At 47.2% G+C, this 57,671-nt stretch carries 43 protein-coding genes, 1 tRNA gene and 1 pseudogene; 27 read left to right on the forward strand and 18 right to left on the reverse strand.

Going from position 1 to position 57,671, the window contains the following annotated elements; genetic code table 11:
- Nucleotides 1–119: 119 nt before the first annotated feature.
- From QUA77_RS09120 to QUA77_RS09130, 3 genes are all read right to left on the reverse strand, one after another.
- Nucleotides 120–302: a hypothetical protein gene (locus QUA77_RS09120; protein ID WP_333449916.1), complete on the reverse strand. Its 183-nt coding sequence runs from the start codon at nt 300–302 to the stop codon at nt 120–122.
- 424 nt (nt 303–726) lie between these two features.
- On the reverse strand, nt 727–1,767 hold the full coding sequence (locus QUA77_RS09125; protein WP_333035343.1) for a glucokinase: 1,041 nt from the start codon (nt 1,765–1,767) through the stop codon (nt 727–729).
- A 208-nt stretch (nt 1,768–1,975) separates the two neighbouring features.
- Entirely contained in the window at nt 1,976–4,036 is a 2,061-nt protein-coding gene (locus QUA77_RS09130; RefSeq protein WP_333449917.1) for an amylo-alpha-1,6-glucosidase, read from the reverse strand.
- A gap of 317 nt (nt 4,037–4,353) precedes the next feature.
- Between QUA77_RS09130 and treZ the strand changes: the two genes are divergently transcribed.
- From treZ to QUA77_RS09175, 9 genes are all read left to right on the forward strand, one after another.
- Nucleotides 4,354–6,183: a malto-oligosyltrehalose trehalohydrolase gene (treZ, locus tag QUA77_RS09135; protein WP_333449918.1), complete on the forward strand. Its 1,830-nt coding sequence runs from the start codon at nt 4,354–4,356 to the stop codon at nt 6,181–6,183.
- A 223-nt stretch (nt 6,184–6,406) separates the two neighbouring features.
- On the forward strand, nt 6,407–9,202 hold the full coding sequence (gene treY / locus QUA77_RS09140) for a malto-oligosyltrehalose synthase (protein ID WP_333449919.1): 2,796 nt from the start codon (nt 6,407–6,409) through the stop codon (nt 9,200–9,202).
- A gap of 544 nt (nt 9,203–9,746) precedes the next feature.
- Complete coding sequence (dnaK, locus tag QUA77_RS09145; RefSeq protein ID WP_333035353.1) at nt 9,747–11,663, forward strand: molecular chaperone DnaK; 1,917 nt, start codon at nt 9,747–9,749, stop codon at nt 11,661–11,663.
- Between the two features lie 198 nt (nt 11,664–11,861).
- Entirely contained in the window at nt 11,862–12,374 is a 513-nt protein-coding gene (locus tag QUA77_RS09150; RefSeq protein WP_333063550.1) for a DUF4112 domain-containing protein, read from the forward strand.
- A gap of 724 nt (nt 12,375–13,098) precedes the next feature.
- The gene (locus QUA77_RS09155; protein WP_333449920.1) at nt 13,099–13,707 is read left to right on the forward strand and encodes a PadR family transcriptional regulator; all 609 of its coding nucleotides are present in this window, start codon (nt 13,099–13,101) and stop codon (nt 13,705–13,707) included.
- A 270-nt stretch (nt 13,708–13,977) separates the two neighbouring features.
- Nucleotides 13,978–15,843: an efflux RND transporter periplasmic adaptor subunit gene (locus QUA77_RS09160; RefSeq protein WP_333449921.1), complete on the forward strand. Its 1,866-nt coding sequence runs from the start codon at nt 13,978–13,980 to the stop codon at nt 15,841–15,843.
- A 184-nt stretch (nt 15,844–16,027) separates the two neighbouring features.
- Nucleotides 16,028–19,231 (forward strand): efflux RND transporter permease subunit, encoded by a 3,204-nt coding sequence (locus QUA77_RS09165; RefSeq protein WP_333449922.1) that lies wholly within the window; start codon nt 16,028–16,030, stop codon nt 19,229–19,231.
- A 27-nt stretch (nt 19,232–19,258) separates the two neighbouring features.
- Nucleotides 19,259–19,420: a hypothetical protein gene (locus QUA77_RS09170; protein ID WP_333449923.1), complete on the forward strand. Its 162-nt coding sequence runs from the start codon at nt 19,259–19,261 to the stop codon at nt 19,418–19,420.
- A 227-nt stretch (nt 19,421–19,647) separates the two neighbouring features.
- On the forward strand, nt 19,648–19,920 hold the full coding sequence (locus tag QUA77_RS09175; protein ID WP_333449924.1) for a hypothetical protein: 273 nt from the start codon (nt 19,648–19,650) through the stop codon (nt 19,918–19,920).
- Nucleotides 19,921–20,018: 98 nt separating this feature from the next.
- Here the strand turns inward: QUA77_RS09175 and QUA77_RS09180 are convergent, their stop codons facing one another.
- Together QUA77_RS09180 and QUA77_RS09185 are read right to left on the reverse strand one after the other, a co-directional pair.
- Nucleotides 20,019–22,178 (reverse strand): pentapeptide repeat-containing protein, encoded by a 2,160-nt coding sequence (locus QUA77_RS09180; RefSeq protein WP_333449925.1) that lies wholly within the window; start codon nt 22,176–22,178, stop codon nt 20,019–20,021.
- A gap of 140 nt (nt 22,179–22,318) precedes the next feature.
- Nucleotides 22,319–22,534 carry a DUF433 domain-containing protein gene (locus tag QUA77_RS09185; RefSeq protein WP_333449958.1) on the reverse strand — a complete coding sequence of 72 codons (216 nt, stop codon included), beginning with the start codon at nt 22,532–22,534 and terminating at the stop codon, nt 22,319–22,321.
- A gap of 364 nt (nt 22,535–22,898) precedes the next feature.
- Here QUA77_RS09185 and QUA77_RS09190 point away from each other — a divergent pair, with 364 nt between their 5' ends.
- The gene (locus QUA77_RS09190; RefSeq protein WP_333035370.1) at nt 22,899–23,927 is read left to right on the forward strand and encodes a hypothetical protein; all 1,029 of its coding nucleotides are present in this window, start codon (nt 22,899–22,901) and stop codon (nt 23,925–23,927) included.
- 60 nt (nt 23,928–23,987) lie between these two features.
- On the opposite strand, the gene QUA77_RS09195 is transcribed toward QUA77_RS09190, so the two are convergent.
- The 3 genes from QUA77_RS09195 to QUA77_RS09205 form a co-directional block, all read right to left on the reverse strand.
- Complete coding sequence (locus QUA77_RS09195) at nt 23,988–24,323, reverse strand: transporter suffix domain-containing protein (protein ID WP_333035371.1); 336 nt, start codon at nt 24,321–24,323, stop codon at nt 23,988–23,990.
- Between the two features lie 111 nt (nt 24,324–24,434).
- Entirely contained in the window at nt 24,435–25,253 is an 819-nt protein-coding gene (locus QUA77_RS09200; protein ID WP_333449926.1) for a carbohydrate ABC transporter permease, read from the reverse strand.
- Between the two features lie 231 nt (nt 25,254–25,484).
- Nucleotides 25,485–25,676 (reverse strand): hypothetical protein, encoded by a 192-nt coding sequence (locus QUA77_RS09205; protein ID WP_333035373.1) that lies wholly within the window; start codon nt 25,674–25,676, stop codon nt 25,485–25,487.
- A 70-nt stretch (nt 25,677–25,746) separates the two neighbouring features.
- On the opposite strand from QUA77_RS09205, the gene QUA77_RS09210 reads away from it, so the two are divergent.
- The 8 genes from QUA77_RS09210 to rdgB all read left to right on the forward strand — a co-directional run bounded on the left by QUA77_RS09210 (nt 25,747) and on the right by rdgB (nt 34,037).
- Nucleotides 25,747–26,439, forward strand: a complete 693-nt coding sequence (locus tag QUA77_RS09210) for an aldehyde oxygenase (deformylating) (protein WP_333204074.1) — start codon at nt 25,747–25,749, stop codon at nt 26,437–26,439.
- Nucleotides 26,440–26,592: 153 nt separating this feature from the next.
- Nucleotides 26,593–27,615 carry a long-chain acyl-[acyl-carrier-protein] reductase gene (locus QUA77_RS09215; protein WP_333035377.1) on the forward strand — a complete coding sequence of 341 codons (1,023 nt, stop codon included), beginning with the start codon at nt 26,593–26,595 and terminating at the stop codon, nt 27,613–27,615.
- A 548-nt stretch (nt 27,616–28,163) separates the two neighbouring features.
- Nucleotides 28,164–29,144, forward strand: coding sequence for an acetyl-CoA carboxylase carboxyl transferase subunit alpha (accA, locus tag QUA77_RS09220; RefSeq protein WP_333449927.1), 981 nt, complete (start codon nt 28,164–28,166; stop codon nt 29,142–29,144).
- A gap of 242 nt (nt 29,145–29,386) precedes the next feature.
- Nucleotides 29,387–30,112, forward strand: a complete 726-nt coding sequence (locus QUA77_RS09225) for an SDR family oxidoreductase (RefSeq protein WP_333449928.1) — start codon at nt 29,387–29,389, stop codon at nt 30,110–30,112.
- Nucleotides 30,113–30,222: 110 nt separating this feature from the next.
- Nucleotides 30,223–30,957: a GTP cyclohydrolase I FolE gene (folE, locus tag QUA77_RS09230; protein ID WP_333035382.1), complete on the forward strand. Its 735-nt coding sequence runs from the start codon at nt 30,223–30,225 to the stop codon at nt 30,955–30,957.
- A 272-nt stretch (nt 30,958–31,229) separates the two neighbouring features.
- Nucleotides 31,230–32,654, forward strand: a complete 1,425-nt coding sequence (locus QUA77_RS09235; RefSeq protein WP_333449929.1) for a phosphoglucomutase/phosphomannomutase family protein — start codon at nt 31,230–31,232, stop codon at nt 32,652–32,654.
- 156 nt (nt 32,655–32,810) lie between these two features.
- A complete protein-coding gene (locus QUA77_RS09240) occupies nt 32,811–33,431 on the forward strand; it encodes a hypothetical protein (RefSeq protein WP_333449930.1) in 621 nt (206 codons plus the stop codon).
- Nucleotides 33,432–33,446: 15 nt separating this feature from the next.
- A complete protein-coding gene (gene rdgB / locus QUA77_RS09245) occupies nt 33,447–34,037 on the forward strand; it encodes an RdgB/HAM1 family non-canonical purine NTP pyrophosphatase (protein WP_333449931.1) in 591 nt (196 codons plus the stop codon).
- Between the two features lie 123 nt (nt 34,038–34,160).
- On the opposite strand, the gene QUA77_RS09250 is transcribed toward rdgB, so the two are convergent.
- Entirely contained in the window at nt 34,161–34,499 is a 339-nt protein-coding gene (locus QUA77_RS09250; protein ID WP_006633346.1) for a P-II family nitrogen regulator, read from the reverse strand.
- A 353-nt stretch (nt 34,500–34,852) separates the two neighbouring features.
- Here QUA77_RS09250 and QUA77_RS09255 point away from each other — a divergent pair, with 353 nt between their 5' ends.
- Entirely contained in the window at nt 34,853–36,151 is a 1,299-nt protein-coding gene (locus QUA77_RS09255) for an MFS transporter (protein WP_333449932.1), read from the forward strand.
- 571 nt (nt 36,152–36,722) lie between these two features.
- The gene (gene ilvB, locus QUA77_RS09260; RefSeq protein WP_333035390.1) at nt 36,723–38,558 is read left to right on the forward strand and encodes a biosynthetic-type acetolactate synthase large subunit; all 1,836 of its coding nucleotides are present in this window, start codon (nt 36,723–36,725) and stop codon (nt 38,556–38,558) included.
- Nucleotides 38,559–38,807: 249 nt separating this feature from the next.
- On the opposite strand, the pseudogene QUA77_RS09265 reads toward ilvB, so the two are convergent.
- Nucleotides 38,808–39,575, reverse strand: a pseudogene (locus tag QUA77_RS09265) (IS1 family transposase).
- Nucleotides 39,576–39,736: 161 nt separating this feature from the next.
- Between QUA77_RS09265 and QUA77_RS09270 the strand changes: the two are divergent.
- From QUA77_RS09270 to QUA77_RS09280, 3 genes are all read left to right on the forward strand, one after another.
- Nucleotides 39,737–41,149 carry a serine/threonine-protein kinase gene (locus QUA77_RS09270; protein WP_333449933.1) on the forward strand — a complete coding sequence of 471 codons (1,413 nt, stop codon included), beginning with the start codon at nt 39,737–39,739 and terminating at the stop codon, nt 41,147–41,149.
- A 325-nt stretch (nt 41,150–41,474) separates the two neighbouring features.
- Entirely contained in the window at nt 41,475–42,641 is a 1,167-nt protein-coding gene (locus tag QUA77_RS09275; protein ID WP_333449934.1) for an NAD(P)/FAD-dependent oxidoreductase, read from the forward strand.
- A 3-nt stretch (nt 42,642–42,644) separates the two neighbouring features.
- Nucleotides 42,645–43,922 (forward strand): FGGY-family carbohydrate kinase, encoded by a 1,278-nt coding sequence (locus tag QUA77_RS09280; RefSeq protein WP_333449935.1) that lies wholly within the window; start codon nt 42,645–42,647, stop codon nt 43,920–43,922.
- Between the two features lie 2 nt (nt 43,923–43,924).
- Here the strand turns inward: QUA77_RS09280 and QUA77_RS09285 are convergent, their stop codons facing one another.
- The 3 genes from QUA77_RS09285 to QUA77_RS09295 all read right to left on the reverse strand — a co-directional run bounded on the left by QUA77_RS09285 (nt 43,925) and on the right by QUA77_RS09295 (nt 47,683).
- Nucleotides 43,925–44,530, reverse strand: a complete 606-nt coding sequence (locus QUA77_RS09285; RefSeq protein WP_333449936.1) for a hypothetical protein — start codon at nt 44,528–44,530, stop codon at nt 43,925–43,927.
- A 192-nt stretch (nt 44,531–44,722) separates the two neighbouring features.
- On the reverse strand, nt 44,723–47,089 hold the full coding sequence (gene pcrA, locus QUA77_RS09290; RefSeq protein ID WP_333449937.1) for a DNA helicase PcrA: 2,367 nt from the start codon (nt 47,087–47,089) through the stop codon (nt 44,723–44,725).
- 210 nt (nt 47,090–47,299) lie between these two features.
- Entirely contained in the window at nt 47,300–47,683 is a 384-nt protein-coding gene (locus tag QUA77_RS09295) for a YkvA family protein (protein WP_333449938.1), read from the reverse strand.
- 290 nt (nt 47,684–47,973) lie between these two features.
- Here QUA77_RS09295 and QUA77_RS09300 point away from each other — a divergent pair, with 290 nt between their 5' ends.
- Nucleotides 47,974–48,711, forward strand: coding sequence for an SIMPL domain-containing protein (locus QUA77_RS09300; RefSeq protein ID WP_445302068.1), 738 nt, complete (start codon nt 47,974–47,976; stop codon nt 48,709–48,711).
- Nucleotides 48,712–48,856: 145 nt separating this feature from the next.
- Here QUA77_RS09300 and QUA77_RS09305 read toward each other — a convergent pair whose 3' ends face one another.
- A complete protein-coding gene (locus QUA77_RS09305; RefSeq protein WP_333449940.1) occupies nt 48,857–50,575 on the reverse strand; it encodes an ATP-binding protein in 1,719 nt (572 codons plus the stop codon).
- A gap of 17 nt (nt 50,576–50,592) precedes the next feature.
- Nucleotides 50,593–50,844, reverse strand: a complete 252-nt coding sequence (locus tag QUA77_RS09310; protein WP_333449941.1) for a hypothetical protein — start codon at nt 50,842–50,844, stop codon at nt 50,593–50,595.
- Between the two features lie 340 nt (nt 50,845–51,184).
- On the opposite strand from QUA77_RS09310, the gene QUA77_RS09315 reads away from it, so the two are divergent.
- The 3 genes from QUA77_RS09315 to QUA77_RS09325 all read left to right on the forward strand — a co-directional run bounded on the left by QUA77_RS09315 (nt 51,185) and on the right by QUA77_RS09325 (nt 53,699).
- Nucleotides 51,185–52,231 carry a M42 family peptidase gene (locus QUA77_RS09315; protein WP_333449942.1) on the forward strand — a complete coding sequence of 349 codons (1,047 nt, stop codon included), beginning with the start codon at nt 51,185–51,187 and terminating at the stop codon, nt 52,229–52,231.
- 87 nt (nt 52,232–52,318) lie between these two features.
- Nucleotides 52,319–52,391 (forward strand) — tRNA-Glu (locus QUA77_RS09320).
- A gap of 276 nt (nt 52,392–52,667) precedes the next feature.
- Nucleotides 52,668–53,699 (forward strand): hypothetical protein, encoded by a 1,032-nt coding sequence (locus QUA77_RS09325; RefSeq protein ID WP_333035407.1) that lies wholly within the window; start codon nt 52,668–52,670, stop codon nt 53,697–53,699.
- A gap of 153 nt (nt 53,700–53,852) precedes the next feature.
- Here the strand turns inward: QUA77_RS09325 and QUA77_RS09330 are convergent, their stop codons facing one another.
- The 3 genes from QUA77_RS09330 to QUA77_RS09340 all read right to left on the reverse strand — a co-directional run bounded on the left by QUA77_RS09330 (nt 53,853) and on the right by QUA77_RS09340 (nt 57,610).
- Nucleotides 53,853–54,971 (reverse strand): beta-glucosidase, encoded by a 1,119-nt coding sequence (locus QUA77_RS09330; RefSeq protein WP_333035408.1) that lies wholly within the window; start codon nt 54,969–54,971, stop codon nt 53,853–53,855.
- 185 nt (nt 54,972–55,156) lie between these two features.
- A complete protein-coding gene (locus QUA77_RS09335) occupies nt 55,157–57,040 on the reverse strand; it encodes a glycoside hydrolase family 2 TIM barrel-domain containing protein (RefSeq protein ID WP_333449959.1) in 1,884 nt (627 codons plus the stop codon).
- A gap of 213 nt (nt 57,041–57,253) precedes the next feature.
- Complete coding sequence (locus QUA77_RS09340; RefSeq protein WP_333035411.1) at nt 57,254–57,610, reverse strand: STAS domain-containing protein; 357 nt, start codon at nt 57,608–57,610, stop codon at nt 57,254–57,256.
- Nucleotides 57,611–57,671 lie beyond the last annotated feature (61 nt).

The following is a 57,671-nucleotide window of genomic DNA, read 5'->3' on the forward strand; positions in this document are numbered from 1 at the left end:
GCTAAATATAATCTTTTCAATTTTCCTAACTTGAAAAGATTTGATGCCTTTTCACAATTCATTTAGGATTGCTATATGGCAAACACTTCTCTAATCATAACGTACTCTGATCCTTTCCTTCAGGGCACTACCAAGACCTGTTCTTCGAGAGTTAGAATGGTGCGACGTCCTCTTCTGTCTTTAGGATTTTCTAGCCGGAAGTTTTCTAAAGCGTTAACCATTGCTTTTAGGGTTTGAATCTTGATACCAAATCTACGTTGAAATTGCTCGGGTTTCAAATTTAGATAAAATTGATTTTTCATGATTTACTTATTGTGTAACGACAACAGAACTTTCTAGCATTTTATCCTGTTTATAGCAAGACCAGAGTGAAAATAAGTTAGGATTTGGGATTCAATCAACTCTCAGCAAAAGTTTTCATTATATCATAAAATTATTTTGCAAGAGGTCTACTATCTAAGTACAAGACTCCGAGTTCGTCGCGCATTTTCATATACGGGTTTCCTTTCCGAAAGGAGGTTCGTGCTCTATTAAGCGGTGATTTCGGGAATCAATGACGAGTACCGGGGGTGAAGAGTCATAATCAATTATTGAATGTGGTGCACGATCACACAATCATTCTCGCTATTAATTGTGACTCGACCTGATGGTTTCACCCATCAGGTCGAGTCAACAGTCTCTTTCAACCGCCGAGTAATCAATGAGATAACTTCTACTTGAAATCTCCTAAAGACCTGCCGCACAAACAGCCGCTCCAATTAATCCTACATGGGGATTCAAAACAAGACGAACAGGCATCATTTCTAACAGCGAATCCATCCGGCCTTTGTGGGTAAAAGCCCGCATAAAACCTCCGTCTTGAATCAGCGGCAAAATTTTAGCAGCGATGCCGCCGGCTATGTACAAACCGCCGTAAGGTAACAGTGTCAGAGCCAGATTTCCGGCCACTGCACCGTAGGCTTCTACAAACATTTGCATTGTTTGTTCCGAAAGCCGATCGCACTTTTTGAGTGCCGCCTGTGCAATTGTCGCCCCCGGATCGACACTCTTCTCACTTTTACCCATTTCTGACTCCCATTTTTTGATAACTTCCCCTATCTCCGGCGATTCAGGAGCAAACTTTTTGTCCCGCAAAAACTGGTAAATTGAAACAATCCCTTGTCCCGAAACTACACGCTCGATCGATATTCGGGAAATGTCGTGTTTTGCTAACAAATATTTCAGCAATTGAAACTCCAACTCCGAACGAGGAGCAAAGTCACCGTGTCCCCCTTCCGAAGAAAAAACCCTGATACCATTTGCTTCGGGAATTCCATAACAATTTCCTAAACCTGTACCCGCACCAATCACAGCAATTGGATCGTGTTCGCGAGGTTTTCCCACTTGCAAAGTGTGCAAATCTCGATCGTCCAAAGCCCACACGCCGTAGCCAACCGCGACAAAATCATTAATTAAACTAACGTGTGATATTCCTAATTCCTGTTCCAGACGCTTCGCATCCAGCATCCAAGGCAAATTAGTCAGTTTTGCAGTGTTATTAACCACCGGGCCTGCGATCGCAAAACAAGCTTTTTCCGGCAATGGCGTCAAATCCAATTTCGTAGCAGCTTCCCTCAAAAACTGCTGCACCATCGGCACTAAATCGGGAAACTCCGCGCTCGGATAGCGAAACTCGTAAAGAGCGTTCATTTCACCGTTAACAGTCCTTTCCACTAACCGCAAAATTGTCTTAGTTCCGCCAATATCGCCCGCTAATAATAATGCCATAAATCTCCTATTTTATTAGTAGTTGTCTTGATTTCTTTGCCGAATAACCCACCTAGTTTATAACAATTACAGGCAGATTGGTGAACTCTTTTTTTTAACGAACCGCAGAGGTACTCTTGACTCAGAGAAAGAGAACAGACAGAGAAAGAGAGATTCTCTTGAGGGCTTAAATTTGCGATATTACCAAATGATTGATAACACTACTAATTTAAACACCCACAGTATTAATTGCCAACCAAGCCCGCAGCACCTCAGCCACAGTCCAAGCTTGAGCCGTGCAGCCCCGAGGCGAGTGAGGGGCGTCGCCCTCAAAAATTTCGCCCAGACTGCCAACTCCGCCGCCCCTTATATGATGTGCCATCGGTTCCAGGAATTCGCGAGCTTGTGCTGGGTTTTTGTATACGTGTAAGTGCGCCAAGACAAACGGGCCAATCAGCCAGCCCCAAACTGTGCCCTGGTGGTAGGCGCTGTCGCGCTGCAATTGGTCGCCTCCGTATGCGCCGCGATACTGCGGGTGCTGCGGTGAGAGGCTGCGGAGGCCGACAGAAGTCAGAAGCTGTTGAGCGCAGGCGTCCACCACGGCGCGCTGCTGGATGGGCGTCAGTAACGGTGTATAGCGGGTTTCCTGGCGCATCCCCGCTGACAAGGAGTTGGCGGAGTGAGGAGTAATCGAGTCTAGGGGCAAGGATACGGCAAATATTTGGTTGGGCCGCAGCGAACTATCGTGTCCGTCGCGGCCGTCGAGAACGTCGTAACAGTAACCGGTTGAGGCATTCCAGAAGCGAGGGAATCCGGCGGCTGTTCGATCGCCCAATTGTTGGTATTCATTGTGAGGCTTGCCCAGTTTTCGAGCAAAACTTGCCATAGCTTGTATAGCATTGTACCAAAGCGCGCTGAGTTCGATCGGCTTACCAATCCGGGGCGTCACCACCCAATCGCCGATTTTCGCGTCCATCCAAGTCAGTTGCACGCCGGTTTCGCCCGCGTAGATTAAACCGTCATCGGGGTCGATGCGGATATTATACCGAGTTCCCTGTATGTGCCAATCAACAATCTCACATAAAGTAGGCCAGAGTTCGCTCAAAAGTTCGTCGTCCCCCGTGGCATCGATATAAGCGCGAATTGCCTCAAAGTACCACAGAGTGGCGTCTGCAGTGTTGTATTCCGGTTCCCCGCCCGCATCCGGGAAGCGGTTCGGCAGCATCCCCCGATCGACATACCGCGCAAATGTCCGCAAAATCGATCGCGAAATTTCCCATCGCCCGGTACAGATTGTGAGGCCTGGCAGGGCGATCGTCGTGTCGCGCCCCCAGTCGCTGAACCAGGGATATCCGGCGATAATCGTTTTGCCTTCGGGTTCTTCCGGTAGCGGGCGGCTGACGATAAATTGGTCCGCGGCGAGCACTAAGTGATTGATCCAGTCGGGAGATTCGCTCACTTTTGACCAGTTTTGCAGCAGTTGTTGGTCATAAGTCTGGCGCACTTCTAAAGCTTTACCCCCGCCCTGTTCGGGATTTTTCTCGGTGCTGGCTATCAATGTGAGAGAACTTCCCGGTGCGATCGTCATGTGAAAAGTCGCCGCCTGCAAGTGATCCTCGCTGCAGTCCAATCCGCGGCGCTTTTCGGCTGCTAGATCCAATCCGTAATGCCAATTGTATAAGGGCGCAGAGACTCGAAAGTTGGCCTCTGGTGCGGCATCTGTCAGCAAATACAGGGGTGCAGCCTTGGGAAATGCAGTCACGCAAACCCCGCGTTCCAAGGTTTCTAGGCTCATCTGCCAGTCGTCGGCGCTCGTCGTGTGGTGGTAGTCGCGGTAGTTGACTAGGGCTTTGACAGCGAGGGCGATCGGTTGTGAGGCGCGGTGCAATCGGTATTGAATATATGTTGTGTTAGCACCTTGCTGCATCCAAATCCGCTTTTCCAGGATAGCGTCGGCGAGAGCAAACCTCCAAACAGGCGTCGTGCCTTCGAGGTGAAAGCTTTCGATGTAGTTGTAGCCGTGGGGTTCCATCGTCGCGTCGACCCAGCGGTTTGTATAAAGCGGATAGGCGCGATCGTGATACACAGCCGTCTCGTCCAGCTTGGCGAGCATCAAAGTGCGTCCCAGCGGAGGTTTGAGGGCGGCTACCAGCAAGCCGTGATAGCGGCGGGTGAGGAGATTTGCGATCGTCCCGCTAGCGTAACCGCCGATCCCGTTTGTGACCAACCACTCCCGAGACTCCGCCGAGTCGAGATTGCAGCAGATTTCCCGTCCAAAAGCCATAACCATAAAGTCCACACTCGCGCTGATTTTTGACCTACCTTTAGGTAGATTTTCGACATGATATCAACCAGAAATATTAACGCTTCCAGACCGTTAATTTGGCGATCGCCCCCGTGCCGATTCCTGCTCTAATTTAGACACAACCAACCGCTAATTTTGCCAATTACACAATTTTTGCCTTTGATGCCTCTGTCTAAAGTTAGTTGTTTGTTATATTAAGTAATATTACCGTCTAAACAGGCGCTGAACGTTAAGGGCAAAGCATTTGATGGCGCGTCGGGCGATCGAACTACCAACCTATTTTATAAGGAGAACAACTCAAAGTGAAGATAGGAGCAAATTACCTCGGCAACAACCAATGTGAATTTACCGTTTGGGCGCCCACCGTCAAACAAATCGCAGTCCAAATAGTTTCGCCAAAAAAACGCCTGATACCCCTGCAACAATCAGCAGAAGGTTATTGGCAAACCACAGCTACAGACATCGAACCAGGAACCCTTTACACCTACCAAATCGAAGGCAAAACCGACCGACCAGACCCAGCCTCAAAATATCAACCCCAAGGCGTACACGCCCCGTCGCAAGTAATAGATGAAAATATTTTTACTTGGACTGACACAAAATGGCAAGGCGTGCCGCTAGCCGAAATGATTATTTACGAACTGCACGTCGGCACGTTCACCCAAGCCGGAACCTTTGAAGCAGTAATTCCCCACCTAAAACAACTTAAAGAATTGGGAATCAACGCTATCGAAATAATGCCAGTAGCCCAATTCCCTGGCGAGCGAAACTGGGGATATGACGGCGTATATCCCTACGCAGTTCAAAACTCCTACGGCGGCCCCGAAGGCTTCAAAACACTCGTCAACACCTGCCACGAACACGGTATTTCAGTAATTCTCGATGTAGTTTACAACCACCTCGGCCCCGAAGGAAATTATCTCAGGGACTTCGGCCCCTACTTTACCTCAAAATACGGCTCGATTTGGGGAGATCCCCTCAACTTCGACGATGCCTACAGCGACGGCGTGCGTAACTACTTTATTGAAAACGCCCTCTACTGGTTTCGAGACTATCACATCGATGCTCTGAGATTAGATGCAATTCAAGCAATATTTGAAGTTGGTGCAAGACCTTTTTTACAAGAACTATCCGATGCCACAGCCGAGATTTCCCACGAACTAGGACGGCAACTTTACTTAATAGCCGAAAGTGACTTAAATGATGTCCGCACTGTACGTCCCAAAGAACTCGGTGGCTTCGGACTAGACGCCCAATGGTGCGATGATTTCCACCACGCACTGCACGCCTTGCTCACCGGAGAAGACGACCGATACTACCAAGATTTCGGCAAGTGCGAACACCTAGAAAAATCATTCAAAGAAAGCTTTGTTTACTCCGGCCAGTACGCCCCCCACAGAAAGCGGAAACACGGCAATTCTGTTAAGGATGAACCCGGTCATAAATTTGTAGTATTTTCCCAAACCCACGACCAAATTGGCAACCGCATTTTGGGAGACCGATTATCCAAAATAGTTGACTTTGAAGGATTGAAACTTGCAGCCGGCACAGTTTTAATTTCTCCCTACATTCCCTTCTTTTTTATGGGAGAAGAATACGGAGAAGAAGCACCGTTTTTTTACTTCATTTCCCACTCGGACGAAAACTTAATTGAAGCTGTCCGCAAAGACAAACAACAAGAATTTAAAATCTTTGAAGGCCGAGGCGAGTTTAACGACCCCCAGAGTCCTGAGACTTTCGATAAGTGTAAGTTAAACTGGGAAAAACAAACCGAAGGCAAACACAAAATCCTTTGGGAATGGCATCAACATCTGATTCAACTGCGGCGGACAATACCGGCCCTTAAAAAACTCGACAAAAACAGTCTAGAAGTGTCCAGCATTGAAGCGGAAAAAATCTTATTTCTACGTCGCTGGACAGATGACAGCCAGATATTCTGCATTCTAAACTTCAACAGTCAAGAGGTAGCCTTTACAGCTGCACTTCCCCAAGGCAACGGTCACAAAATTTTAGACTCTGCTGATGAAAAATGGATGGGTTCAGGTTCTAGCTTGCCTGAAAAGATAACTTCACAGCAAGAATTGACTGTTAAACCCCAGAGTTTCGCACTTTACGAAATAATACAGAAATAGTAGGTTGAGCGGAGCGAAGGGTTCGCTCCCGCTCAACCCAACAACTGATTTTAGATTGGCGATTTGAGATTTTAGATGGGAGCAAAAATCTCAAATCTCACTTAAATCTCATAGTGAAGGGCTTGGGCGGAGTGAAACGGAGGGTTAGTTCTCCACTCAACCTAACTATTTCTAATTTTAAACAACAAATCCAACCAACTAATTAATTAGGAGTAAAATTAAGATGAGAATTCCCACAACTACTTATCGGCTTCAATTTCATGCAGGTTTTAACTTTGAATCCGCCAAACAAATCCTTAGCTATCTGGAAGATTTAGGAATTACCGACGTTTACGCTTCACCGATATTTAAAGCAAGAAAAGGCAGCTCTCACGGATACGATGTCGTTGACTCAAATCAGATCAATCCCGAATTGGGAACATCAGAAAATTTTGAAGCCCTCACCTACGAAATCAAGAAACGGAACATGGGATGGCTGCAAGATATTGTCCCAAACCACATGGCTTACGACACTCAAAACTTGCTGCTGTTAGACGTATTGGAACACGGGCCGGATTCCGACTATTTCGATTACTTTGATATTGAATGGAATCATGCTTACGAACATCTCAGAGGTCGAGTTTTGGCTCCGCTGCTGGGCAATTTTTATGGAGAGTGTCTGGAAAATGGCGAGATTCAACTCAAATACAGCGAAATTGGGCTGACTATCAATTATTATAGCTTACAATTGCCCGTAAGAATTGAATCTTATGCTAAATTTATCAGTCATAATTTGGGGCATTTAGCCAGGGAATTAGGCAGACGCCATCCAGATTTTATCAAGTTTTTAGGAATTCTTTATTTGATTAAAAATACACCTTCAGAAACTAAAGGTAAAACCCGATACGATCAGATAGCTTTTGTCAAAGGACTGCTGTGGGAACTCTACAATCAAAATCCCCTTGTACAGGAATTCATTGATGAAAATATCAAAGTTTTTAACGGAGAAAAGGGCAATGCCGAAAGCTTTAATCTGCTAGACGATTTGCTTTCCGAGCAGTTTTACCGTCTGTCTTTCTGGAAAGTCGGGGCAGAAGAAATTAACTACCGAAGGTTTTTTACGGTAAACGAACTTATTTCGGTAAAAGTTGAAGAGATTAAAGTTTTTCACAAAAACCATGCTCTGATATTTGACATGGTTGAAGAGGGAAAGTTTACGGGATTGAGAATTGACCACATCGACGGACTTTACGACCCCACAGAATATTTGAAACGGCTCCGGGAGAAAATCGGAGACACTTATATTACTGTTGAAAAAATTCTGGAACACGAAGAAGATTTGCCGTCATATTGGCCGATTGAGGGAACTAGCGGCTACGACTTTTTGAATTACGTAAATGGCGTTTTTTGTCGGTGCGATCGCGAGCAGCAATTTAGCGAAATATATCATAGATTTACTCGCTTGACCGTTCCCTACGAACAGTTGTTTTTAGATAAAAAAGGGCTGATTGTTGAGAAAAACTTGGCGGGAGATGTAGACAATCTAGCTCAACTTTTGAAGAATATCTCCGGTCAATCGAGACAAGGAAATGACTTTACTCGTCCCGGTTTGGAAAAAGCATTGGCGGCTGTTTTGACGATTTTTCCAGTCTACCGGACTTACATAAATCAAGATGGTTTGAGAGAGTCCGATCGCACTTACGTAAAATATGCGATCGCTCACGCGAAAGAACAAGTACCGCGACTTCTCAAGGAACTTAAATTTATCGAAACGGTGCTGTTGCTGGAAGAAGAAGAAACCCTAACAAGCGAACAAAAAGAGCAGCGCCGGCACTTTGTAATGAAACTCCAGCAGTTGACAGGACCTTTGATGGCCAAAGGTGTTGAAGACACGCTTTTATATGTCTACTATCGGCTTTTATCCCTCAACGAAGTGGGAGGAAACCCCAGCCAGTTCGGCGTGTCGTTGGTAGATTTTCACGAGTTCAACAAACAGCAGCAAGTCGCTTGGCCGCACAAAATGAATGCTACAGCTACCCACGATACCAAACGCGGCGAAGATGTGCGAGCTCGAATTAACGTTTTGTCCGAAATTCCCGATGAATGGGAACAGCAAGTCAAGTCTTGGAGAGAGCTAAACTCTTCTAAGAAAGTCAACTTTGTGAATCGAATGGTTCCTGATATTAATGACGAATACTTCTTGTACCAAACTATGCTCGGCACTTTTCCCTTTGAGGGAATTGAAAACACTGATTATGTCGATCGCCTGAAAGATTATGCCATTAAAGCCGTCCGCGAAGCCAAAGTTTATACGGCTTGGCTGAGACCGGATAACGACTACGAAGCTGGTTTTATGACCTTTATCGATAGCGTTCTCGAACCTTCGGAACAAAATCAGTTTCTCAACAAATTTATACCTTTCTGCAAAAAAGTAGCTAATTACGGAATTTTCAATTCTTTATCTCAAACGCTGCTGAAAATCGCGGCTCCCGGCGTTCCCGACATTTATCAAGGGACGGAATTCTGGGATTTAAGCCACGTCGATCCGGATAACCGCCGTCCCGTTGATTTTGACCGCAGAATCGAGGTTTTGGGGGAAATTAAAGAGCGATCTCAGACTGATATTTTGCAACTGGTTGAAGATTTGATGGCGACGCGGGAAGACGCTAGAATTAAGTTGTTTTTGACAGCAAGAGCGCTATCGGCGAGAAAAAAATACTTGCAAGTTTTTCAATCAGGCGACTATCTGCCCCTGCAAGCAGTTGGCACATTTAAAGATAATGTTGTTGCCTTTGCCAGAAGCTTTGAAGATACTACAGTTATTGTCATTGCTCCCCGGTTTTTCACGGGAATTGTCAAACCGGAAGAATTGCCGATCGGCAAACAAGTCTGGAAAGATACTAATTTGAAATTATCCGAGCAAATGCCGTCGGTTTGGAAAGATGCAATTACAAATCAGGCGGTAGAAAGTAACGGTACGTTGCCAATTGGTGAAGCTCTGAGTTACTTTCCGGCAGCTCTGCTGATCGGTGAAAAATAGCAATTAAACGCTGGAAAATTCCAGAATTTTCCGAGATTCCCAGGAGGCCGACTTGAGGCTCTCCCTCAATAATATATTCCTTCCCAGGCACAGCCTGGAAGCAAACTGATAGGGACAGGGCATTGCCGTGTCCCTTTTCAGAATTGATATTAAACCTGATTTCCAGCCAAAAAACCGATCGCGCCTACCAACCAAACAAAATTTATATACATAAGACGGCAAATACAACACAACGTATACGGTTTGCCACAATACCCGAATGGATCGCACACCGTACATTGGGAAGAGTAAAGAAAAGCAAAGCAGTCAACAACTGTAGCGGTGCAAGCCTCACGGATGCAACCGTCCCCCAACAGGTTCGGTAAATACCCCTTCATCGCAAGGTCTACCGCCCGCAGTATAGAGATCAGCACCCTATCGAAGACTGTATTAAAGCAGGACTCACTACCCGTAAACCGCGAGGTAAAATCGCAGTCCTGAATAACCAGACTATCGCACAGATAAAACACCAAAATTTTGTAGAGATTGGAGCCGGAACACCCCTATGGGAAAAGTAGTTGGAATTGACTTAGGTACGACAAACTCCTGCGTCGCAGTTATGGAAGGCGGCAAACCCACCGTCATAGCCAACGCCGAAGGGGGTCGCACCACACCTTCTGTAGTAGCATACGCTAAAAATGGCGATCAACTTGTCGGACAAATCGCCAAGCGTCAAGCCGTGATGAACGCCGAAAACACCTTTTACTCAGTAAAACGGTTTATCGGGCGTCGGGTTGATGAAGTAGCCCATGAAACCACTGAAGTTTCCTACAAAGTCCTCAAAGTTGGCAACAGCCTTAAACTAGACTGTCCCGCCCGCGGCAAGCAATTTGCACCAGAAGAAATTTCTGCACAAGTTCTCCGCAAACTCGTAGAAGACGCCAGCAAATACCTCGGCGAAACTGTCACCCAAGCGGTAATTACTGTTCCCGCTTACTTCAACGACTCCCAGCGCCAAGCTACGAAAGACGCGGGAAAAATTGCCGGTATAGAAGTGCTGCGGATTATTAACGAACCTACAGCTGCAGCTTTAGCTTACGGGTTAGATAAAAAGAGCAACGAAACCATCCTCGTATTTGACTTAGGTGGCGGTACTTTCGACGTATCTATTCTCGAAGTAGGCGACGGCGTATTTGAAGTGCTAGCAACTTCTGGAGACACTCACCTCGGCGGTGACGACTTCGACAAAAAAATCGTCGATTACATTGCTAACGAATTCCAAAGAGCCGAAGGCATTGACCTTCGCAAAGACAAACAAGCACTGCAACGCCTGACGGAAGCAGCAGAAAAAGCCAAGATTGAGCTTTCGAGCGTTACCCAAGCAGAAATCAACCTGCCGTTTATTACCGCGACTCAAGACGGACCAAAACACTTGGACACGACTTTGACGCGGGGCAAGTTTGAAGAACTCTGTTCAGATTTGATCGATCGCTCTCGCATCCCCGTAGAAAATGCGATCCGCGACGCCAAATTAGACAAATCTGCAATTAATGAAGTCGTCTTAGTTGGTGGTTCTACGCGCATTCCTGCGGTGCAAGAACTGGTCAAAAAACTCCTTGGCAAAGACCCCAACCAAACGGTAAACCCGGACGAAGTGGTCGCAGTGGGTGCAGCAATTCAAGCAGGCGTACTCTCCGGCGAAGTCAAAGACATCCTGTTGCTCGACGTTACTCCGCTGTCTCTCGGTGTCGAAACCTTGGGTGGCGTGATGACCAAAATCATTCCCCGCAACACCACTATTCCTACCAAGAAGTCGGAAACTTTCTCGACTGCTGTAGACGGCCAAACAAACGTGGAAATTCACGTTTTGCAAGGCGAACGGGAAATGGCGAATGATAACAAGGATTTGGGAACCTTCCGCTTAGATGGAGTTCCTCCAGCCCCCCGTGGCGTACCTCAAATTGAAGTTACTTTCGATATCGATGCTAACGGTATTTTGAATGTAGCTGCCAAAGATAAAGGTACTGGCAAGGAGCAATCGATTAGCATTACTGGTGCTTCTACTTTGCCCAGCAATGAAGTCGAGCGCATGGTGAAGGAAGCCGAATCGAATGCTTCTGCTGACAAAGAGCGTCGCGAAAGGATCGATCGCAAAAACCAAGGCGATTCTTTAGCCTATCAAATTGAGAAGCAGTTGGCAGAATTGGGTGATAAAGTTCCCGCTGCTGACAAGACTAAGGTTGAAGGCTTGATCAAAGACTTGCGCGATGCGATCGCTACTGAAGATGACGATCGCATTAAAACCCTAACAACCGAGTTGCAGCAAGCATTCTACGCTGTCAGCAGCAACCTGTACCAGCAAGCAGGCGGCCCAACTGATGGCCCTGGCGGCCCTGGTGGCCCTGGTGGCTATGGAGACGGCGGCCCCACTGGCGGTGGCGACGACGTGATTGACGCCGACTTCACAGAAGGCAACAAATAAAAGGCTAAATTAAAAGCCCCCAGCTAGAAGCAAGAAACCCGGTTTTGAACAGAAACCGGGTTTCTGTTCATTCAAAAACAAACCAAAGCCGATCGGCTAAAATTATTAAAAATCTTGCTTGAGGCATATAGACAAAACTAGAATATGCTTCAATAAATATCATAAACTAGCAGTAATAGCGCAACCGAGAGTAATTAAATGTCACGTTCTCCTATACAAAATTCCTCCCCAAATACTCCCAGCCAATCTCATGTTGCATCCTTGCGCCGAATCCGCCGGATCAGCCATTTACTAGACAATGCAATTCCGATTCCCGGCACAAAATACCGCATTGGACTCGATCCAATATTAGGACTGATACCGGGCGGCGGCGATTTAATCAGTTCAATTTTTGCCGGCTATGTTGTCTTCAAGTCCGCTCAAATGGGAGTGCCGCGAGAGACTTTAGTACAAATGGCTGCTAACATCGTGTTTGATACATTTGCCGGCACTGTACCCGTTGCCGGAGACTTGTTGGATGTTACTTGGAAAGCTAATGTCAAAAATATAGAATTGCTGGACGCTCATTTAGGTTCCCCTGAACCTGGGAAAAAAGCCGACTGGCTATTTGTGGCGGGGCTGCTTTTGGGTTTGATGTTAATTGTCGGAGGCGTGATTTTCTTGAGCGTGATGCTTTTTGGCTGGCTATTTCAAGTAATTACAGGACGTTAATCTTTGGTATGATGCTGAAGATAAATCACTCTCTTTGTGTCGTCATCTTAATAGTATCTAATCGGGGAAAGTATTCCTTAAAAAACCATCTTTGAGGATGATTAATAGCAGGGAAAAAATCTGGCTTTAACTACCCGTAGGCTGCATTGCTTTTTTTTATCCCTCAACAAAGAGCGACAATCTCACATATTCGTACATTACAAACAGGGCGAGTAAAAACAAACCCAACACTTTTTTTGCTGCAATACTGGAGAAAAATAATATCAGTGTCAGCTACCAAAAAACAGCGGGTGCGCTCAATCTTCAATAAATACTAAAATGTGTCAGCGTTTTAAAATTTAACCAACCCATACCAAGAAAAGTTCTGAGCCTCTTACCAAGAAGAGATATGTGGCAGAAATCGGATCTGTTGAACAAAGTTTATTAAAGCACTTATGAGACATCAAAGACCAGACAGCATCTCACTTTTGACACAACTGAGATGCTGTCTGGTCTTTGACCGAAATCGAGGTGAATCAGCACTCTTCTTATATCTCAAATGGATTTGATAATAAAAAGTAAAGCGATCGCCCTCTCTTGACCATAAAATAATATATATTAAGGGCATTGACAAATGCCCTTAAATGTGTTTATTGTCTCTGGTCGGTGAAACTAGCTATTTACCAGATCGCCCTTGAGTCCGATATAGTGATATAATCCAGACTATAATATCAATTTGATATAAATGCTTGAATTATCAGCGCTTGGGCTGCTACAGTTGCAACCCCTGCACGGCTATCGGCTAAAGCAACAACTGGAGCTGTTTATGAGCAGTTGCATCAGCGTCAACTACGGAGCGATTTACCCGCTGCTGAAGCGGTTGGAAGAGCGGGGGGAGATTTCGGTAATTGCCGAAGAAGCCGGAGATGCGGGCTGTCCGCGCAAAATCTACGGAATTACCGCCAAAGGGCGCGAACTCTGGCGGCAAAAAATGCTCGAACACCCTCAAGAAAGCTGGGTTAACAGTGGTTCCCGGTTCCGAATTAAGTTTTTCTTTTTTGGTAACTTAGAACCGGAAGAACGGCTGAAGCTATTGGAACACCGCTTGCGAGCCTGTTACACCCGGCAAGACTACATCGAAAGCCTCAAAAGCGAATATCCACTAACCGACGACTATCAATTCGCCTCTGGCGATCGCTGCAAGTCAGTGCTGGCGTCAGAGATAGAGTGGTTAACCGAGCAACTAGCCAAGGAAAAAAGCGCGATCGCTGGAGTGCGTGACTCCCCAACCTTCGCGGAATCCGCCGACCCCAAGGGAAAATCATTCCAACTCACCCACTCAGGTGAGTCATAAGAAGGATGTGTAATCTTCCCTGCCATCTTAACTTTTGAGAGATAACAAAGAGCTTTCCTAAAAATAATCACCCCCTGGCTTGGCTAACTGCGATCGGACTAAAGCCCTGCACATACCCCAACCCCATTAAAAAGGGACTTTCCAGATTCCATCCTGTTTAAAAGCGCTTGTCCTTATTCCCCCTCTGTTTGAGGGGGGCACCGGAGGAATCAAAGATTCCCCCAAAGTCTCAGCAAGTCAGAAGTTAAAAAAATCTAAGTGGTGCTGCCCATGAGTTATTCTAAATCCCCAGAATCGGTCGTTGAAGCCCAAGAGCAAAAATCTGCCACACCGGAACTCCACCCAACCAATGCAGACAGCGATCGACCGCAGGATTTGGCCCCCGTTGCCGATCGCCCCGAACCTGTTGCTAAACCCGAACAGCACCCAACCGATGGAGACAGCGATCGACCGGATGATTTTCCGCCTATTGTCGATCGCTCCGAACCTGTTGCTAAACCACGATCGCGCTGGCCTCTAATTGCCGCGATCGCGATCGCCACAGGCGCAGCAGGTTTCGGCTGGTACTCGTGGCAATCGGGTCATAATCGCGCACAGCAACCGGCAGCAGCAGCCCAACCCCAAGGCATACCAGTCAAGCTTGCAGCCGTAGAAACCAGTTCAGTCCAAGATGCCTCGGAATTTGTCAGCAGCTTAGAAGCCAAGCGTTCGGTAGAGATTAAACCCGAAGTAGAAGGGCTAGTCACGGAGATTTTTGTCAAATCCGGGGACTTCATAAACAAAGGACAAGCCATCGCCCGCATGAAAAGCGACAGCGCCCAAGCTGACTTGAGGGAATCCCAAGCCAACCTGATTCGCGCTCAATCCCATTTAGCCGAATTGCAAGCAGGAGCAAGGCCCGAAGAAATCGCCCAAGCTCAAGCCCAAGTCGCCCAAGCCCAAGCCAACCTCGCCCAACTGCGATCGGGCTCTCGGCCAGAAGAAATTGGTCAAGCCCAAGCCCGCGTTAGCCAAGCTGAAGCCGACCTCGCCGACGCCCAAACAGGTAGTCTCTTAGAAGACATTGCCCAAGCAAGAGCGCAAATAGAGGCAAGCACAGCCGAAGCAAAATTAGCCAGCCAGCAGCTTGCCAGATATCAGGCATTGGCAAAAGAAGGCGCAGAATCCGCGAACACCCTCGAACAATACACGCAAAAAGAAGGCACCGCCAAAGCCAACCTCCGAGAAGCTCAAAGGCGGTTCGAGCAGCGGCAAAAAAACAGACAAGCCGAGATCGAGCGCCGGACAGCAGCCTTGCAACAGCAGCGGCAAGCTTTGCGGCAATTGCAAAACGGTTCGCGCCCAGAGGAAATAGCCAAAGCCGAAGCAGAAGTCGCACAAGCCAAGAGCAGATTGGCGCAGTTAGCCAACGGTACTCGCCAAGAACAGATCGATCAAGCTGAAGCGCAAGTTGCCGAGGCCGCCGCTCAAGTGCGCGGCTTTGAAGTACAACTACAAGAAGCTGCGGTCATCGCGCCCTTCGCGGGAGTCATCGGCGACATACCAGTGAAAGTGGGAGATTACTTGCAAAAAGGTGATGCGATCGCCACCCTGACAGAGAACCAATTGCTAGACTTGCGGTTATCAATTCCTTTGGAACGGCAGCCTCAATTACGCTTAGGGCTGCCAGTACAAATGCTCGACGCTCAAGGTAAGGCGATCGCCCAAGGTCAAATCAGCTTTATCTCCCCCAACGTCAGCGCCAATTCCCAAACAATTTTAGCTAAAGCCACCTTTCCCAACCCCAGCGGCGAACTGCTTAATCTCCAGTTTGTAAAAGCTAAAGTCATCTGGAAACAGAACCCCGGAATTTTAGTTCCAGTAACAGCAGTCACTCGCTTAGGTGGGCAAACTTTTGTCTTCACAGCTCAAAAGCCGGAACAGCCAAAACCTGGAATGCCACCTTTAGTAGCGCGACAAAAGTCCGTCAAATTGGGAGCCATTGAGGGGAATGATTATCAAGTTATCGAAGGTTTGAAAGCAGGCGAAAAAATTGTTACCGCAGGCATCCTTAACCTGACAGACGGTGTTCCGATTATGGCTCAAGAGGAAGGAAAAGGCTCAGGAGAAAAATTACCAGTAGAAAGCAAAAAATAAGCTATGTTGTTGCTCTTGAGCGCTCTTAAGATGGGAATTAAGAGCGCTCAAGCGCAACTATGTACCTTACGTGAAACTAATTGATTGCTCCGCTATAAAAAAGGGGGCTATTTTAATTTTTGACTGAAGTGCCTGCAATTAGGAATTAGCAATTATCAACTAACAACTACCCATTACCCAAATAATGTTTGCAGATTTCTTTATTAAACGACCTGTCTTTGCTAGCGTCTGCGCCTTAATTATTATTTTGGTAGGCGCAATCAGCATTCCCACATTGCCGATCGAGCGCTTCCCCGACATCAGCCCCACCCAAATCAACGTCACAGCTAACTATAGCGGGGCGAGTGCTGAAATTGTCGAAAATGCCGTTACCAACATCCTAGAAAGGCAAATAAACGGCGTTGAAGGACTAAAATATCTAACTTCCAGTAGTAGTAACGATGGCACTAGCACTATTACAGCTACCTTTGATTCCTCGCGCAACAAAGACATTGCCGGCGTCGATGTTCAAAATCGAGTTGCAGTTGCTCAACCCCAGCTACCAGATGCCGTACAACGCACAGGAGTTACAGTTACAAAACAATCTACAAGTCTCCTATTAGCGATCGGTTTATTTACAGAAAATAAAGAATACGACACCATATTTTTAAGCAACTACGCTGACCTATATTTAGCAGATGCTTTAAAGCGGGTAAAAGGTGTTGGCGACGTGCGAATTTTTGGGGAAAGACGCTATGCAATGCGTTTATGGATAGATCCCAATAAATTAGCGGCTCGCCGTCTCACAATGCAAGATGTAACGAGGGCTCTCAACGAACAAAACTTGCAAGTTGGTGCTGGGAGAGTTGGTCAAGAACCTGCTCCGCAGGGACAAATGTATCAAATTGACTTGCGTGCTGAAAGTCGCCTCAAAGAACCAGCAGAATTTGAAGAAATCGTCCTTAAAACAGAGACAAATGGAACGTTAGTTAAATTAAAAGATGTGGGTAGAGCAGAACTAGGGGCAGAGAATTACAGCTCATTTCTGCGATTTCGAGGCAATGATGCAGTCGGTTTAGGGATTTACCAACTGCCTGGAAGTAATGCTTTGAATGTTGCCCATGCCGTCAAAAAAGAAATGGAAAAACTAGCTGTTGCTTTCCCTCCGGGGTTGATACATAGAGTAGCGCTGGACACGACTTTGTTTGTTGAAGAGTCGATGGCAGAAGTAGTCAAGACATTATTTGAATCAGTCTTGTTAGTGGTGATAGTAATTTTTGTTTTCTTGCAAGACTGGCGCACAACTCTTATTCCTATCATCACAATTCCAATTTCTTTGATTGGGACGTTTGCCTTTATCAAAGTTTTCGGATTTACGATTAACAGTTTATCTCTGTTTGGTCTGACATTAGCGACGGGATTAGTGGTTGATGACGCTATCATTGTAGTAGAAAATATTGACCGCATGATCCGCCAAGGGATGAATGCCCGCCAAGCGGCTTTTGAGTCAATGCGGGAGCTTTTTAGCGCTGTAATTGCGACTTCTTTAGTGTTGATGGCAGTGTTCGTACCCGTGGCATTTTTCCCCGGAACTACAGGAGCGCTTTATAAACAATTTGCGCTGACAATTGCTTTTTCCGTCCTGCTTTCTACCTTTATTGCTATTACTCTCACGCCTTCACTTTCAGCTATATTACTGCGTCGAGGGCCGAAGTTTGGGGGCCCGCTAGGTTGGGTTTTTGACCGTTTTAATGGAATTCTCGATTGGGTACAGCGGCAATATCGAAAATCCTTAATATTTCTCACAGGAATTAAGACTATTGTCACCCTCGTGTTCATCGCTTCTCTGGGAGTAACAGCTTGGCTTTATTTATCAGTACCCACAGCATTTATCCCGGAAGAAGACCAGGGGTATTTTATGACAATTATTCAAGGGCCCCAAGGTGTTTCGCTCCAATACACTCAGAAAGTAATGGATCAAGTAGAACAAGAAATCCTCAAACTTCCTGAAGTTGTCGGGACTTTTTCAGTGGGTGGATTTGGTTTTAGCGGTAGCACTTCTAATCAAGGCATTATATTTACTACACTGAAACCCTGGGAAGAACGTCACGGAGAAGATCAAACTGTACAAGCAATTATTGGTAAGTTGCGGGGTCAGTTTTTCTCGATTCCCGAAGCTAGAATTTTCCCTGTGAATCCGCCTGCAATTCAAGGTTTAGGTCAATTTGGGGGTTTCCAATTTCAATTGCAAGACCGCAAAGGTAATAGCGGTTTAGATGGCTTAGTCCAGACTATGGGCGGGATTTTAAAGCAGGCAAATCAGACACCGGGATTGCAAGCGGTATTTAGTACGTTTGCGGCGAATACACCTCAGTTAATTGTGGAGGTTGACCGCAATCGAGCTAAGGCTCTAGATATTCCGATTAATGATGTTTTCAGTACGTTACAAACGGCTCTGGGTGCTCAGTATGTGAACGATTTTAACCTCCAGCAGCGCAATTATCGGGTTTATGTTCAGGCGGATAAACAGTTTCGCGATAACCCTGAAGATATTGGGAAATTGTATGTGCGTTCGGGAAAGAATGAAATGATTTCTTTGAGCAATTTGGTGAAGATTACTCCGGTGGTCGGAGCACAAACTGTTAACCACTACAATTTGTATAGGTCAATTGAAATTACTGGCACTCCGGCTCCGGGAGCGAGTTCTGGGCAGGCGCTAAAATCGATGGAAAAGGTGTCGGCTGAAGTTTTGCCATCGGGTTTTGGCTATGAATGGTCGGGGAGTTCTTTAGAAGAAATTGAATCGGGAGGTCAAGCACCGATTATTTTCGGTTTGGGGCTGATTTTTGTGTTTTTGGTGTTGGCGGCTCAGTACGAAAATTATGTCGATCCTTTCATTATTTTGCTATCGGTGCCTCTGGCGATTTTGGGTGCTCTTTTAGCTCAGTCGTTGCGGGGTTTGGCGAATGATGTTTATTGCCAGATTGGTTTGGTGATGTTGATTGGGTTGGCTAGTAAAAATGCGATTTTAATCGTGGAGTTTGCTAACCAGTTACGGGAGCAGGGATATTCAATTGCTAAGGCCGCAGTTGAGGCTTCTCAAGAGCGTTTACGACCGATTTTGATGACTTCTCTGGCTTTCGTTTTAGGTATTGCTCCTCTGGTTAACCCCGAAGGTGCGGGTGCAGCGAGCCGCCGATCGCTAGGGAATGCGATCGCGGGGGGGATGGTTGTTTCTACTGTCTTGAGTTTGTTTATGGTGCCGGTTCTGTATGTGGTGGTTGTCTCGGCTCGCGATCGCTTTAAGAAGCGCGATCGACTAGACAATCTCCCCGAGGATGGCACAATTTTGAATGGGAAAACGACTCCCCACGAGGAGATTGAACGCGATAAAGTATCGCCGTTGTAGTTGGTAAGTTGAAAAGGCGATCGTTTTGTGAGTCTCATTGGTGCGATCGCCCAAAACCCGCCAATCCCCCATCAAAACCCCCAAAGTCTCCAGATTAGTTCGGGGATCAATTCTTCAATCCAAAATCCAAAATCCAAAATCCAAAATCGATTGACGGCGGCCCCCATCTGCGGCTACGCTTTGAAGTGAGAGGTTGCTTGCTTGTAGAGGAGGCAGCCCGCGTCGCCCAAAAATCTAGTTGCACTGCCCAAAGCTGCGCTAACAGCAATGGACAGCTAACCGCCAAACTGGTACAAGCAGTCTGGAGGCTAACGGAGTATCTTAACATCCTCTGTAGCCGCCCTGCTATGTCTTGAAATGCGGGGCGGCTGGGTTTTTGGGTTTTTCTAGAAAACCCAAAACCAGGAGAACATATTATGTCACAGGAATTCGTGCCTGACGACAACAAATCCGATCGCCCAAATGACGAATCAGCAGCAGTATGCGAACAGGAAGTGGTGCTGTTAACCGTTGTCGGTTCGCCCAAGGGTGTCCGGGAAACCATACTCACTTTGTACCGACTGGGATTTGCCCAAGTCGGCGATTGGAGCCCCGTACAACGTGCAGCCAATCCGAAGCAGGTGATGAGCGTACTGATCCGTCGGAAGCGATCGACTGATGATACACCGCCGAGAAAATCTGGACGGTAAGCTGCGCTGTCATTTTGATTGAAGTGAAGAATCTTCGTGGGGTGGGCGTCTCGCCCGCCCTAAAAATACAATTACTTACTGGGCGTTGATATTGGATTTCAGGGTAAAAGTAAGAGACTTGCGATCGCAGGCAACAATTTACTGCAAGCTTCTACCAACGTCGCCGCACTAGGTAAACCAGCAATAGTCCCTTTCAAAATTTTCATTGCCGTTTTCCCCGCCTTTTGCATTGTACTTTCTTGGGGATTTTTCCCTACTTCTGCCAAAGTTTTTACCTGTTCCAATGCTTCAGCTTTATCATCATCAGATAAATCAGTTTCAGCCTCGATCGCTGTTTGTAACTCAGTCAATAATTCTTTTATTCCCGGTTCATCTGTTTTAGCAGAATCAGATAATTGATTAATTGTATTGGCAACAGTACCGCTGATATCACCTAAACTTAACGATCCAGCACCGCTAGCGTTAACGGTTCCGCCTGTAATTTCTATTTTGCGACTTTGGTCGATTTGGTCACTCATAACTTTATTCTGTGATGTAGATTTAACTTCATTAATAAATTTAACATTTACAGGTGGCGGAGTCAACAATTTTACAAATTCATTCAGTTCCCTATTTTTAGGATTCCCTCCTTTCACTAAGTCTAGAAACACATTTAAATAATGTTTTTGAATGGCAATAATTTCATCTTTAGATTTTAATTGCTCGGCTCGCATTTGAGCTTCTAGCCTTGCTTGATAAACTTCGTCCCAAATTTGCTCAACTTTACCCTTATCCGTTCCTTCTGGAACTTTGATAGTCAGTAAAACATCGTTTTCTTTCTTCTCAACCCCTTGAATTGACTCCGGTGTAATGTCGGGAAATTCTAGCATTAACTTCTGAAAAGCGGCGGTAAAAGCTTCGGGGTTAATCCCATCTTTGAGCAGGATTTGCACGGTTGTCATAATTTTTTTATAGACTTTCTCGAAATCCCCCGGTTCAAAACATTTACTGATGTGGTGAGGGCGGCGTTCGCGATCGCCAGTTCCCGGTTGGGGATATTCTAGAAGATAAACAAAGCGACAGTCTACGCGATCGAGCTTTGTATTAGCGTCAATATTCCAAGCTTCCAAACAAGCACCTGTAAAATAAGCTTCTGTAAAATCTGTTGCTAAGGCTTGAGTTTCAGTGAGGTTTGCGAATTCCAAATTAGCTTGATGCAAAGTTGCTTCGCTGAGATTAGCCTGCTTGAGATTAGCCTCGTTGAGATTAACGCCTGTCAGGTTTGCTCCTTGGAGATTCGCACCGACATAGGATTTTTTGTAGCCATTGCCAGTGATGAGTAATTCTCGGACGCGGGTATCAGCTAATATCGAATTACCGACTCGCGCGCGATCGAGTTTTTCTGTATTGTGGAAGCAAGTGCGAGTGAGATTGGCTGTTCTCAAATCTGTACTTTTGAGGGTTGCTTCAGTGAAATTGGCATCAGTTAGATCGGCATTGCGAAAGCAAGTGCCGCCTGTAGCGGCAAAAGCAATGGCAATTTTGAGAACAAAGGCGTGTTTCTCATCCCCAGCCAGGGCACGCCAAGCAACGTAAATACCTAGTCCTGCCCCTGCCGCTGCCCCTGCCGCTGCCGCTGCCCCTGCCGCTGCCCCTGCCGCTGCCGCTGCCCCTGCCGCTGCCCCTGCCGCTGCCACTGCCGCTGCCGCTGCCCCTGCCGCTGCCGCTGCCGCTGCCCCTGCCGCTGCCGCTGCCGCTGCCGCTGCCACTGCCGCTGCCACTGCCGCTGCCGCTGCCACTGCCGCTGCCGCTGCCGCTGCCGCTGCCCCTGGCGCTGCCGCTGCCACTGGCGCTGCCCCTGCCGCTGCCACTGCCGCTGCCACTGCCACTGCCACTGCCACTGCCCCTGCCGCTGCCCCTGCCCCTATACCTTGGCGGATAGTAGCTATCAAGAAGATTGCCAAAACTATCAACACAAGCACACCGGGAAGAATGGTGTACTGTTTGATGGTATCTGGAGTGAAAAAAATTGCTACCCAAAAACTAGCCACGCTTGAGATCAACCCCGATATTACCGATAGAAATAGCGAGATAGTTACTAGAAAAATTGTCCAGCGACGTTGCAGTCCAGCTTTGGCACGGGTGAAGTCAGCTTTTATGAGGATGGCATTGGTGAAGTTTGCGCCTCGGATGTCTGCACCGATGAATTTTGCACCTGTGAGGTTTTGACCTTTGAAGTTGCGGCCTCGGAGATTTTTACCGGAGAAGTCTTTGGGCATGATTTCACGCAGGGAGATAGTAGTTACTTTTTCATTTTCCTTAACAATAGTCCGGACAGTATGAACGGAATCCGGATAAATGTCAGCAAGGAGATTGATAAGACAGGGAGAGAGATTTTGCTCAAACAAAAGTAGTTTTATCACCCAACAAATAACCTAAACTGCTCTCGTTTAGCCGCGAAACTCAAACAAGCAAAAATATCCTGTTGCGTGAGATAGGTAAAATCCTCTAGGATTTCTTCATAACTCATCCCAGAAGCGAAATATTTCAACACCTCATAAACCGTAATTCTCATGCCTCGAATACAAGGTTTCCCACCTCGCTTACCCGGTTCGAGCGTAATGATATGAGCGATGTCTTGTTCTGACCTGGCACTTTTCCTTTAGCTTATTTTCTCAATTTTAGGCTAACAAAGGGATAGAGCGATCCTAACGTTTGGTAGTTTCCAGCATTTTATTAGTTCCTTTAATTTCCTAATTCACTTTAACTCAATCCCCCCACAGCCACCACTCCCCTCAAGTCCCATCAGGGGCGTGCCCGGAGTCATTTTGGGTATCTTTTCGCCGATCGCCCTCCATCGTGCAATAATAATATGACTTGCATGAAAGCTCTATTAGTAGGTAAATCTTGCCTACCTTACCGCTACATATAGCGTCTCAACTGTCAACCCGTGCAAGTTCCCAATTAAACCGGCTGTTGCACTACACAAATTTTTCCTAATGGCTGAAGTCCCCCTAAATCCCGCAGAACTTGCAGAAGCCCTCAACGGCTTTACCGATATCAATTTCCAATTGCCAGACCCCGAAGACGAACAAATACCAGACTTTGATTTTGACAATCAGGTTGACAATGCCTGGAAAGTGTGCGATCGCTTCGACTTGCAAACCGACATTTGGCGGGGACGCATTCTCCGAACAGTCCGAGACAGAGAAAAAAAAGGCGGCGAAGGACGCGGTACAGGCTTTTTGAACTGGCTCAAAGAAAGAGAAATTGGCAAAAGTCAAGCCTATTCTTTGATAGAATTAGCTAATAGTGCCGATACTCTGATCCAGCAAGGAGATTTAGACCCAAATTCCATTAGAAACTTCAGCAAAAGAGCCTTTGTAGAAACCGCCAAAGCATCTCCCGAAGTCCAGCAAATGGTAACAGATGCCGCAGCAAGTGGCGATCGCATCACCCGCCGCGAAGTCAAACAACTCTCCGACGAATGGATGGCAATGAACTCAGATTTATTGCCAGAAGAAGTCAAAGAAAAAGCATCTACGGGTTCTCTACCTTCCCGCTACCTCGCTCCTTTAGTCAAAGAAATGGAGAAACTCTCCCCATCTCACCAAAGCGAAATTCAAAAAGAAGTAGCAGAAAATCCCGACGTAGATACTGTCAAACAGCTAACATCCGACGCCAAGAACTTATCCAAATATCTCGACGCCGCCGCCCAAGTGCAAGCTCTCAATCAGTCTCACTTAGACATGGAAATGGCCTTAGAAGAATCTTTGCGAGTAGGCTGTTTGGGAACCACCGCCGACGTTGTAAAACAAGCCGCACAGCTAGAACAAACAGTAGTCAAACTCTACACGATTTGGAAGCGTTTAGGCAGTTTAGCCGATAGATTGTACGTGGATACAGGAGCAAGCACACCCAATTTGCGGTTGCTTTTGGGATGCTTGGACACTCTTTCGGGAGAAAAGATTGAAGTGGATTTTGGAGACGGAGAACGCTCTATTCGCTTGCAAATTTTCAGCGAATAACTCAACCTTGCCCGCAGATAAACGCCAATCTCCAGGCTCATTATCGGCGTCGATTCCTGTTCATCTGCGGTTAAAATTTCTGATTTTTTTCCAAAGATATCGGGGATGCAAATAACGCCGATATTTGGTAACTACTTCTTTTCCCAACAGCACTACGCTAATCCAAAAACAAACCTCGGCCCCAACAGCCAGAACGACAGATAAAGTAGTTTTTTGGGTAATGTCCAGCGGCAGGAACGGCACAACAAAAAAGACTGCCAACCACGGTAGAAAAGATACGATAAATAAAAATAAACCGAGCTTCTGCATAGATTCACATAATACAGCTTTGATATGCCCTTGATCTCTTAGTGTGCTGAAAGTAAACTTCGTTTGTATAGTAGCGAGTTCAATCACCGAGTGACTACAAAATCACATCTGGCACCATTCTCAAGAACAGACCCGAAAGCCTGTTCTTGAGAATGGTTCCACAAATGACTACAAACTTAATTGCCAAGCATCTCCAACTCAATTCTTAATCCCCGTCGCCGCAATCCCTCGAATAAACTGCCGCTGACCGACCAAAAACAGCAACACCACCGGCACAGTTCCAATTACCACCGCCGCCATCAACAACTGCCAACTGCTAGTAAACTGTTCCTGAAACTCAGCCAAAACCAACTGCACAGTCCGCAACTCCGGCCGCGTCGTAAACACCAGCGGCTTAAACAAATCGTTCCACTCCCCGATAAAGGTAAACAAAAACAGCGTCACCAAAGCAGGGCGGGCCAAAGGTAACATCACCTGCCACAAAACCTGCCAGCGGTTAGCCCCATCCAGCATTGCCGCCTCCTCCAACTCCACGGGAACAGTCATAAAATACTGGCGCAGCAGAAAAATTCCAAAACCGTTAGCCGCCGTCGGCAAAATCAGCGCCCCGTAGGTATTCAGCAGATGACCCCACTTCAAAACCATGAAAATGGGAATCACCAAAAGCTGAAACGGAATTACCAGCGTTGCCAAAACCCCCAACACAATCGCCTGTCGCCCGCGAAACTTCAGCCGGGCCAAGGCGTAACCGGCCAAAGCAGAAGTTACAACCTGAAAACCCGTCACTGCGATCGCCACTAGAGTAGAATTAACAAATGCCAACAAAAAATTGCCCCGTCGCCAAGCCTCCTGATAGTTCGCAAAAGTCAGGCCTGTGGCCTTGACACCCACACCAGATGGTGATAAGGAAACCAAAAATACAGCAGCCAGCGGCAGCAGCACCAGCGCAGCCCCCGCCAGCAACAAAATAAAACTCAGCAGTTCCAGCGTTTGAGACCTGTCAAAGGATTTACCCATAAATTTGTGAATTAACCTAAAATAATAAGCCTGTGAGGTTCTCCAACCCGATCGCATCCCCGATTCCCATACAACAACATAATAGTCGTAGAAGGAAAGAAGGAGTACCTAGGGAGGAAGTTGTGATTAGGATATAATGTTATAGATAGAGTTGGTACTGTAAAACCCTGAAAGGTGGAGACATAGACCGTATTTCTATCATCTATTTCCGGGCAAAAGATCGACTAACGACTAATTCAAGTAATTAGTAAATAGATAGCATTCTAGCGATAGTCTTTCTGGAGTGTTCGACGGCAAAACTCCGCCAAACACGCTGATGACGCCAGTTTTTCCCGGAACGTCAAAGAAAAGTTCTTTGTCGAAAGAATCCTCAGCTATAATCTCTGATTTAGATGGGGTGCGTTCAAAAAAGGTAAAGTGCACTGTCACTGACCCCCAATTTTAAAGTGGTTTGCAGACATCCCACAAGCTTATATGAGGAGACTACATATCTATGCCCCAGCTTGAGGCCAGCCCAACAATTGACTTTCAAACCGAAACTTACAAAGATGCTTACAGTCGCATCAACGCCATTGTGATTGAAGGCGAACAAGAAGCTCACGACAATTACCTGACACTGGCCGAACTGTTGGCTGACAAAAAAGCAGAGTTAGTTGGCTTGTCCAAGATGGAGAACCGTCACATGAAGGGCTTCCAAGCTTGTGGCCGGAATCTTAAAGTCACGCCGGACATGGCATTTGCCAAGCAGTTCTTTTCGGAATTGCACAAAAACTTCCAGACGGCCGCGGCCCAAGGTCAGATTGTAACTTGCTTGTTGATTCAATCGCTAATTATCGAGTGTTTTGCGATCGCAGCTTACAACATCTACATCCCCGTCGCCGATGACTTTGCTCGCAAAATCACCGAAGGCGTCGTCAAAGAAGAATACACCCACCTCAACTTTGGGGAAGTCTGGCTGCAAGCTCACTTTGAGGAATCCAAAGCCGAACTCGAAGCTGCCAACCGCCAAAACCTGCCCATCATCTGGAGACTGCTAAACTCTGTCGCAGACGATGCCCGCGTTTTGGGAATGGAAAAAGACGCTTTAATCGAAGACTTTATGATTGCCTACGGCGAAGCCCTAGGCAACATAGGCTTTAACAACCGCGATATCATGCGGATGTCAGCACAGGGCCTCGCAGCCTAGTTAATTTGGAAATAAGGAATGGGAAAAAAATTAAAAATTAAAAATTAAAAATGGGATACCTCATTTTAAAATATACATTTTTAATCTTCCCATCTTCCCCTCTTCCCCTCTTCCCCTCTTCCCATCTTCAATCTTCCTTCATTTGACAACTTAATGTTTGGTCTAATCGGTCACTTAACCAGCTTAGAACACGCCCAATCAGTAGCTAACGAGCTGGGCTATCCAGAATATGCCGATCAAGGTCTTGATTTTTGGTGCAGCGCACCGCCCCAAATAGTTGATCAGATCACGGTAACAAGCATCACTGGACAAAAAATAGAAGGCCGCTATGTGGAGTCCTGTTTTTTGCCAGAAATGCTAGCCACTCGCCGGATTAAAGCAGCCACTCGCAAAATCCTTAATGCGATGGCACACGCTCAAAAAAACGGGATTAACATCACTGCTTTAGGCGGCTTTTCTTCGATCATTTTTGAGACTTTCAACTTGCAGCAAATTAAGCAAATTCGCAATCTCAAGTTGGAGTTTGAACGCTTCACCACTGGTAACACTCACACGGCTTACATCCTCTGCCGCCAAGTAGAAGAAGCAGCCCCTAAATTGGGGATTGAACTTTCAAAAGCCACGGTAGCCGTTTGTGGTGCTACTGGCGATATTGGCAGTGCTGTGTGTCGCTGGCTCAATGTTAAAACAAATGTAGCAGAATTGTTGCTCATTGCCCGCGACAAAGAACGATTGCAAGATTTGCAATCGGAATTGGGCAGAGGCAAAATTATGGACTTGGAAGAAGCCCTCCCCCAAGCGGATATTGTAGTGTGGGTAGCCAGTATGCCCAAGGGAGTAGAAATTGACCCTAAGACATTGAAGCAACCATGTTTATTGATTGACGGTGGCTATCCGAAAAATCTGGCAACTCAGGTTCAGCATCCAGAAATTTACGTACTCAATGGCGGCATTGTGGAGCATTCCCTCGATATTGAGTGGAAAATTATGAAGATTGTGAATATGGATGTACCGGGCCGACAGTTGTTTGCCTGTTTTGCTGAATCAATGCTGCTGGAATTTGAAAAAATGTATACCAACTTTTCTTGGGGACGGAATCAAATTACTGTGGAAAAGATGGAGCAAATCGGTCATATTTCTGTCAAGCACGGTTTCAGACCTTTAATGTCATTTTGATGTGATTTGTTGTGGTTATTGGTTATTGAGGAAAGTTTTTCTGATAATAACCAGTAACTTTTTTATACAGTTAATAGTGAATTTTTAACACTTAACTATTAACATTAGCTCAGCTCACACAACCCGAAGAAAAGTAGTTTGTAGTTCGGAACAAGCGGATGTGATTGGTGGCAAGAGTTTGTCTTTAATTCTTCTGATATTTGAATATTGGCGAAAAAAGGTAATATAGACACGGCTGTTAAAGCTTCCGAAGGGATCAGTTCGATCGCGCTGGTGTCGCTTTTTGGAGTTGGGAACAGTTCAGCAGGGTTAGGTCTTTTGTGGCGATGGGGAACCCAGGAGCGCTGGGAAATATGGGCCTAAAACTCAGAAGTAAGCCAAAATAGTGTAGCAAAAAACGAGGCTCCAGCCTCTGGTTTTCAACCAGCTTAGTAAGCCAAGCATAATTCAAAATTTACAACTTCCAAATTTTCCCTCTTTTTCAGCATCCCCTGACAGGGTAGGATCGGAAAATAGTTGATCGACAAAACCTTATAGAAATTATCCGCGTGCCAAACCCAGATCGTAAACCCTTACTCTTAGATTTTGAAAAGCCCCTGGCCGAACTCGAAGGCCGAATTCACCAGATTCGCGAACTCGCCGAAGAAAACAGCGTCGATGTCACCGACGAAATCCGCAAACTCGAAGCTCGCTCAGCCCAACTGCGACAAGAAATCTTCAGCAGCTTGTCCCCCATGCAGCGGCTGCAACTCGCCCGTCACCCGCGCCGCCCCAGTACCCTCGATTACATTCAGGCAATTAGCGACGAGTGGATCGAGCTTCACGGCGATCGGCGCGGCGGAGACGACCCGGCCCTCGTCGGTGGAATTGCCCGCATAGATGGGCGTCCCACAGTCATTATCGGCCATCAAAAAGGGCGCGACACTAAAGACAATATCGCCCGCAACTTCGGTATGGCTGCTCCCGGCGGCTACCGCAAAGCCCTGCGGTTGATGGAACACGCCGATCGCTTCGGAATGCCAATTTTCACCTTTATCGACACTCCGGGGGCTTGGGCGGGCTTAGAAGCAGAACAGCTCGGACAAGGAGAGGCGATCGCCTGCAACCTCCGAGAAATGTTTCGCCTCGACGTTCCCATTATTTGCACCGTCATCGGCGAAGGTGGTTCCGGCGGCGCTTTGGGTATCGGTGTCGGCGAGCGGCTGTTGATGCTGGAACATTCCGTCTACACGGTCGCCACTCCCGAAGCTTGCGCGGCCATTCTCTGGAAAGACTCTGGCAAAGCTAACTTGGCCGCAGAAGCCCTGAAAATCACTTCCTGGGACTTGAAAAACCTCGGCATTCTCGATCAAATAGTACCAGAGCCGATCGGTGGCGCTCACTCGAATCCCCTCAAAGCTGCTTCCATACTCAAACAAGCTTTGTTGGAAAACTTAACAGAACTCACACAGCTTACGGCTCAGCAGCGACGCGAGCTTCGGTATCAAAAGTTTCGCCACATAGGTGTATTCACTGAAATTTCTGCTTGAGCCGATCGATTCAGAGTTATCAGTTATGAGTTAAAAATTCTTAACTTTAAACTCATAACTCACAGCTCATTATTCTGCCGATCAGTCAGCAGTGTTATAATTTCTCAGGTGACACCGGCTTAACAGTTCTTAATGTTCATCTCATAATTAACTGTTATCACCCGCAGCAGACAGTTGTTTAATTTGCCGAAGAAGGCTGCAACGCTGTAGGGAGTTGCCGAGCGAAAGTATTAGGACACTGAATGAACCATCCAACAACAAAGCAGGCTCTGATTACCGGAGCCAGCAGCGGTATTGGCAAAGCGACGGCTCTAGCGTTCGCCGCCGAGGGCATAAATCTGGCATTAGTTAGCCGAGAGTCGGAAAACTTAGAAGCCGTTGCCGCAGCAGCCCGAGAAGTCGGAGTGAAAGCAGAAGCTTATCCCTTAGACTTGGCAAAAATTGAGCAAGTGCAAAGCAGCATCAGCGCGATCGCATCTCAATTGGGCTCCGTAGATATCCTGGTCAACAGCGCTGGCATGGGCTACACCGGCTCTTTGACGGAAACGCCCCTAGCCGAGTGGCAGAGCGTTCTAGACCTCAATCTGACTAGCGTTTGGCAGTGCATTTTAGGAGTTTTGCCCTCCATGCGCGATCGCAGATCGGGAATCATCATCAACGTTTCCTCGATCGCCGGCACCCAAGCCTTCCCCAACTGGGGAGCCTACTGCGTCAGCAAATTCGGTCTCATGGCTTTGTCTAAAACCTTAGCCGCCGAAGAACGGGCTCACGGAATTCGCGTAACAGCAATCTGTCCGGGTTCTGTCAATACTCCCCTGTGGGACACAGACACCGTGGAAGCCGACTTCGATCGCAGTGCCATGTTAACCCCAGAAATCGTGGCCCAATCAATTCTGCACGCAGTTCAGTTGCCAGCAAGTGCAGTAATTGAAGAAATCACGCTCATGTCCAACGCAGGAGTTTTGTGAACTTGAGATTTTAGACTGCTGGATTTTTCTCGAATTCAACAATCTTTGAATCTATAGCTATATCCCCCAATCCAAAATCGCAAATCGATTCACCCTCACACCAAATTGTTATGACAATTGCATCTTCCCCCGATTCCAATGGCTCGAACTCAATTTCGACTGACAGCATGAAACTGTTACAAACCGCAGACAACAACACCCCGCGCATCCCAACTCGACCAGATCGCAATTCCTCGAACGGTCAAGAATCCAGCGTGCCCAAACCGTCAGAAGTAGGCATGGAAGAAATGATGGAGGCCGTTCGGACAATGCTGCTGGGAGTAGGAGAAGACCCCGAACGCGAAGGATTGCTCAAAACCCCGAAGCGGGTAGCAGAAGCAATGCGGTTTCTCACCAGCGGTTACAGTCAATCTCTCGAAGAACTCCTCAACGGCGCTATCTTTGACGAAGGTCACAACGAAATGGTACTGGTGCGAGACATCAGCGTATTCAGTATGTGCGAACACCATATGCTGCCGTTTATGGGCCGAGTTCATATTGCTTACATTCCCAACCAAAAAGTAGTGGGATTGAGCAAATTAGCCCGAATTTCCGAGATGTACAGCCGCCGATTGCAGGTGCAAGAGCGTTTGACGCGCCAAATTGCCGAAGCAGTTCAGACAATATTGGAACCGAAGGGAGTGGCCGTAGTAATGGAAGCCAGCCATATGTGCATGACGATGCGGGGTGTACAAAAACCCGGTGCTTGGACGGTTACGAGTGCAATGTTGGGCGTGTTCCAAGAGGAACAGAAAACTCGCGAAGAATTCCTGAATTTGATCCGCCACCAACCGGCATTCTTTTAGTCGGTTGACAGTTGACAGTTGGTAGTTGGCATTTGGCATTTGGCAGTTAGCAGTTAACAGTAATTAGTAAGTTGGGTTGAGGGACGAAACCAAACATAATCTATCCAGCAACGCTAATGACAGCCAACAGTCAGCAGCTAACAGTCAACTGTCAATAGCCAGAGGAAAGGCTGTGGAAGCAATTCCCTAATCTAAAATCTAAAATCTAAAATCAGATGACGATCGACTGATAAACCCATAAAATAGACGGGTGACTCATGACTTGTGACTAAATGAATCCTATTAAATTCGGTACAGATGGCTGGCGCGGTATCATTGCTGACGATTTTACATTCGATCGCGTAGCGTTAGTCGCTCCCCTAGCGGCACAAGTTCTCGCACAAACCGGCAGTAGCGATGGCAGCAGCGGTACCGTAATTGTCGGTTACGACCGCCGATTTCTGGCTGAAGAATTTGCCAAAACAGCGGCTGTTGCCGTCCAAAATGCAGGATTTGACGTGCTGCTGAGCGAATCCTACGCCCCCACTCCAGCTTTCAGTTTAGCTGCCAAACAATTAAATGCTTTGGGTGCGATCGTCCTGACAGCCAGCCACAACCCCGGTGCATATTTAGGGTTAAAAGTCAAGGGCGGATTTGGCGGTTCAGTTTCGCCCGAAGTTACTCAACAGATAGAAGCAAAACTCGAAAATCCGGCGGCACTTTCAGCAACTCCGGGCAAATTGGAGAATTTCAATCCTTGGCCGGCTTACTGCAAAACCTTGCGGGAAATGGTAGATATTGAGGCGATTAAAGAAGCAATCGCCAGCGGCAAAATTACAGTATTTGTAGATGTAATGCACGGTGCCGCCGCCGGAGGATTAGCTCAAATTTTAGAAGTTCCGGTACATGAAGTCAATAGCGATCGAGATCCGCTGTTTGGAGGCGGTGCACCGGAACCTTTGCCGCGCTACCTGTCGCAGTTATTTCGGGTGATGCGTACTCACCAGCGAAAAAGTTCTGGTTTGTCAATCGGATTTGTATTTGACGGAGATAGCGATCGAATTGCAGCCGTTGACTCTAGCGGCAACTTTCTCAGTTCACAAATCCTAGTTCCCATCTTAATCGAACATTTAGCAAAACGGCGCGGCTTGACCGGGGAAGTCATCAAAACAGTCAGCGGTTCAGACATAATTCCCAAAATTGCCAAGCTGTACAACTTGCCATTATTTGAAACGCCGATCGGTTACAAGTATATAGCCGATCGAATGTTAACCACCCAAGTCTTAGTCGGTGGCGAAGAATCGGGAGGAATTGGCTACGGTACACACATTCCCGAACGAGATGCTTTACTGGCAGCGCTGTACTTGTTAGAAGCAGTTGTCAAATCCGGCGAAGACTTAAGCGAAATTTACACCCGACTGCAACAAGAAACAAGCTTTACTTCAGCTTATGACAGAATCGACTTGCACTTAGCAAACATGGAAGAAAGGTCGCGTTTGCTGTCGCTGCTGCAAAATCAACCCTTAACAGAAATCGCCGGCAAAGCAGTTGTAGATTGCAACAAAGTTGACGGATATAAATTCCGCTTAGCTGACGGAAGCTGGCTGTTAATTCGGTTTAGCGGAACCGAACCGGTGTTGCGTCTATATTCAGAAGCAGCGACCTTGAAAGAAGTTATGCAAAACTTAAACTGGGCGAAAGCTTGGGCGCATAATTAATCGGAGTTTTCAACCGCAGATAAACGCAGACAAACGCGGATGACTCGATCTCCAATCTCTCTTTCTCTGCGTCCTCTGCGCCCTCTGCGGTAAAAAAAATCTTACTCACCAATGAAATACTATTGCTATATCAGATAAATTTTAGGATAAAAGCAAATGGCTTACAGCGATTTCAGCCTTGCGAGAGTAAAAAAAGATTTTGGATTAACCTTAGATGAAACTCGCAATTTATTTGCCGACACAAAACCAGTTTCACCATCAGAAATTTTAACAACAATCCTGATTGATTATGTACCGCTAGCAACTTTTATTTCCACAGAAAAAGCTCGCTCAGAATTTTTGATTGCCCCGATTTTAGCCGAAGTTAGGCGATTGTTAAACAAACGAGTTTCTCTTTTTTTCGGTAAGGATTTTACTGTCGATCCAGAAAGAGGTTTGCAAGGATTTTGTGATTATATTATTAGCGGTTCTTCAGAACAATTGTTTATCAGTACTCCGGTTATAACAATTTTTGAGGCAAAAAAGGAAGATATCATTGGCGGTTTGGGTCAATGCGTAGCCGCAATGGTAGCGGCCCAATGTTTCAATCAAAACCAAGATAGTGAGGTCGATCGCATTTACGGCGCGGTGACGACGGGTACTAACTGGAAATTCTTGATTTTGGATGAAACTACTGTTTATATCGATCCGATTGAATACTATATTCAAGATGTTGATAAGATTTTGGGAATTTTGTTGCAACCATTTCCCCAATATTTTGTTAATATGGAGCCATAAGTTTTAAGAGAAATAATGACCGATCGCAAATTGCTAGTTGTAGCTACGGGCAATCCGGGTAAACTCAAGGAAATGCAAGTTTATCTGCAGGATTTGGGATGGGAATTGGAACTCAAACCCGAAGAGTTGGAAATCGAGGAAACAGGCGAAACTTTTATTGCTAATGCTTGCTTGAAGGCGTCTGAAGTCGCCAAAGCAACCGGCAAATGGTCGATCGCCGATGATTCTGGTTTAATGGTAGACGCACTCAACGGCCAACCTGGGATTTACTCCGCACGCTACGGCAAAACCGATGCTGACAGGATATCTCGACTTCTCAAAGAATTGGGTAGCGAACAAAACCGGGAAGCACAATTTGTTTGCGCGATCGCGATCGCCCGTCCCGACGGTACAATTGCCTTGCAAGTAGAAGGAATTTGCCGCGGCGAAATCCTCCACACTCCTCGCGGTACGGGAGGTTTCGGATATGACCCCATTTTCTACGTACCCGCACAGCAACAGACGTTTGCAGAAATGACACCGGATATCAAGCGATCGCACTCTCACCGAGGCCGAGCCTTCCACGCTCTAATACCACAAATGGGGTCATTAGTCATTAGTCATTAGTCATTAGTCATTAGTCATTAGTCATTAATTATTGGTTATTGGTGATTAGTACCAATTATCCATGCCCAATGCCCAATGCCCAATGCCCAATGCCCAATGCCCAATGCCCAATGCCCCAGTATCTTAGATTGCCTCCAAGTTCTTTTCCCCAGTCCGAATCCTAATAATTTGTTCTACAGGAGAGATGAAAATCTTGCCGTCGCCAATCTCGCCCGTGCGGGAAGCCGCGATAATTTTATCAACCACCATGTCAACCTGATCGTTTTCCACAACAATCTCCACCTTGAGCTTTTGCAAGAACTCAACGGTGTACTCAGAACCGCGATAGCGTTCTGTCATGCCCTTCTGACGGCCAAAACCTCTAACTTCAGAAACAGTCATCCCCACAATACCAGCATTGACGAGTGCGATTTTCACTTCGTCTAGTTTAAAGGGGCGAATAATAGCTTCAACCTTTTTCAAGTTTTTCACTCCTAACAGTTAGTACCTTCGTTATATTACTTAATCGGCGTGACATCTTTTAATATCACTGCCAACAGCAAGTATTTTGTCAAGTATATTACCCTATCTTGTACTCGCGATGAAATGCAGGCCAACCTTTAACAATCTTCTTGGATTTTTCGGGGGCGCGGGCTCTCGGTTCCGGCTGATCGCGGTAGAGTTAAGAAGACTGCAGCAGCCGTCCCCCGCCGATCTGCTAAAACAGAAAAAGACCCCAGGAGACAGGAGTTTTCCGAGTTTCCGCTTTCCTATGTGAGATTTGCACGTATTGCTGAAAACTATAATTGCCAGAGGCGGTCAGTTAAACTATTCCTATGCACCCAGCCAGCCCTCCCCCTGACCGCAGCGGGCTTGATGCCCTACTGAGAAATCGCCCCTTCCTCGCCTTGTGGACGGGCCAGTTATTGGCCCAAGTGGCGGATAAAATCTTTTACGTATTGCTGATTATTCTGCTGAAAACCGGCGACTACCGACCCTGGCCGGTTTCTTGGCAACATTCGGAAAATTCTATGCTGTCAGCGGTGATGATTGCCTACACAGTGCCGGCGATCGTCTTTGGTTCCGTAGCCGGTATCGTGGTAGACCGCTTTTCCAAAAAGCAAATGCTGGTCGCCTGCAACGTGATTCGAGCTGGGTTGATTGTAGCTTTGCCGTTTTTGCCCAAAGCTTTCGTGGTTTTGTTGACAATGACGTTTTTGATCTCTACCGTAACGCAATTTTTTGCTCCGGCAGAGCAGGCTGCAATCCCCCTGGCCGTGGGGCGAGAGGGACTGATGTCGGCAAATGCGCTGTTCGCCTCGTCCACAATGGGCGGGATTATTGTCGGGATGACGATCGGCGAACCGCTGTTTAGTTGGGTAAAACACAGCTTCGGAGCCGATTCTCAAGAGTTTATGCTGGGCGGGTTGTACCTGATATCTGCCGGTTTGATCTATGCCATGCGGATCAAAGAAAGTCATGTCGGCAGCAGTGGCAAAAACGTCCATCCTTGGCAAGATCTCAAAGAAGGTTTGCGCTATTTGAAACACAATCACCTTGTCAGCAACGCGATGGTGCAGTTGACAATTTTGTATTCCGTGTTTGCGGCGCTTCAGGTGCTGGCGATCGCGCTTTCAGGCAAAATAGGTCTCAAAGAAACTCAATTTGGCTTTTTGCTCGCTGCTGCGGGAATTGGAATGGTCTTCGGTGCAGCCTTTTTGGGACACTGGGGTCATCGAATGCACCACAAACCTCTGCCTTTAATCGGTTTCTTGATGATGGGTTTTGTATTAGCAATGTTTGCCTTTACTCGACAGTTATGGGTGGGATTCGGATTGAGTGCTCTGTTCGGTTTTGGTGCTTCCTTAATTAACGGGCCGATGCAGGCTCTGATTCAAGAAAAAACTCCAGAATCTATGCGGGGCAAAGTCTTTGGATTGGAAAACAATGCGATTAATATTGCTCTGAGCCTGCCTTTAGCACTGACCGGCCCGCTGACGGATGCTGTCAGTAATGCTGTCGGCGACGATGACTTGGGCTTGCGGATCGTGTTGCTGAGTTTGGGCTTTTTGGTCTCCGTGATGGGAATGGCAGCTTGGAAACATACTCGCAAAGTCTTGCAGGATGTTCTCTGAACTTTGCAAAGAAGGCAGAAGGCAGAAGGCAGAGGGGATGGGTGTCAACTTAAGGTCAAATGTAGTACCGATCTACTGTTTGACGATGATTGTCGATATCCCCTGATAGTTGGGGGCAACCAGAGCATTCTCTTTAGTTTCCCTTCTTAACGGGAATGGGAGCAGGATCGAGACTCGCGTCTAAACAAAATTTATCAAGGGTTTTAGGCTAGTGTTGACACCAATCGGGAGAGGGAAGAGGGCTTTCTTTTCGCGATCGATCCATAACATAGCAACCGCCCTGATGATTATGACGTTCTTAATTGCTGAAACGATTGTTTTTCTTGTCGAATGCCGAATCACGAATGCCCTAAAAGCGTCATATTGCGGTAAACACGCATAGAGCCCACTATTTCCTCTGTTTCTTTTCTTCCTCTGCAGTTCCACAATTTCTCGATCGGGCGAACTCTTTGCGATCGCGCAATCTTTTGTAAAATCTCACCACTTAAATTTTCCTAGTTTCATTAATTGAGATTAAAGTAGTATAAAAGCTTTCATTAAAAATCATAATTAGTTTAAGGAAGGAAATTCTGTGCAACTAAAAACTAAAGTGACCATCAGGCGTGCAACTGGTGGATTTGCTCTGATTGACAGCTTGATCCGCCACGGCGTCAAGCATATTTTTGGTTATCCCGGCGGTGCAATTCTGCCGCTTTACGACGAACTCTACCGCGCAGAAGAAACTGGCGCTATCAAACATATTCTGGTGCGCCACGAGCAAGGTGCTGCTCATGCGGCTGACGGATACGCCCGCGCTACCGGCAAAGTAGGGGTTTGTTTTGCTACTTCGGGCCCCGGCGCAACTAATTTGGTAACGGGGATTGCGACAGCCCACATGGATTCGATCCCGATGGTAATTATTACGGGTCAGGTTCCTCGTCCGGCGATCGGCACTGATGCGTTTCAGGAAACTGATATTTACGGGATTACCCTGCCAATTGTCAAGCATTCTTATGTAGTGCGCGACCCGAGAGATATGGCGCGAATTGTGGCAGAAGCTTTCCACATCGCGAGTACAGGGCGGCCGGGGCCAGTCTTGGTTGACGTACCCAAGGATGTGGGTTTAGAAGAATTTGACTATCTGCCCGTGGAACCCGGATCGGTGAGAATTCCGGGCTACCGGCCGACGGTGAAGGGAAATCCTCGGCAAATTAATCAAGCAATCTATTTGCTGCAGGAAGCAAAGCGTCCTTTGCTTTATGTCGGGGGCGGGGCGATCGCAGCGGGGGCCCACGAGGAAATTAAGGAACTCGCCGAACTTTTCCAATTGCCGGTCACGACAACGCTGATGGGCAAAGGTTCCTTTGACGAAAACCATCCTTTGTCGGTGAAAATGCTGGGGATGCACGGCACTGCTTACGCTAATTTTGCCGTTACCGAGTGCGATTTGCTGATTGCTGTGGGGGCGAGGTTTGACGATCGCGTGACCGGGAAATTAGACGAGTTTGCCGCGCGCGCAAAGGTGATTCACATCGATATCGATCCGGCGGAAGTAGGCAAAAATCGCGGCCCTGATGTGCCGATTGTCGGAGATGTCCGCCAAGTTTTGGTCGATTTGCTGCGCCGATGTCGGGAAACTGGAGTTTCGGGGAAGGCCGGACAGACTGCGGAATGGCTGCACAGGATCGATCAGTGGAAACAGGACTATCCGTTAGTTGTGCCTCATTACCCAGACATTTTGTCTCCGCAAGAGGTGATTTCCGAGTTGGCTACTCAAGCGCCGGATGCTTACTACACAACAGATGTCGGTCAACATCAAATGTGGTCGGCTCAATTCTTGAACAACGGGCCGCGCCGCTGGATTTCTAGCGCTGGTTTGGGCACGATGGGTTACGGGGTGCCGGCTGCTATGGGCGCGAAAATGGCGCTACCCGATGAGCAAGTGATTTGTATTGCTGGCGATGCTAGCGTGCAAATGAATATTCAAGAGCTGGGAACCTTAGCACAATACGGCATTAATGTCAAGATTGTGATTGTAAATAACGGCTGGCAGGGAATGGTGCGGCAGTGGCAGCAGGCGTTCTACGGCGAGCGTTATTCGTCGTCGAACATGACTGTGGGGATGCCGGATTTTGTGATGCTGGCTGAAGCTTATGGGGTGAGAGGGATGCTGGTTTCGCGGCCGGAGGAACTCAAAGATGCGATCGGGCAAATGCTAGCTCACGAGGGCCCGGTGGTGATGAACGTTAAGGTAACGAGGGACGAAAACTGCTATCCGATGGTAGTTCCGGGTAAGAGCAACGCTCAAATGGTTGGCTTGCCTGAACGTAGCAAGTTGCAATCTGCAGAGTTGATTTATTGTCCGAGTTGCGGCGCTAAGAATGTTTCGACCAATAAGTTTTGTCCTGAGTGCGGGACAAAAGTTTAACGAGTTTTGAGTGGGGACTTAGGCTGTGCCTATTAGTCTCAACTTAAGGTCAAACCTAGTCATAAACTGCTGTTTATCGGCGAGGCCAGAGCCCCCCTAGCCCCCCTTAAGAAGGGGGGGACAAGAGTCCGATCAAAGTCCCCCTTCTTAAGGGGGATTTAGGGGGATCTGGCCTCGGATAAAAGCGAGAGATACAAAGGTTTCAGACTTAAGTTGACACATATCGGCAATGCCGTCTCGGTAGTGCTTTTATGTAAAGGATGGATAAAATTCAGGCAGTCGAGCCTTCAGCATTGCTAATCTGATTTGGTGATTATAGTCATGAATGAAGTTCCAAATAGCACTCTTGTGATTCTCCAACTTCTTAGAAAACGATAAAGTTTTCCTGACCAATCGCGAAACTCGCTGCCTGAGCGTATTATTTAATCGTTCAATGTAGCTGGTTAATCCACTTTCTTTGCCGACAGACTTATGCCGTTTACGGGCGTAAAACCGCAGCATAGGCTTCCCAATGGTCAGTATAAATCTTGGCACATTGGCGATAGACACTCGGTAGGGAATCCCATAATGCTTGAGCCGACTTCAAGGAACGGTCTCCAATATGACATCCAATCACTTCCCGAGTCTTGGCGTCAATCGCTAACCAGACCCATTGTTTATTCCCTTTGTCGTCTACTTTCATACCAAAGTTCATCCATTTGGACGGTATGTTTTCCGACTTGTTTCGGGATGACTGTGGCCTTTTGTTCTACGGCAGCGTACAGGTTGTTCACATAATTTTGGAGCCAGCTCTCAGAAACATCCATGACTCGGGCAATACCAGCGAGGGAAATCCGCTCCAGAAGAAGCAATTCAATTTTTACCAAGGTGTCCGTGTCCTTGGCTTGCCAAGTTCGGATTTTCGACAAACTGGCGGCCACAGTCGCGACATTTGTGATTTTGTTTGCCCCGACGAGTCATGCCATTTTTCATCACATCGTCAGAACCACAAGTGGGACAAATCAAATAGGGTTTCATGATGAGACTCCTCAAAATACCGGACCTAGAGTTATTATCCTCCATCCTTTACATAAAAGCACTACCGCCGTCTCTTTACCCGGCTCTGCTGTTTCACATTTAAAACCATGTCCGCTGGCATCGCATCCAGAGCTTTAATCTGTAATCTCTAAGCATCTTTTATGAGCCAGTGTCTCAACCCTGATTGCCTATTCCAAAACCCGTCTGGCTATACAAAATTCTGTCAAAAATGTGGGAATAAACTGCTACTGGGCGATCGCTACGGAGCCCAAAAAATTATTGGACAAGGGGGATTTGGGCGCACTTTTCTAGCTATTGACGAGTATAAACCCTCAAAACCTCCCTGCGTTATTAAACAATTCTACCCCCAACTTCAAGGCGCTTCTAGTATCCAGAAAGCTGCTGAGTTATTTGAGCTTGAAGCAGTCCGCCTAGAACAGTTGGGTAAACATTCTCAAATTCCCGACTTATTAGCATATTTTAGTCAAGATGGACGGCAGTATTTAGTCCAAGAATTCATCGACGGTGAAAATTTAGCCGAAGCACTAGAATCTAAGGGATATTTTAGCGAAACGCAGATTCGCGACTTGCTTAATAATTTATTGCCAGTATTCGAGTTCATTCACTCTCGCCAAGTTATTCACCGAGATATCAAGCCAGAAAATATTATTCTTAGGCAAGATGGGCAACTGGTTTTAGTTGATTTTGGAGCCGCGAAATATGCGACACAAACGGCTCTAGCGGTAACGGGAACGAGGATCGGGACGGCTGGATATACGGCACCAGAACAAGCCAACGGCAAAGCTATTCATGCGAGTGATATTTATAGTCTGGGTGTCACTTGTCTGTGTCTGTTAACTGAGGTTGAACCGATTGATTTATTCGATGATAGCGAGTTTGAGTGGGTGTGGCGAGAACACTTAAAAACATCTGTCAGTTCTGAACTGGGTCAGATTTTAGATAAAATGATACAATCTGCTATTAAGAAACGTTATAAATCTGCTACTGAAGTGTTGCAGGCTCTTGGTACTCGATCACCTCAATTATCAGCTCAAACACCTCCACCGGCACCGCCACCAGACTCGCTTAAATCAGCGCAGGGTGTTGACTATACTCGTCTCCGGGATTTATTGGCAGCAGGAAAGTGGAAAGAGGCGGATCAGGAAACAATAAAGGTAATGCTGAAAGCTGCGAGACGGGAGAAGGAAGATTATTTTGATACGGACTCAATTGATAATTTTCCTTGCGATGATTTACGCACCATCGACCAGTTGTGGGTAAAATATAGTCAGGGTCGCTTTGGTTTTAGCGTCCAGAAAAACATTTGGTTGGAAGTGGGCGGCAAAGTTGATTGGGATACTGAAAAGAAGCTCGGCGATCGCGTCGGTTGGCGAAAGAGGAGAAAGGGGAGGGAAGATTGGTTGAGCTACAATGATTTAACCTTTAATCTGCAAGCACCTGTGGGCCACCTCCCTAGGCAACTGTGTGGGTGGTGGGGTGGGTTCCGGCGTTTGGGTGTGAAGTGGCGTTATGGTTCTTCTCTCGCATCGAGAGCTGTAAGCTGTAATCTATAGCGATTTCAGCCCTTGGTTGGTTTGCCCGATCGTAGCAAGTTGCACTCTGCGGAGCTGATTTATTGTCCCAGTTGCTGCGCGAAGAATGTTTCGAGCAATAACTTTTGTCCTGAGTGCGGGACAAAAGTTTAAGGGCGGAAACTAGGAACACGGGGGTCAGCCCATAGGTGTCAAGAATCGCCTGAAAACAATTGTATCTCTGGTCGATCGCCGAGTCTCAATCCCCTTCGCATCCTTAAGAAGAGGGACGCGCGATCGGACTCCTGTCCCCCCCCTTTTTAAGGCTACTCCGTACACACAAGTCCGAAATCTCTCAACACAATTCATGACTGAAACCCCAACTTTCGATATCGCCATTATTGGTGCAGGACCAGGCGCACTATGTGCAGCCCATGGGCTAGCCAATTTAGGTTTTTCGGTAGCTGTGTTTGAACGAGCTAGAGCTTTACGTCCCATCGGCGCTGCTCTAGGGTTAGCAGAAGCTGGGTATAAGGCATTGTCTCTCATCAATGCCGATCTCGCTACCGAAGTTCGTGCCGCTTCTGCTAACCCACAGCGACAACTGCTGATGAGACCCAATGGCGAGGTTCTGTTTTCTGATGAATCGCCGTTGGCGGGTACTCCCTTCACTTGGCTAGCGTGGTATAACCTACAAACCTCATTGCACAACACACTGCCACCTACCGTATCCCTTCACCTTAACCATAAGTTTCTCAACTTAACTAAGGTCGCTGATCCGTCCAAGCCTCCCTTACGCTTGCACTTTGAGAATCAGACCGATGTTGGCGCACAACTGTTAATTGGTGCCGATGGTTATCACTCCGCGGTTCGCGCTCTTACCGTGGGAGATGGTGCGCCTCTGTACACTGGAACCATGACTTGGCGAGGAATCTTGCCCCGTCAAATCCTAGCCCCCCTCGCTGAACCCTTTGCAGAAGGGGCTGGTTTTCAACTGGTGGTAGGAGACCAGAAAAATTTTTGGATTATGGATGCAGGAGGCGAGGCACTGGCTTGGACAGGGACTGCACTCCATCCGACTTCAGAGAAGAGTAGCGATGTTTTAGCTATGGTTCTCCAAGTTTTTGACCAATGGACTCCCTTTGTTGAAAGGGTTATTCGAGCAACTGACCCTACCACCATTGTGGAAACTGGCGTGTTCGATCGGGAACCAGTATCCCAATGGGGGGATAGAGAGAGAATCACCTTATTAGGGGATGCGGCTCACCCGATGCGACCGTCATTAGGATTAGGCACTACTATGGCATTTGAGGATGCTGTTGCTTTAACAAAAAAACTCAAGGGTCTGAACTTGCAGGATACTCCTTCTGTTGCTCAAGCTCTTACGGACTATGAAGAGGAACGGATTGCGATCACCGCACCGTTACAACTCAAAGCAAGGCAAGGAGGAGAAGCATCCCATGCCTCTGACCAAGCTGACCAACTCAAGGCAGGCTTTGAATTAGCCTTAGCTGCTCGCAGAAACAAGCAGTAACAAATGAATCTTTATTTGGGAATAGATTTCGGCACGACAGGCGCGCGATCGACTGTCATAGACTCCCAGGGTATGATACATTGTGAGACAGAATATACTTTTGCCAACAACGGGCAACAACAGCCTGAATTGCCTTCGGTGTGGCAAAATGCGCTGTGGGCTGTAATCGAGCAAATTCCCCCAGCAATCCGCAATCAGGTAAGGGCGATCGCCCTTGACGGCACATCATCCACTGTCATACTGTGCAATACCGACGGTATACCAGTATGCGAACCGATTTTATACAATGATGGGCGCGGTGCAGCGGTGACAGAGAAGTTGCGGGCGATCGCCCCTGCCAACCACACAGTATTAAGCGCTACATCCAGTCTGGCAAAACTCCTGTGGTGGCAGGAGGGCGGGCACGGGGGCACCGCCCCTACGGTTTTCCTGCATCAAGCTGACTGGCTGGCATTTCTGCTGCACGGGAAATTAGGAATTAGCGAGTATCACAATGCTCTGAAACTCGGTTTCGATGTTGATACTTTGTGCTATCCGAATTGGCTGACACAGGGAATTGCGGGCGCTGCAACTCCTGAATTGCCACGAGTTGTCGCACCGGGCACGCCTGTGAGGGAAGTGAGAGCTCAAGTGGGCGATCGCTTCGGTTTTCCCCGCGATTGTATGGTTTGTGCTGGCACAACCGATAGCATTGCCGCCTTTTTAGCAAGCGGTGTTAATTTACCCGGGGAAGCAGTAACTTCTCTCGGTTCTACACTAGCAGTCAAACTTTTAAGTCATACCCGCGTAGATGATTCTAGATACGGGATTTACAGTCATAAATTAGGCGATTTGTGGTTAGTTGGAGGTGCTTCTAATACCGGAGGTGCGGTGCTGCGGCATTTTTTCACTGATGTTGAGTTGCAGAATTATACCACACAAATTGATCCAGTACAAGAGAGTTTGCTGGATTATTACCCATTGTTGAAAAAGGGCGATCGCTTTCCGATTAATGACCCGAACTTGTCCCCCAGACTCGAACCGCGTCCCACTGATCCAGTGGAATTTCTGCACGGTTTGCTAGAAAGCATAGCGCGGATTGAAGCGTGGGGATATCAATTATTGCAAGAATTGGGTGCAACTCCTTTGACAAAAGTTTATACTGCTGGCGGCGGGGCGAAAAATTTGGTTTGGAGTGCGATTAGAAAGCGTTATTTAAAAGTTCCTGTTGAAACGCCGATTCATACTGCGGCTGCTTACGGGGTGGCGCTGTTGGCGATGCGGGGTGCGATGGGGATATAATGCTAATTTTCGCGCACCATCCACACTAAAAATCCCAATATTTTCTCTACTGGAGGTAGCGGATAATCGGTAAGATCGATCGTTACTATTTGCCCTTCCAGCTTGAGAAACCGCCAAGCTGTGCCGCTGGAAACGCTGCCGTAGATGACGGAAATCGAGATCCCTTTGGCTTCATTAAATCTCTGGGCCGCCACCATTTCAGCAATACATTGACCCAAACCTACTTTCAAATCTCCTTTTTTAGCTTCCACCATGACAATTACCGGGGCCTCAACGTCTAATTGTTCCGGGGAACGGCTGATGATAAAATCGCAAACTCCTGTAAGTCCAACAGCTACATCAACATTAAATTCCTCACCCGAAAACACGCTGATTTGTTGGTTCAGAATCCTGCGAACTTCCAGCAATACAGGGTTAATAATAGCTTCAGAACGGGCTTTTTCGGTGCTAGTGGCGATCGCCCAAGGCAAATTTGTCTCCAGTATGGTCTGCAAGACTGTTGCGGGTGCGATCGGCTCGATTTCTGGCAGAAATCTGATTCCTTCCACTACTGTAAGATTGAAGGCTTCTTTAACCTTGCCGGTGGTCGTAAATTGACTGTAAGGCATAAGACTTTAGGTTTTTATTTCTACTTTTTACTTAGATAAAACGAAGGTTGAAACCGCGTCTACACAAACGAGGTTCCCGACATGGACTAAAGATAAAAACGTAATTTTTACCGCATTTTTACCGCCCCTTCTTCAACCCTAGCTTCTAGGGTTCTCCCTGTATAGACGCGGTTGAAACCGCCGGATTTTCTATTACACTCGCTGCAACTTAGCTGTTCTCGGATCGATAATTTTTCTTCCCAAACCTGAAAACTTAATTGCCAGATTAGTTTTATCGCCTTCTCCCAAGACGTGGGTAATTTCTCCAACTCCAAAAGCATGATGAAAAACCCGATCGCCCGTTTTCCAATCCGCCGATTGTCCATTGGTTCCCGCTTGAGAACTCCCGGAATTAGCGGCTGAATTATTAGTTTTTCCTTTCGAGGCAGCCGTTTTTCCCGCTTTAGTTTTTTTGGCAGTTCCAGCCAGCAAATGGGGCGGCAATTCTCCTAAGAATAGGGAAGGGGTGCAGTGTTCCCGGAAGCCTCCCCAGAGGCGGCGTTCGCGAGTGTGGGTGAGAAATAGCAATTCCTGGGCGCGAGTGATGCCGACGTAGCACAAACGGCGTTCTTCTTCGATCGCTTTCGGGTCGTCCAAGCTGCGGAAATTGGGAAATAAACCCTGTTCCATTCCGACTAAAAATACTACGGGAAATTCTAACCCTTTGGCAGAGTGCAGCGTCATCATCGACACGCGGGAATCTTCTTCCTGCAAGTCATCTAAATCGGATGCTAAAGATGCTTTTGCTAAAAATGATGTCAGCGTCGGTTCTTCGTTTTGTTCTTCAAATTGCAGCACAGCATTGTACAATTCTCTGACGTTTTCGATGCGATTTTCTGCTTCCTCGGTTCCTTGATTTTTCAAATCTTCAATGTAGCCTGAATCTTGGATAATTCCTTGGACAATTTGCGAAGCTGGCAGAGTTTCAACTTGCGATTGCCAACGGCCAATCATTTCGGCAAACTTAATAATAGCTTTTGCCGATCGCCCTGCTAGAGTATTGACAGAAGACTCGTCGCTGAGGATTTCCCACAGGGGAATGCCCAATTGAGTTGCAGCGTCTTCGATTTTGGAAAATGTGGTATCCCCAATGCCGCGACGGGGAGTATTGATGATGCGTTTGAGGCTGACGCTATCGTCGGGATTGGCAAGCGCCCGCAGGTATGCTAGGATATCTTTGATTTCTTTGCGATCGTAAAACTTCAGGCCGCCGACAATATTGTAAGGAATGTCTAAACGCATTAACGCTTCTTCAAAGGAGCGAGATTGAGCGTTTGTGCGGTAGAGAATCGCAAAGTTACTGCCGTTTTCGTATTCGGAGTTTTGGCGCTTTAAGGAATGAATTTGACCCGCTACAAATTCCGCTTCATCTAATTCGTTGTCGGCGCGCCAAACAACAATCGGAGCTCCCGGTTCGCGAGTCGGGCGCAGAATTTTCTCGATCCGTTCGGTATTGTGTTCGATCAAGTGATTCGCCACTTGCAGGATGTTTTCGCGCGATCGATAATTTTCCTCTAATTTTACCATTGTCTGAGTTTTATCGTCGGACAAACCATCTCCAAAATCCTCTTGAAATTCCAGCAATATTGTATAATCTGCCATCCGAAAGCTGTAAATTGATTGATCGACATCGCCCACGACAAAAATCGAGCGGTTTTGCCATTTATCGAAGCTTTTCGGGTCGGCGTTATTTGTCACCAACATCCGAATCAAATCGTATTGAGTTCGGTTAGTATCTTGGTATTCGTCAACTAAAATATGGCAAAACTTTTTATGCCAGTAACTTAATACTTGCTCGTTTTGGCTCAAAAGTTTAACTGGCACGAGGATTAAATCGTCAAAATCTAGGGCATTGTTGGCTGCTAAAGCGTCTTGGTAGCGACTGTAAACATCGGCAATCACACGGCCTCGATAATCCGGTTCTGCTGCTTGGTATTCTTGAGGGGACAAGCCTTTATTTTTAGCGTTGCTGATGACATAGCGGACTTTTCGCGGGTCAAATTTCTTGTCGTCGAGGTTCAGTGTTTTGGTGACGATTTGTTTGACGATACTTTGAGCATCTGATTCATCAAAAATCGAAAAATTTTTCTGCCACTTGCGGCCTTTTTCGTCTTGGTATTTTTCAATATCGTAGCGGAGAATGCGACCGCACAAAGAGTGGAAAGTTCCCATCCAAATGTGCTTGGTAATTCTCTGGTAAATTTGCGATCGCAATTTGGTTTGTACATCCGGGGCTAAGTCTACCAAAGGTTTACCATATTCCGCTTCAGCTTGCTGAGTTGCCAGCAATTTCTCAATTCTTTCTTTCATCTCCCTGGCGGCTTTATTTGTAAATGTCACCGCCAGAATATTTTCAGGATCGACTCGATGCGTGCGAACTAAGTTAGCAACTCGGTAAGTTAGAGCTCGGGTTTTGCCGGAACCAGCGCCCGCTACTACTAACAGCGGCCCGTTATAATGGGCGACTGCTTGGCGCTGAGATGGGTTAAGGTGGCTGAGGAAATCAGTGGTTTGAGTCATAGCTAGAAAGTTAGTTTAATTTTTTAATGAGTAAATAATACTTGGTATGCGATACCGCGAGTTTTTTTTAAGGTAAGGTGCGCCTAGCGCACCCTATATTATAACTAGAACGGTGATTTTTTGAACTTTAAATATTTTTTGGTCAAGCGAGTTGTTTAAGCGAAGGTGCTCGGCGCGCACCCTAGACTATAAATAGATAGGTGATTTTTTTTAACGTTTAAATATCCGTGTTAGCCCCATTGCTGCTAATATTCCCAAGCCAATCCAAATCGCAATAATCACAACAGCTGCAGCCCGATTTATCGGTTTTCCTCGCTCTATTTCTGCGGCTGCTTTTTCCCGACACTCGGCTAAAACCGGTGGCGGAATCATCTTCAGTACCAGCCAAATTCCCAAAGGTACAATTATCAAATCGTCCAAGTAGCCGAGAATCGGTATGAAGTCAGGAATTAAGTCGATCGGGCTAAAAGCATAGGCAACCGTAAGGCCTGCTAAAATTCTGGCGTACCAAGGTACTCTCTGGTCTGTACTTGCTAAATAAACAGCGTAAGTCTCTTTTTTGAGTCGGCGGGCAACTTGTTTTAAGGATTGCATCTTTTAACAATTTTATCATTTTTAAAGTTTATTTAAAATTAAAGAGGATCTGCGTCGGAGTGTCATAAACAGGGTGGGTTTCTATATTTATCGTTGCCAAACCTCTTATTTTACCCAGAACACCAATTTTTTAGTGGAGCGTCCTGCGGACATCATAATAACTCATAATTTCTTCAGAATTACTGACTATTTTTTTAGTTGCTAAAAATGTAACAACCCGGATATTTAGCAGTTTCAGTGGGAAGGTAAAGTATAGCATCTGTTGTATGTGAGGAGAGTCAAATTTATGAATTCAACGATCGCGCGATCGCATTAATTTCCGCAGTCTGGTAACAGCGTTGTGTTTAACCTTAACTCTCGTGAGTTTTGTGAGATTAGATCCGGCGGCGGCTCAAGAACAGCGGATCAGAACGCTGAGTGTTACTGGCCGGGGTGTGGAAACGATTCCTACAACTCAAACACAAGTGCGCCTGGGGGTTGAGGTGCAGGGCAAAACGGCGGCCCAGGTGCAGCAGGAAGCGGCGAGGCGATCGTCGGCTGTGGTAGAGTTGCTGCGATCGCGCCAAGTCGAAAAACTCGAAACTGCCGGCATCACCCTCAATCCCATTTATAACTTCGACAACAACCAGCAGCGCTTGACAGGCTATACGGCCACGAATACCGTCAGTTTTCGGATTAATACTGCATCTGCCGGCACTTTGCTTGACGATGCGGTGAATGCCGGGGCCACACGCATCGACGGCGTGAGTTTTGTCGCTGCCGATAGTGCGATCGAACAAGCTGGAAAACAAGCACTCCGCAAAGCAACTCAAGACGCTCAATCGCAAGCGGATGCAGTCTTTAGCGCCCTCAACCTCAAGCGGGGAGAGATTCTGGGTATTCAAGTCAAAGGTGCGATCGCGCTAATTCCCGATCGCAATCCCCACAAGTCGATCGCCATTACCGCTCACAAAGATGAAATTGGCATCCTAGAGAATCTAGCATTCATGCAGGCTCTACTCGATAACCACCTATCCTGGATAAAGTAGACCTGTTACCTGAATCAAGTTAACAGACGTTTGTCCTGCTGACGACACTCACCAGCTTGATTTGCCCTAACCCCTAGCCTTCACCCCAAGCTGACAAGAAGTCCATTATTCTCAAACGCAACATTTGTTCTTGAACACCTGGGTTTTAGCCCCTGCTTGTACGTCCGGTGAGGCTGGTCACCACCGCCACTAACTCCGCAGCATCTACGGGTTTGGTCAAATGCATCTGAAAACCTGCTAATAGTGCCTGCTGACGATCGTCATTCCGGGCATAAGCCGTCAGCGCGATCGCGGGTAGCCTACCGCCCCGCTGCGCTTCAAGTTGACGCAACTTGCGGATCAGGGAGTAGCCATCCTCATCCGGCATCCCAATATCGCTCACTAAAACATCGAGCTTGCGATCGGTTGCGGTTTCGATAATGGTCCAGGCCTCCTTGGCCGAAGCCACAGCCATGACATCAGCACCATACTTTTCGAGAATCGTGCTCAGCAACTCTAGCGCGTCAGCCTCGTCCTCTACCACTAAGATTTGTAAGCCTTCAAGGGTCGGCGAGGCCTCAACCCTCCCATTCGCCTCGACCAGCGAGTTTAATTGCTCTCGATCGCTGGGTGGTAGATGGATAATCATTACGGGCAGTTTGACTGTAAAGGTCGTCCCCTGTCCTACCCCTGGACTCACTACCGTTACAGTCCCGCCATGTAGTTCAACTAATTGACGCACAATGGCTAACCCTAAACCCAACCCCCCATAACTGCGAGTTGTCGTGCTGTCGTGCTGGCTGAAGCGATCGAAGACCAACGGTAGAAAGTCGGAGCTGATGCCTGCTCCAGTGTCGCTGACAGTAATTTCAACATGGGAATTAACCCGCTGCAAAAGAATCTGGACTCGCCCGTCTTTAGGAGTAAATTTGACGGCGTTAGAAAGTAGATTCCACACAACTTGCTGCAACCTATCGGCATCACCCAAGAGCGGACCAGCTTCAGAATCGAGTACGCTTTGCAGGCGAATTGACTTTGCCTCAGCCGCCAATTGTACAGACTCAATCGCCGATTCAATCACCGGCACGAGGTTGACAGGACGCACTCGGAGGCGCAGTTTACCTGTGATGATGCGAGAAACATCGAGGATGTCTTCGATGAGCTGGGCTTGAGACTTTGCGTTTCGCTCGATCGTCTCCAAAGCGCGCGCCACCTTATCCTCACTCAGGTTTTTTTGCCGTAACATAGTTGACCACCCTAAGATCGCGTTGAGAGGAGTTCTGAGTTCATGAGAAAGAATCGAGAGAAACTCATCCTTGGCACGGTTAGCTGCCTCTGCCTCTGCCCGAATTATTTGTTCACGCCTCAATAATTCGTCTTTGGTGCGATTAGACGCTTCGAGTTGGGAAGTGCGTTCCTGCACCCGTTGCTCTAGCTCCACATTAATCGCCTGGATACGGCGGCGACTCTCTTCTAGTTCCTGGTTTGTAAGGGCAAGTTGAGCTGGACTCGGCGTATCGAGTGCCACTGGAATTAAGGGAATCAGTAAAAAGGTGAAGGTATACAAAGACCAAGCACCAGTGACAGCTTTGATCAGTCCTGAAACCCAATAAATGGGGTGCCAAAGTGTCACTATTTCCATCAGGTGCGTCGTGCCACATAAGGCAAAGATAAAAAAGAAACCCACCAGCAGCATCACCGTGTGGGCAGGCAGATCCTTACGCTCATTTGTAAAGTAAACAATGGCAACCGCCACCGAGTAATAAGCGAGGGTTGTCAAGGCATCTGACGTTAAGTGCAGCCAGACTAACCCCGGTTTCCAGAGGTAACAATGCCCGTGAGGAATGAAATTATTAGAAAAGAAGGTGCTCAAGAGGTCAGGCATATTAGTTTACGGCACTGTCAAGTTAATTTAGGGGGTGTCATCGATTCAACCAGATGACCGCAGCAGCCAGAAGAATCGCACGCCGGAAAGTTCACCGCCCTAGGGTGATAGCGCGTCGCGATTGCCTGATACTGCTTGAGCTTGGGGAAAAAGTTCTCAATCAAATGACGGGCTTTGTACAATTCAGCATCGTAAGTTTCCAGGGTCTTGCAATTGCGGCGAGGTGAAATCACGGTGGTCTTCCCCTCGGCATTGAGGGGGTCAATCACACGCTGATCTGGATCATAGCCCTTGTTAGCCAGCAGTGTATCCGCCACCAATAACGGCTACGGTTGGTCGCCTCCTGCTCGCGTCACGAGTTTGTCCGGGGTGAGGTGAAACCCCAACGGATTGCCCAACGCACCCACGGGTTCCCATAAATCTTGTTACTCAATCCCCCTTTGCTGCGTCCAATTGCTTCATTCCTAGGCTCCTCAAAAAGCTCAGCAGGAAGATGTTTCTTTCAAGTGGGAAAATGCCTGAATTAAAACTAAGTGTACCGCCGGGGAAATAGAGAGTAAATCTGCTTTAATATATGTCAAAATTCGCTCCTAAAAACGAAAATCAAAAATGTTAGAGTTTGATCGCCTGTTCCAAACAATCGAAGAATTAGTAATGCTGCACTCACCCAGCGGTGCGGAGTCGGAAATTAACCAGCGGTTGATGGAAAAATTCGCCGCCTTGGGAGTGAATGCTTGGCTCGATCGCGCAGACAATGCGATCGCCCTAATTAAGGGCCGCAATCCCGAAAAGTCGATCGCCATTACCGCCCACAAAGACGAAATTGGCGCCCTAGTTAAAACAATAGGCGAGAGTGGCCGCGTGGAAGTCCGCAGATTGGGCGGCGCATTTCCTTGGGTTTACGGCGAAGGCGTGGTGGATTTGCTCGGAGACAAGCAAACAATTAGTGGCATTCTCAGCTTCGGTTCGCGCCATGTTTCTCACGAATCTCCTCAGAAAGCTCAGCAGGAAGATGTTTCTTTAAAGTGGGAAAATGCCTGGATCGAAACTAAGTGTACCGCCGAGGAATTAGCCGAGGCCGGAATTCGACCGGGCACGCGGATGGTGGTGGGAAAGCACCGCAAGCGCCCGCTGCGGTTGAAGGACTGGATGGCGAGCTACACTCTGGACAACAAGGCTTCAGTGGCGATTTTGCTGGCTCTGGCGGAATGTTTGAAAGAGCCTGCGGTTAATGTTTATTTGGTAGCGTCGGCGAAGGAGGAGGTTGGGGCGATCGGAGCTTTGTATTTCACGCAGCGCCAGCCGTTGGACGCGCTGATCGCTTTGGAAATTTGCCCTCTGGCGCCGGAATACCCGATTCGTGACAGCGAAAACCCGGTTTTGCTGGTTCAGGACGGCTACGGAGTCTACGATGAAGGATTGAACGCCCAATTGCGCGCAGCAGCCGCAGCAGCCGATGTAGAGGTGCAGTTGGCGGTAATTAGCGGTTTTGGGAGCGATGCTTCGATCGCCATGAAGTTCGGCCACGTAGCCCGCGCCGCTTGTTTGGCTTTCCCCACCCAGAACACCCACGGCTTTGAAATTGCTCATCTCGGGGCGATCGGCAATTGCGCCGCCATCCTCAAAGCCTACTGTGACGAGCTTTGGGACGACTAGAAAAAAAAGTTTCGCAAAGTAGTTGACAGATTGGGAAAGATTAGTTAAGGTAATAAAGGTGCGGAACACAAGCAAACGCAACGACGCGCCCCCATCGTCTAGAGGCCTAGGACACATCCCTTTCACGGATGCGACGGGGATTCGAATTCCCCTGGGGGTATTGAAAATTTAAGTCTGATATCAAAGTGATATCTAGTATATGGGGTGGGCATTTTGTCCGCCCTTATTGCTATTAGGACTTACGCACGGGTAGCCAGAAACCGGGTTTTTGCTCAGAAAAGGCGTGACAGCCCGCAGCAACAGCAAAAACCGGCCCGGCTTTATTTAGTTTGGTTCCTGGTGCATCGTTGAGCGATTTATCCCGGATTATTGAGCGGATACATAGGCTCAATATAGTTGAACACTTAGACAGGAAATAGCAGCAAAGGGGAGTGCGATGTACATACCTGTTACTTTCGACGACGGCAGCATCCAAAGGAACGAAGCAATAGAAATAAAAGTCAGAAACTTTAAAGACTTAAACTTACAGGAAAGACATATTGAAGAGTTCTTACGCAAAAACATTAATTTGCTCTTTGGGGATGAGGAGACTCTTCTAGTTGTTGGTCAACAAGTTCGTAATGCGAGTAACGGGATTAGCGACTTAACTGCCATTGACGCAGATGGCAATGTTGTTCTAATCGAGATTAAACGCGACGTACAAGACATCAAGGCGAGAAAAGAACCTTTTGAATTTCAAGCTATCAGGTATGCCGCGAGTTATGCCAAAATTTCGACACCTGAATCCCTTGTAGAGTTAGTCTATAGTTCGTATATCGAGATACACAAAGATGAGTATGAATTAGGTGATTTGACTCCTGGTGAAAAAGCGAGACGAGAGTTGAATAAATTCTTGTCAAGCAATGACGCACTCAAAACCTTTAACAAAAAACAACGAATAATACTTATAGCCTCATCCTTTGATGAGCAAACCCTTTCTGCTGTTGCTTGGTTGATTTCAAATGGGGTAGACGCCATCTGTCTTAATATCACTCCTGTTTTTATAGGAGAGCAAGGTTTTTTGAGTATTGAGAAAATTTTGCCTCCGGCACAACTGGATGATTTTTACGTGGGTTTAGCCGGAGAATGTTCTACAATGAAGGGAGAAATTATATCCACTGATTCTGGCTTTAATAGAACTTGGCTACCTCGAATGGATCAGTTGTTTGAGTGGGAATTAATCAAAGCTGGGGATAGCATTGAAATTAAAGAGTTTGAAAGCTCTGAAGCTATAATAATTGATGATACATTGGTCAGATTTAATGGGGAAGAAATCTCCTATAATAATTGGGGAAAGAAAGTTACTGGTTGGTCTTCTATAAATATTTATGAATGGGCAGTGCTTAGTTCGACTAATAGAACCTTACATGAACTAAGGAAGGAAAAAATGGCAGAGTTGGAAGCCAAAGGCAGTCCATGGGAAGAATGAGACCAGCGGTTCTAGAGCTATTTGCTTTCTTAAAGCAGCTCAAGGCTTTTTTCGGATATTGCAGTTGATCGACCGGACACGATCTCAGACTATTAATTTGATTAACAGCATAAGGTGCGCCGCAGCGCACCCTACATAATTAGATCGCAGCTATCAATTCTGCAACTTCAGCAACGGTTCAATCTGCTCCCTTTGAAACTGCAATTCATCCGCCAAAGGCTGGTAAATTTCCCGATCGCCCGATTCATTGCAATAATCCCACAAACCATTGTAACAGTGCCTGTCGTCGTCCCAACCCGGATGGTTAACAATCGGATACAAGCAGATTCCCTCTATCGGAACTCCTGCTTTCATCGCCGCCACTACCTCAGTACACACATAATTAAACCAGACAGGTCTAAAATCGTCTTCAGTACCCGTTTCGGCTATGAATAAGGGGCGACGGTAACGCTCAAACACTTCTTGCAGCAGTTCGCGAAACGGCCGATACAGCGGATCGGTGTATTTCATTGGGTCTTCATTATGAATCCACTGATTGCGATCGTAATAATTCACCCCAATAATATCGAGATATTTTTCTTTACCGCCGAGTTCGGGGCGAAAACGTCCAGCCAACATATCCCAAGCTTGATATTGAGATAGGCGATAACCTTCCGCCGCGTCCCGATCCTCCGGTTTGTCAGGGTCAGCAATAATGTTAATTGTGGGATCGATTTGAACGATGCGGGTGCGGGGATTGACTTCCCAAACTGATTCTATCGCTGCGATCGCAGCTTTGACTAACTGGATTTTGAGCTCGTCTCCCCGCCCTTTTGCAAACGGATTGATGTAGGCAACATCGCCGCCGGCCCAAGCAATAAATGAAATTTCATTAACAGGTGTCACGAAAGGTGTTTGGTCTGTTTCCTCAGTTAGCACTTCCATAAAAGCGCGCACCATGTTTGCAAACCTGGACACAAATTCGGGACTGAAAATATCAATATCGTCTGGCCAGCCGTAGTGAAACAAATCCCAAATTACCTGCATTTTCATGTCGCGGGCGGCGCGGATGATTGGCAGGGAACTGGAAAAATCGTATTTTCCGGGTGTCTGTTCGATTAAGTGCCAGCGGAGGCCTTCGCGGACTGTGTAAATGCCTTGCTCCTGCAAGCGTTGGTAGTCGGCTGCTGCAAATTTATCGTGACCGGTGGCGGCTGTGACATCGAGGCGTTTTCCAGATTGCACTCTGTGGGTGGAACATTCAAATCCGCCCATGAAAAAACTTTGAAACATCAATCGAATGGGTAATGGGTCATTAAGGTTTGTAGTCAGGACTTGAGTCCTTAAATCTCACTCAGAAAGGATTAAAGCCCTTACTACAAAGGGTGTTTTTGTAAGAACTATATCGATCGGCAAAAAGTCAAAATGAAATAAGAAAAAAATCTCAGATTTTTACTTTTTCCTTGACAAATCACCAATTAGCACTGAGTAATAGCTTGCGGCTGTGAACTTTCTTCGGGAATATCCCAGCCGAGAGTTGCCGCCGCGATCACCTCTACGGGAAACTTGGGAGTGCGATCGGCATACAGCAAACCGTTAGCTTCTTGGAAAGTATCGGTTAACTGCGTGTAACAAAATCCGCTGAACATTTCCACTCGGTTTACCACCTTCAACAGCGCGGTGTAGCGCCTTTGCAGTTCCTGCGTGTCGGATGCGCGCACGTAGCCCCAAACTCTGAAAAAATCGGGGTTTTCGCGACCGGCGCAGGCGATGCCCCCGAATTCGGTCAGCATCATCGGCTGTCCTTGGTGCGGGTGGCCGTCGAGGGTGAGGATACGCCCTCCCGGACGCCCGCGATCGAACAAATCCGCTAGCTGGACTTCGGGCCCGTAGCGCTTGGCTAGGGTTTGCGGGTTGTTGTCGTAGTCGTGAATCGCCAGGATGTCGGTATCGATGCTTTCCCAGCCGTCGTTACCGATGACGGGGCGAGTCGGATCGAGGGTTTTTGTCAAGAAATACAGCGCTTGCACGTAGTTGCGGTGGGCTGCTGCTTCGACTAAATTCGGAACTCCCCAAGATTCGTTGAACGGCACCCAGACTACAATACAGGGGTGGCTGCCGTCGCGCTCGATGACTTCGGTCCACTCCCGCGTCAGCCGTTGTACCGCTTTGGGAGTGAAGCGGTAGGCGCTGGGCATTTCTTCCCAAACAAGGAGCCCCAGCACGTCAGCCCAGTACAAAAATCGCGGGTCTTCGATTTTTTGGTGCTTGCGGACGCCGTTGAAACCCATTGCTTTGACTAATTCGACATCGTGTCGCAAAGCTTCGTCGGAAGGGGCAGTCATCATGGTGTCTGGCCAGTAACCTTGGTCGAGCACCAGTCGCAAATAGTAGGGGCGGCCGTTTAGCATGAAGCGATCGCGCTGGATGCTGACCGTCCGCATGGCGGTATAAGATTTAACCTCGTCGAGTAGTTTGCCGTCGGCCCACAACTGCACTTGAGCGTTGATTAAGGTCGGCTTTTCGGGACTCCACAGCAGTTCGTTGCGGTAGTCGTCGATACCAGGGTCGGAGAGGGCGATGCGGCGGTGGATTTCGCCGTTGATGACTTCGTAGGTGTCGTTGACTAGCAGCAAACAGCCGATCGACAGTTTAACTTTAATCTGGATTCCCGACTGGCGATCGCCTGCGACAAACGCTTCAAAACCGATTTCCCAGCGTTCAAACTGCGGAGTCCAGCGGATGCGCTCGATATAAGTGTGAGGCACCAATTCTACCCAGACTGTCTGCCAAATGCCGGTCGTGCGCGGATACCAAATACTATGTGGCTCTATTTGCCAGTCTTGCTTGCCGCGCGGTTGCTCCAAATCTTGCGGGTCGTCCTGGGCCCAGACTGTCACCCGCTGCATCCCGTTGAGGTTCACAACTGCTGTAATGTCTGCGGTGAAAGGAGTGTGTCCGCCTTCGTGCTCGATGACAAACTGACCGTTCACCCAGACACGGGCGCGGTAGTCTACGGCCCCAAAGTGGAGGAGAACTCTGCCTTCTGTGTGGGGTATGTCAAATTCGCGTTCATACCAGCAGTTGGCGTGAAAATTCGTGTCGCCGATCCCGCTTTTTGCCGATTCTGGAGCAAACGGCACTTCTATAGTGTGACTCCACTCAGAAATATCGATCGGCTGCACGCAGTGGCCCGCGTCATCATAAGCAAACCGCCACTGACCATTGAGACAAATCCAGTTGCTCCGGCGCAGTTGGGGGCGCGGATAACCTGTTTTCCGTCCTTGAACTGTCACCTTACTATCAAGAGTTGCAGACTCTTCTATCTCGCAATTTTCTAGCTCTCTACCTAACCAACTCATCGGCACATCTACCCAAAGTTATATTTATAGGTTAGCGACAATTACCCTCACTTTGACAAGTTTTTTGCTAATTAATTTGCAAAAGTTCTGCCCATTAAAACAGCCTCATCTGAAGGCTCTCTTGTGCTGAAGTCATTAGTCAGGAGAAGGAACAATAAACCAGGAAGAAAAAACCAGGAAGATTTTTCCTATCCCCCCTCTCCTCCTCTCCCTCTAGCTAGCAACACTTTGCAAACCTCCTAACGGTTCAGTTTGCTCACTTGTGAGATAAAATTCTTCCGCAAACGGCAAACAATGAAATATTTGCTGTAGTCCCGTGAGTTCAAATAGAATTCTAACTTGTTCGCTCATGGCAGAGATCAAAAGTATACATTCGCTGTCTCTAACTAATTTCACGATCGCCACTACAGCCATTAACTCGGAATTTTTCAGAAAATTTATTTTTGAGAAATCGAGCATAATAATTTTGCCACCGCTGGCCATTAGGCGCTGTATTTCTTTCTGAAACTGAGCAAATTGAGAAATTTCCAAAACCTCATGAGACAAAACAATTTTCACTAGAACGTTCATTTTTACCTCAATGGTTGTTTGAATTATTAAATAACTTTTGATGAAAACCGAGTAAGGTGCT

The organism is Microcoleus sp. K5-D4, assembly GCF_036704575.1.
Classification (GTDB): domain Bacteria; phylum Cyanobacteriota; class Cyanobacteriia; order Cyanobacteriales; family Microcoleaceae; genus Microcoleus.

Excerpts from the sequence above, each read along its gene's own strand:
- QUA77_RS09120 (WP_333449916.1), bottom strand. The coding sequence starts at position 302 with ATGAAAAATCAATTTTATCTAAATTTGAAACCCGAGCAATTTCAACGT.
- QUA77_RS09125 (WP_333035343.1), bottom strand. The coding sequence starts at position 1,767 with ATGGCATTATTATTAGCGGGCGATATTGGCGGAACTAAGACAATTTTG.
- QUA77_RS09130 (WP_333449917.1), bottom strand. The coding sequence starts at position 4,036 with ATGGTTATGGCTTTTGGACGGGAAATCTGCTGCAATCTCGACTCGGCG.
- treY (WP_333449919.1), top strand. The coding sequence starts at position 6,407 with ATGAGAATTCCCACAACTACTTATCGGCTTCAATTTCATGCAGGTTTT.
- dnaK (WP_333035353.1), top strand. The coding sequence starts at position 9,747 with ATGGGAAAAGTAGTTGGAATTGACTTAGGTACGACAAACTCCTGCGTC.
- QUA77_RS09150 (WP_333063550.1), top strand. The coding sequence starts at position 11,862 with ATGTCACGTTCTCCTATACAAAATTCCTCCCCAAATACTCCCAGCCAA.
- QUA77_RS09155 (WP_333449920.1), top strand. The coding sequence starts at position 13,099 with ATGCTTGAATTATCAGCGCTTGGGCTGCTACAGTTGCAACCCCTGCAC.
- QUA77_RS09160 (WP_333449921.1), top strand. The coding sequence starts at position 13,978 with ATGAGTTATTCTAAATCCCCAGAATCGGTCGTTGAAGCCCAAGAGCAA.
- QUA77_RS09165 (WP_333449922.1), top strand. The coding sequence starts at position 16,028 with ATGTTTGCAGATTTCTTTATTAAACGACCTGTCTTTGCTAGCGTCTGC.
- QUA77_RS09175 (WP_333449924.1), top strand. The coding sequence starts at position 19,648 with ATGTCACAGGAATTCGTGCCTGACGACAACAAATCCGATCGCCCAAAT.
- QUA77_RS09180 (WP_333449925.1), bottom strand. The coding sequence starts at position 22,178 with ATGCCCAAAGACTTCTCCGGTAAAAATCTCCGAGGCCGCAACTTCAAA.
- QUA77_RS09190 (WP_333035370.1), top strand. The coding sequence starts at position 22,899 with ATGGCTGAAGTCCCCCTAAATCCCGCAGAACTTGCAGAAGCCCTCAAC.
- QUA77_RS09200 (WP_333449926.1), bottom strand. The coding sequence starts at position 25,253 with ATGGGTAAATCCTTTGACAGGTCTCAAACGCTGGAACTGCTGAGTTTT.
- QUA77_RS09210 (WP_333204074.1), top strand. The coding sequence starts at position 25,747 with ATGCCCCAGCTTGAGGCCAGCCCAACAATTGACTTTCAAACCGAAACT.
- QUA77_RS09215 (WP_333035377.1), top strand. The coding sequence starts at position 26,593 with ATGTTTGGTCTAATCGGTCACTTAACCAGCTTAGAACACGCCCAATCA.
- QUA77_RS09225 (WP_333449928.1), top strand. The coding sequence starts at position 29,387 with ATGAACCATCCAACAACAAAGCAGGCTCTGATTACCGGAGCCAGCAGC.
- folE (WP_333035382.1), top strand. The coding sequence starts at position 30,223 with ATGACAATTGCATCTTCCCCCGATTCCAATGGCTCGAACTCAATTTCG.
- QUA77_RS09235 (WP_333449929.1), top strand. The coding sequence starts at position 31,230 with ATGAATCCTATTAAATTCGGTACAGATGGCTGGCGCGGTATCATTGCT.
- QUA77_RS09240 (WP_333449930.1), top strand. The coding sequence starts at position 32,811 with ATGGCTTACAGCGATTTCAGCCTTGCGAGAGTAAAAAAAGATTTTGGA.
- rdgB (WP_333449931.1), top strand. The coding sequence starts at position 33,447 with ATGACCGATCGCAAATTGCTAGTTGTAGCTACGGGCAATCCGGGTAAA.
- QUA77_RS09255 (WP_333449932.1), top strand. The coding sequence starts at position 34,853 with ATGCACCCAGCCAGCCCTCCCCCTGACCGCAGCGGGCTTGATGCCCTA.
- QUA77_RS09270 (WP_333449933.1), top strand. The coding sequence starts at position 39,737 with ATGAGCCAGTGTCTCAACCCTGATTGCCTATTCCAAAACCCGTCTGGC.
- QUA77_RS09275 (WP_333449934.1), top strand. The coding sequence starts at position 41,475 with ATGACTGAAACCCCAACTTTCGATATCGCCATTATTGGTGCAGGACCA.
- QUA77_RS09280 (WP_333449935.1), top strand. The coding sequence starts at position 42,645 with ATGAATCTTTATTTGGGAATAGATTTCGGCACGACAGGCGCGCGATCG.
- QUA77_RS09285 (WP_333449936.1), bottom strand. The coding sequence starts at position 44,530 with ATGCCTTACAGTCAATTTACGACCACCGGCAAGGTTAAAGAAGCCTTC.
- pcrA (WP_333449937.1), bottom strand. The coding sequence starts at position 47,089 with ATGACTCAAACCACTGATTTCCTCAGCCACCTTAACCCATCTCAGCGC.
- QUA77_RS09295 (WP_333449938.1), bottom strand. The coding sequence starts at position 47,683 with ATGCAATCCTTAAAACAAGTTGCCCGCCGACTCAAAAAAGAGACTTAC.
- QUA77_RS09305 (WP_333449940.1), bottom strand. The coding sequence starts at position 50,575 with ATGCCTGACCTCTTGAGCACCTTCTTTTCTAATAATTTCATTCCTCAC.
- QUA77_RS09315 (WP_333449942.1), top strand. The coding sequence starts at position 51,185 with ATGTTAGAGTTTGATCGCCTGTTCCAAACAATCGAAGAATTAGTAATG.
- QUA77_RS09325 (WP_333035407.1), top strand. The coding sequence starts at position 52,668 with ATGTACATACCTGTTACTTTCGACGACGGCAGCATCCAAAGGAACGAA.
- QUA77_RS09330 (WP_333035408.1), bottom strand. The coding sequence starts at position 54,971 with ATGTTTCAAAGTTTTTTCATGGGCGGATTTGAATGTTCCACCCACAGA.
- QUA77_RS09335 (WP_333449959.1), bottom strand. The coding sequence starts at position 57,040 with ATGAGTTGGTTAGGTAGAGAGCTAGAAAATTGCGAGATAGAAGAGTCT.
- QUA77_RS09340 (WP_333035411.1), bottom strand. The coding sequence starts at position 57,610 with ATGAACGTTCTAGTGAAAATTGTTTTGTCTCATGAGGTTTTGGAAATT.